General features: G+C 66.4%; 47 protein-coding genes and 2 pseudogenes. 26 read left to right on the plus strand and 23 right to left on the minus strand.

The features are described 5' to 3' along the window. Positions 1 to 392 precede the first annotated feature (392 nt). A pseudogene (locus AB4Y99_RS02210) lies at positions 393 to 662 on the plus strand (FCD domain-containing protein); the annotation flags it as partial. Between the two features lie 499 nt (positions 663 to 1,161). On the opposite strand, the pseudogene AB4Y99_RS02215 reads toward AB4Y99_RS02210, so the two are convergent. Further along, positions 1,162 to 2,035, minus strand: a pseudogene (locus tag AB4Y99_RS02215) (SLC13 family permease). Between the two features lie 6 nt (positions 2,036 to 2,041). Beyond that, positions 2,042 to 3,355, minus strand: a complete 1,314-nt coding sequence (locus tag AB4Y99_RS02220) for an MFS transporter (RefSeq protein WP_441522204.1) — start codon at positions 3,353 to 3,355, stop codon at positions 2,042 to 2,044. A 620-nt stretch (positions 3,356 to 3,975) separates the two neighbouring features. Between AB4Y99_RS02220 and AB4Y99_RS02225 the strand changes: the two genes are divergently transcribed. Further along, on the plus strand, positions 3,976 to 4,947 hold the full coding sequence (locus tag AB4Y99_RS02225) for an alpha/beta hydrolase (protein WP_112761609.1): 972 nt from the start codon (positions 3,976 to 3,978) through the stop codon (positions 4,945 to 4,947). A 155-nt stretch (positions 4,948 to 5,102) separates the two neighbouring features. Here AB4Y99_RS02225 and AB4Y99_RS02230 read toward each other — a convergent pair whose 3' ends face one another. The 5 genes from AB4Y99_RS02230 to metC all read right to left on the minus strand — a co-directional run bounded on the left by AB4Y99_RS02230 (position 5,103) and on the right by metC (position 10,586). Beyond that, positions 5,103 to 5,882, minus strand: a complete 780-nt coding sequence (locus AB4Y99_RS02230; RefSeq protein ID WP_441522205.1) for an amino acid ABC transporter ATP-binding protein — start codon at positions 5,880 to 5,882, stop codon at positions 5,103 to 5,105. After that, entirely contained in the window at positions 5,879 to 6,967 is a 1,089-nt protein-coding gene (locus tag AB4Y99_RS02235; protein WP_441522206.1) for an amino acid ABC transporter permease, read from the minus strand. The genes AB4Y99_RS02230 and AB4Y99_RS02235 overlap by 4 nt, the downstream gene beginning before the upstream one ends. Position 6,968: 1 nt before the next feature. Then, entirely contained in the window at positions 6,969 to 8,201 is a 1,233-nt protein-coding gene (locus AB4Y99_RS02240) for an amino acid ABC transporter permease (protein ID WP_441522207.1), read from the minus strand. 27 nt (positions 8,202 to 8,228) lie between these two features. Further along, positions 8,229 to 9,260 carry an amino acid ABC transporter substrate-binding protein gene (locus tag AB4Y99_RS02245; RefSeq protein WP_038362666.1) on the minus strand — a complete coding sequence of 344 codons (1,032 nt, stop codon included), beginning with the start codon at positions 9,258 to 9,260 and terminating at the stop codon, positions 8,229 to 8,231. A gap of 99 nt (positions 9,261 to 9,359) precedes the next feature. After that, positions 9,360 to 10,586: a cystathionine beta-lyase gene (gene metC / locus AB4Y99_RS02250; RefSeq protein ID WP_441522208.1), complete on the minus strand. Its 1,227-nt coding sequence runs from the start codon at positions 10,584 to 10,586 to the stop codon at positions 9,360 to 9,362. A 229-nt stretch (positions 10,587 to 10,815) separates the two neighbouring features. Between metC and AB4Y99_RS02255 the strand changes: the two genes are divergently transcribed. Then, a complete protein-coding gene (locus tag AB4Y99_RS02255) occupies positions 10,816 to 11,502 on the plus strand; it encodes a GntR family transcriptional regulator (protein WP_441522209.1) in 687 nt (228 codons plus the stop codon). 33 nt (positions 11,503 to 11,535) lie between these two features. Here the strand turns inward: AB4Y99_RS02255 and AB4Y99_RS02260 are convergent, their stop codons facing one another. The 5 genes from AB4Y99_RS02260 to AB4Y99_RS02280 form a co-directional block, all read right to left on the minus strand. Continuing rightward, complete coding sequence (locus tag AB4Y99_RS02260; RefSeq protein WP_441522210.1) at positions 11,536 to 12,150, minus strand: glutathione S-transferase family protein; 615 nt, start codon at positions 12,148 to 12,150, stop codon at positions 11,536 to 11,538. Then, a complete protein-coding gene (locus tag AB4Y99_RS02265) occupies positions 12,147 to 13,502 on the minus strand; it encodes an MmgE/PrpD family protein (protein ID WP_441522211.1) in 1,356 nt (451 codons plus the stop codon). Before AB4Y99_RS02265 ends, AB4Y99_RS02260 begins: the two co-directional genes overlap by 4 nt. A gap of 36 nt (positions 13,503 to 13,538) precedes the next feature. Further along, positions 13,539 to 14,891 (minus strand): MmgE/PrpD family protein, encoded by a 1,353-nt coding sequence (locus tag AB4Y99_RS02270; RefSeq protein ID WP_441522212.1) that lies wholly within the window; start codon positions 14,889 to 14,891, stop codon positions 13,539 to 13,541. Between the two features lie 405 nt (positions 14,892 to 15,296). Further along, positions 15,297 to 16,007: a Bug family tripartite tricarboxylate transporter substrate binding protein gene (locus tag AB4Y99_RS02275; protein ID WP_441522213.1), complete on the minus strand. Its 711-nt coding sequence runs from the start codon at positions 16,005 to 16,007 to the stop codon at positions 15,297 to 15,299. Next, positions 16,008 to 16,925, minus strand: a complete 918-nt coding sequence (locus AB4Y99_RS02280) for a LysR family transcriptional regulator (RefSeq protein ID WP_038362676.1) — start codon at positions 16,923 to 16,925, stop codon at positions 16,008 to 16,010. Between the two features lie 107 nt (positions 16,926 to 17,032). On the opposite strand from AB4Y99_RS02280, the gene AB4Y99_RS02285 reads away from it, so the two are divergent. Then, entirely contained in the window at positions 17,033 to 18,118 is a 1,086-nt protein-coding gene (locus AB4Y99_RS02285; RefSeq protein ID WP_441522214.1) for a 4-oxalomesaconate tautomerase, read from the plus strand. A 20-nt stretch (positions 18,119 to 18,138) separates the two neighbouring features. On the opposite strand, the gene AB4Y99_RS02290 is transcribed toward AB4Y99_RS02285, so the two are convergent. Together AB4Y99_RS02290 and AB4Y99_RS02295 are read right to left on the minus strand one after the other, a co-directional pair. Continuing rightward, positions 18,139 to 18,858, minus strand: a complete 720-nt coding sequence (locus tag AB4Y99_RS02290; RefSeq protein WP_197062741.1) for a GntR family transcriptional regulator — start codon at positions 18,856 to 18,858, stop codon at positions 18,139 to 18,141. A gap of 175 nt (positions 18,859 to 19,033) precedes the next feature. After that, positions 19,034 to 20,407, minus strand: a complete 1,374-nt coding sequence (locus AB4Y99_RS02295; protein WP_191124223.1) for an MmgE/PrpD family protein — start codon at positions 20,405 to 20,407, stop codon at positions 19,034 to 19,036. Between the two features lie 481 nt (positions 20,408 to 20,888). On the opposite strand from AB4Y99_RS02295, the gene AB4Y99_RS02300 reads away from it, so the two are divergent. From AB4Y99_RS02300 to AB4Y99_RS02310, 3 genes are all read left to right on the plus strand, one after another. Beyond that, positions 20,889 to 21,902 carry a threonine ammonia-lyase gene (locus AB4Y99_RS02300; protein ID WP_441522215.1) on the plus strand — a complete coding sequence of 338 codons (1,014 nt, stop codon included), beginning with the start codon at positions 20,889 to 20,891 and terminating at the stop codon, positions 21,900 to 21,902. A gap of 196 nt (positions 21,903 to 22,098) precedes the next feature. Beyond that, a complete protein-coding gene (locus tag AB4Y99_RS02305; RefSeq protein ID WP_441522216.1) occupies positions 22,099 to 23,166 on the plus strand; it encodes a glutamate cyclase domain-containing protein in 1,068 nt (355 codons plus the stop codon). Between the two features lie 147 nt (positions 23,167 to 23,313). Beyond that, on the plus strand, positions 23,314 to 24,216 hold the full coding sequence (locus tag AB4Y99_RS02310; RefSeq protein WP_112761619.1) for a LysR family transcriptional regulator: 903 nt from the start codon (positions 23,314 to 23,316) through the stop codon (positions 24,214 to 24,216). Positions 24,217 to 24,237: 21 nt separating this feature from the next. Here the strand turns inward: AB4Y99_RS02310 and AB4Y99_RS02315 are convergent, their stop codons facing one another. Continuing rightward, the gene (locus AB4Y99_RS02315) at positions 24,238 to 25,125 is read right to left on the minus strand and encodes a LysR family transcriptional regulator (RefSeq protein WP_441522217.1); all 888 of its coding nucleotides are present in this window, start codon (positions 25,123 to 25,125) and stop codon (positions 24,238 to 24,240) included. Positions 25,126 to 25,403: 278 nt separating this feature from the next. On the opposite strand from AB4Y99_RS02315, the gene AB4Y99_RS02320 reads away from it, so the two are divergent. The 17 genes from AB4Y99_RS02320 (at position 25,404) to AB4Y99_RS02400 (ending at position 41,876) form a co-directional block, all read left to right on the plus strand. Beyond that, positions 25,404 to 26,216: a putative hydro-lyase gene (locus AB4Y99_RS02320; protein ID WP_051988140.1), complete on the plus strand. Its 813-nt coding sequence runs from the start codon at positions 25,404 to 25,406 to the stop codon at positions 26,214 to 26,216. Between the two features lie 65 nt (positions 26,217 to 26,281). Further along, complete coding sequence (locus AB4Y99_RS02325) at positions 26,282 to 27,538, plus strand: ABC transporter substrate-binding protein (protein ID WP_441522218.1); 1,257 nt, start codon at positions 26,282 to 26,284, stop codon at positions 27,536 to 27,538. A gap of 25 nt (positions 27,539 to 27,563) precedes the next feature. Beyond that, complete coding sequence (locus AB4Y99_RS02330) at positions 27,564 to 28,442, plus strand: branched-chain amino acid ABC transporter permease (protein WP_441522219.1); 879 nt, start codon at positions 27,564 to 27,566, stop codon at positions 28,440 to 28,442. Between the two features lie 2 nt (positions 28,443 to 28,444). Continuing rightward, positions 28,445 to 29,458 (plus strand): branched-chain amino acid ABC transporter permease, encoded by a 1,014-nt coding sequence (locus AB4Y99_RS02335; protein ID WP_191124220.1) that lies wholly within the window; start codon positions 28,445 to 28,447, stop codon positions 29,456 to 29,458. Beyond that, a complete protein-coding gene (locus AB4Y99_RS02340) occupies positions 29,455 to 30,189 on the plus strand; it encodes an ABC transporter ATP-binding protein (protein WP_441522220.1) in 735 nt (244 codons plus the stop codon). The genes AB4Y99_RS02335 and AB4Y99_RS02340 overlap by 4 nt, the downstream gene beginning before the upstream one ends. Then, positions 30,179 to 30,886: an ABC transporter ATP-binding protein gene (locus tag AB4Y99_RS02345; protein ID WP_113254314.1), complete on the plus strand. Its 708-nt coding sequence runs from the start codon at positions 30,179 to 30,181 to the stop codon at positions 30,884 to 30,886. The genes AB4Y99_RS02340 and AB4Y99_RS02345 overlap by 11 nt, the downstream gene beginning before the upstream one ends. Positions 30,887 to 30,953: 67 nt before the next feature. Beyond that, positions 30,954 to 31,712, plus strand: a complete 759-nt coding sequence (locus AB4Y99_RS02350; RefSeq protein WP_441522221.1) for a LamB/YcsF family protein — start codon at positions 30,954 to 30,956, stop codon at positions 31,710 to 31,712. Beyond that, positions 31,709 to 32,440: a 5-oxoprolinase subunit B family protein gene (locus AB4Y99_RS02355; RefSeq protein ID WP_441522222.1), complete on the plus strand. Its 732-nt coding sequence runs from the start codon at positions 31,709 to 31,711 to the stop codon at positions 32,438 to 32,440. Before AB4Y99_RS02350 ends, AB4Y99_RS02355 begins: the two co-directional genes overlap by 4 nt. Further along, a complete protein-coding gene (locus tag AB4Y99_RS02360) occupies positions 32,437 to 33,462 on the plus strand; it encodes a 5-oxoprolinase subunit C family protein (protein WP_038362693.1) in 1,026 nt (341 codons plus the stop codon). The genes AB4Y99_RS02355 and AB4Y99_RS02360 overlap by 4 nt, the downstream gene beginning before the upstream one ends. Before the next feature lie 28 nt (positions 33,463 to 33,490). Beyond that, a complete protein-coding gene (locus AB4Y99_RS02365) occupies positions 33,491 to 34,276 on the plus strand; it encodes an SDR family oxidoreductase (protein ID WP_441522223.1) in 786 nt (261 codons plus the stop codon). A gap of 50 nt (positions 34,277 to 34,326) precedes the next feature. Continuing rightward, positions 34,327 to 35,028: a ribonuclease activity regulator RraA gene (locus tag AB4Y99_RS02370; RefSeq protein WP_038362697.1), complete on the plus strand. Its 702-nt coding sequence runs from the start codon at positions 34,327 to 34,329 to the stop codon at positions 35,026 to 35,028. 68 nt (positions 35,029 to 35,096) lie between these two features. Further along, positions 35,097 to 37,022, plus strand: a complete 1,926-nt coding sequence (locus AB4Y99_RS02375) for a methyl-accepting chemotaxis protein (protein WP_113254318.1) — start codon at positions 35,097 to 35,099, stop codon at positions 37,020 to 37,022. Positions 37,023 to 37,043: 21 nt separating this feature from the next. After that, a complete protein-coding gene (locus AB4Y99_RS02380) occupies positions 37,044 to 38,249 on the plus strand; it encodes a pyridoxal phosphate-dependent aminotransferase (RefSeq protein ID WP_038362699.1) in 1,206 nt (401 codons plus the stop codon). 507 nt (positions 38,250 to 38,756) lie between these two features. Then, positions 38,757 to 39,575: a transporter substrate-binding domain-containing protein gene (locus AB4Y99_RS02385; RefSeq protein ID WP_441522224.1), complete on the plus strand. Its 819-nt coding sequence runs from the start codon at positions 38,757 to 38,759 to the stop codon at positions 39,573 to 39,575. A 101-nt stretch (positions 39,576 to 39,676) separates the two neighbouring features. Then, on the plus strand, positions 39,677 to 40,375 hold the full coding sequence (locus AB4Y99_RS02390; RefSeq protein WP_112761630.1) for an ABC transporter permease: 699 nt from the start codon (positions 39,677 to 39,679) through the stop codon (positions 40,373 to 40,375). Then, a complete protein-coding gene (locus AB4Y99_RS02395; RefSeq protein ID WP_113254321.1) occupies positions 40,372 to 41,055 on the plus strand; it encodes an ABC transporter permease in 684 nt (227 codons plus the stop codon). The genes AB4Y99_RS02390 and AB4Y99_RS02395 overlap by 4 nt, the downstream gene beginning before the upstream one ends. A gap of 26 nt (positions 41,056 to 41,081) precedes the next feature. Further along, entirely contained in the window at positions 41,082 to 41,876 is a 795-nt protein-coding gene (locus AB4Y99_RS02400) for an inositol monophosphatase family protein (protein ID WP_441522225.1), read from the plus strand. Positions 41,877 to 41,895: 19 nt separating this feature from the next. Here AB4Y99_RS02400 and AB4Y99_RS02405 read toward each other — a convergent pair whose 3' ends face one another. Continuing rightward, positions 41,896 to 43,023, minus strand: coding sequence for an aminotransferase class I/II-fold pyridoxal phosphate-dependent enzyme (locus AB4Y99_RS02405; RefSeq protein WP_113254323.1), 1,128 nt, complete (start codon positions 43,021 to 43,023; stop codon positions 41,896 to 41,898). A 121-nt stretch (positions 43,024 to 43,144) separates the two neighbouring features. Here AB4Y99_RS02405 and AB4Y99_RS02410 point away from each other — a divergent pair, with 121 nt between their 5' ends. Continuing rightward, entirely contained in the window at positions 43,145 to 43,972 is an 828-nt protein-coding gene (locus tag AB4Y99_RS02410; protein WP_441522226.1) for a LuxR family transcriptional regulator, read from the plus strand. A gap of 256 nt (positions 43,973 to 44,228) precedes the next feature. Further along, positions 44,229 to 45,032, plus strand: coding sequence for a DUF72 domain-containing protein (locus AB4Y99_RS02415; protein ID WP_441522227.1), 804 nt, complete (start codon positions 44,229 to 44,231; stop codon positions 45,030 to 45,032). Between the two features lie 3 nt (positions 45,033 to 45,035). Here AB4Y99_RS02415 and AB4Y99_RS02420 read toward each other — a convergent pair whose 3' ends face one another. The 7 genes from AB4Y99_RS02420 to AB4Y99_RS02450 form a co-directional block, all read right to left on the minus strand. Beyond that, on the minus strand, positions 45,036 to 45,521 hold the full coding sequence (locus tag AB4Y99_RS02420; protein ID WP_113254326.1) for a YbaK/EbsC family protein: 486 nt from the start codon (positions 45,519 to 45,521) through the stop codon (positions 45,036 to 45,038). After that, positions 45,518 to 45,796 (minus strand): hypothetical protein, encoded by a 279-nt coding sequence (locus AB4Y99_RS02425; RefSeq protein ID WP_038362717.1) that lies wholly within the window; start codon positions 45,794 to 45,796, stop codon positions 45,518 to 45,520. Before AB4Y99_RS02425 ends, AB4Y99_RS02420 begins: the two co-directional genes overlap by 4 nt. Positions 45,797 to 45,799: 3 nt before the next feature. Continuing rightward, positions 45,800 to 46,975, minus strand: coding sequence for a low temperature requirement protein A (locus tag AB4Y99_RS02430; RefSeq protein WP_441522232.1), 1,176 nt, complete (start codon positions 46,973 to 46,975; stop codon positions 45,800 to 45,802). Positions 46,976 to 47,184: 209 nt separating this feature from the next. Further along, positions 47,185 to 48,777 carry a bifunctional phosphoribosylaminoimidazolecarboxamide formyltransferase/IMP cyclohydrolase gene (purH, locus tag AB4Y99_RS02435; RefSeq protein ID WP_441522228.1) on the minus strand — a complete coding sequence of 531 codons (1,593 nt, stop codon included), beginning with the start codon at positions 48,775 to 48,777 and terminating at the stop codon, positions 47,185 to 47,187. A gap of 108 nt (positions 48,778 to 48,885) precedes the next feature. Continuing rightward, positions 48,886 to 50,634 carry a heparinase II/III family protein gene (locus AB4Y99_RS02440; protein WP_441522229.1) on the minus strand — a complete coding sequence of 583 codons (1,749 nt, stop codon included), beginning with the start codon at positions 50,632 to 50,634 and terminating at the stop codon, positions 48,886 to 48,888. A gap of 93 nt (positions 50,635 to 50,727) precedes the next feature. After that, the gene (locus tag AB4Y99_RS02445) at positions 50,728 to 52,092 is read right to left on the minus strand and encodes an RsmB/NOP family class I SAM-dependent RNA methyltransferase (RefSeq protein WP_441522230.1); all 1,365 of its coding nucleotides are present in this window, start codon (positions 52,090 to 52,092) and stop codon (positions 50,728 to 50,730) included. Between the two features lie 3 nt (positions 52,093 to 52,095). After that, a partial coding sequence (locus AB4Y99_RS02450; protein ID WP_441522231.1) for a M48 family metalloprotease occupies positions 52,096 to 52,506 on the minus strand: 411 nt, incomplete at its 5' end.

Consider the following 52,506-nt stretch of genomic DNA (forward strand, 5'->3'; position numbering starts at 1 on the left):
CACTCAAGGATTGTGCCGAGCTCGCCGTCCAGCGTCGCAAACATCTCGCCCCGTTCCCGCCCCGGCGGCAGCACGATCGCCGCGATCAGCACCCACACCGCTCCCGCCCGCCTCTGGGCCACTCGGCGGGCATGATTTAGAGCTCCCGACTGGGCCGCTCCTGTTCGCGTAGAGGCTCGCCGCGCTCCGTAGAAGGTCGGCGGGTGCCGATAGGGGCGTCGGCGAGCAACAGCGAAGGTTCGCGCCACCGATCGCGCCCCGCCGCCTGCCGACCGTTGAGGCCGTCATGGTCGAGAAGCAGCGCATGGGCCAGCGCCGCCTGCCACATCGGAAACATCCGTGCGCGCTCAGTGCTGAGCCGATAGGCGCCGACGTAGCGGGCCAGGCTCAGCGGGAATCCCGTGCTGCTTGAACTGCCGGAGAAAGTTCTCGCCCGCATTTCGCTGGTCGATGCCCTATACCGACGAAAAAACGGCGATCAGTGCGGCGCCGATCATCATCGTCAGATCATTGAAGCGGTGGCTCGCGGGGACAAGACAGGTGCGATCGCTCAGATGAGCGAGCATCTCAACGATCTCGAGAGCCGGCTCGCGCTCGATGAGGCTCGGGGCGAAAGCCATAACCTGACTGCGGAGCTGGAGCGCTTTTCGGCGCGCTCTTAAAGTGGCGTGGAGCGAGCCGTCGGCGTCCACGGCCAGCCGAGAAGCGCGCTCATCCCAATCGATCACGAATGTCCGGTTCAGGGCAGAAGCTTCGACGTCGGCTCTTGACGCATCGCGCTCGGGTCCGTGGCGCTGTCTCAAAGATCGCAACGGAATGGTGGGAACCGTAACTCGGTTCCGGCTGCTCGCCTCATCAGCTCAATACAGAATCGCAGCACTTCTCAGGCAGGGTTTCTGCAACCGGCCCGATCAACCCCGCCACGCATCGCGTGATAGCACTCATGCGATTGACCGCATGCTGGACAGCTCCGCAGAATTCGTTTTGTCCGCGCCTGCTGGATCTGCCGTGCTGCTGACGTCTCGTCCGTCCCTACGGGTAGTCCAGTGGCAGGACTCTTATCGCGATTTCGCAGACTGGATTGGCCGCCCCGATGTGACTGCGCCGTTGCCCAATCTGAAATTTTCGATGCCCCATGTAAGATGAAACCGTTGATTGAGGCTACGAGAGAACGAAAACGCCGATCGCCAGCGTCGCGAGGGTGAGCGGCGCGCCGATCCTGAAATAGGTCCAGAAATCGATGGTGATGCCGTCCTTGGCGGCACGCTCGGCGACGATCAGGTTGGCGACGGAGCCCAGCAGCGTAAAATTGCCGGCGAGCGTCGAGGCCATCGCCACGACGACCCAGGCGCGCTGGGGATCGTGCAGATGCTCGATGAAGGGCTTCAGCACGAGAACCGCGGGGACGTTGCTGACGAGGTTAGACAGGATCGCCGTCACGCCGGTCAGGATCGCGGTGTTGCCGAGGTCGAGGCGGGTGGCCTGCGCCAGCAGGTCGGGCGTCAACACAGCGTGCTCAAGCCCCCGCACCACGACGAAGAGCCCGGCGAACATCAGCAGGAGTGGCCCGTCGATCTCGGCATAGACCCACGGCGATGAGATAGGGCACCGGGTTGCGGTCGAGCGCGCGGGTCAGCGTGATCACGATCGGCGCCATCACCAGGCAGATCGCGTCGTTGACGAGGAAGGCCGAGAGCACGCCGGTCGTCATCACCACGACCGCAAGCAGCAGCACCGGATGCCGCGCCCGGCCGGCGGCCCAGCCGGTGACCATGCGGAAGAAGCCCGAGAGCCGCAGATTGGCGACGACGATCATCATGCCGAGCAGCAGCGTGATGGTATCGAGGTCGATCGCGCGATAGGCATCCTCGAGCGAGAGCACGCCGCAGCCGACCATGAGCGCGGCGCCGATCAGCGCCGCTCCCGCCCGGTCGACCCGCAAGCCGGGCATCCGGCCGATCGCAATGGCGACATAGGTCACGAGGAAGATCGTGATCGCGAGGATCTGTGTCGCGTTGAGGCCCCAGCCGGTCATGTGAGATCAGGCCATTCTCTCGCTCGCCGCCGGCGCCGGGCGGGCGCCGTGGTCGGTCGGCGGCTCATAGCCGCGGGTCTCCGGCATGGCAACGAGATAGAGGACGAGACCACAGACCGCGATGGCTGCGAGCGTCAAGAAGGCGATGGAATAGCCGGCGGTGACGATGATCACGCCCGCTAGCGAAGCGGAGAGCGAGGCCCCGACGCCCTGGACCGTCGCCACAGCCCCTTGCGAGACGTTGAAGCGGCCGGTGCCTCGCGTCAGGTCCGCCACCACGATGGGAAACAGCGCGCCGAAGATGCCGGCGCCGACGCCGTCCAGCGCCTGGACAGCGACCAGCCAGAACGGGTTGTCCGAGACGACATAGAGCGCGCCGCGCAGCGCCAGCACGCCGAAGGCGACGAGGAAGATCGGCTTGCGGCCCCAGGCATCGACTTTGGCGCCGACCATGATCGCCATCGGCACCATGACGCATTGGGCCGCGACGATGCAGATCGCGATCAGCGAGGTCGCCTGCTCCTTGCCGGCGACGCGGGTGAGCAATTGGCCGACGGAGGTGAGCATCGCGGCATTGGAGAGGTGGAAGATGGCGCAGATCAGCGCGAACAGCATGAGATAGCGGTTCTGCAGCAGGGCCTTGAGGCCGGACGGCTTCTCGTCGTCGACGGCCTCGTCGAGACCGCGGGCGAGATCGTCGTCGATCTCCTTCTCCGGAACCATCAGCATGGCGCCGATGCTGAGGACCGCGAGCACGGCCATGAGCCAGAACACCACGATCGGCCCGAAGAAATAGGCGGTCGCGCCTGCGATCGCGGCCGAGGCCGCATTGCCGAGATGGTTGAAGGCCTCGTTGCGGCCGATGCGCTTGGAGAACAGCTTCGGCCCGACGAGGCCGAGCGTGATCGCAGCCAGCGCCGGCGGGAAGATCGCGCCCGCGATTGCGGCGACCGATTGCGTGCCGACGACCAGGTAGAAATTGCTGATGAAGGGAAGCGCCAGGCACGACAGCGTGACCGCGATCGCGGAGGCGATGACGATCGCCGGCTTGTGGCGGCCCTTGTCGATTAGCGCTCCGGCCGGGGTCTGGGCGAGCAGGCCGACGATGCCGGCGATGGTCATGACGAGACCGACGGTCGCCTCGTTCCAGCCCTGCTCCGGGCCGCGCACGGCGATCAGATAGATCGCGAGATAGGGCCCCAACCCGTCGCGCACGTCGGCGAGGAAGAAGTTCAGAGCGTCGAGCCCGCGCAGGGCCTGCCGGGACGGCGAGCGTTCGCCCGATTTCGCTGAGGTGCCGGACTGGCTTTGCGTGGGCATCGGAGCGTCTCGCGGCAGGAGATGGGGATAGGGGCGAAGAGACCGTCCGGCAAGCGCCGGGCGGGGTCATGGCGAGGAAGTCTTTCGACGGCGCTCCCACAGGATGTGGAAACGGTCATCCCCGGCCATCGGCCACCGACCAATCTGACCGAGGTCGCACGATTCCGTGAACTCCTGGACTCGCTGCGCGAGCGGGTCGGACGCGCGATCCGCGCAGCCTCGAGATTTGCGTGGAAGACAGGCTTTGCGCCAAAGCTGCGGGCGTTTTCAAGCTGCCTGATCGGCTCGATTGAAGATCGGCAAACCGAGCTCGACCAGTGTCGAAAAAGCAAGCTCTGCTTTTGCCGACCTTCCGGCCGGCCGGAGGCGTCGGCACAGACCGTGCGATCGATGCTGTATCCGGTTGCACTCTTGCGAGCGATCCGCATCGAGGATCAATCGCTTCGGTATTTGCATTTCTGCTCAACACCGACACCCCCCATGCTCGCCGTCCGATTGGGAAAACCGGTCGGTGATGTCTGCCATAAAGGCTTGAGCAGGGAGGTTTTATGTTTCGTAAGTTCGCGACGGCTGCATTTGGGCTCGGTTTGGGGTTGGGGGGAGCGGCTCACGCGCAAACCATGCAGGAACCGCTCGCCCTACGGGCGATGGGCTCGTTTCATGTCGGCGGAAAACTCGTCGAAATTTCAGGACGCCAGGTCAAGGAAGTCGTCTTCACGCCTGGTGGCACACCGGCCAAGGTCGATCCGAACGGCACCTATCAGACCGGCCAGATGTATGTTCAGTATTTTCTGCCGCAGAAGGAGCGGGGCAAGGTGCCTCTGCTACTCTGGCATGGCGGGGGCATGACCGGCGTGAATTTCGAGACGACGCCCGATGGCCGGGAGGGCTGGCTCGAGTTTTTCCTGCGCAAGGGGTGGTCGGTCTACAACTCGGACGCCGTGGAGCGTGGGCGTTCGAGTTGGGCGATGTATCCGGACGTCATCCCCGGAGAGCCGCTCTTCCTCACGACCGCGAACCCGTTCGAGCGCTTCCGCATCGGGGAGCCGGCGGGCGGCTTCAACCCCGACCCCGCCAAGCGCAAATACCTGCCGGGCAGCCAGTTTCCGGCCGAGGGCTACGACAATTTCGTCAAACAGATCGTGCCGCGCTGGACCAGCACCGACCAGATGATCATCGATGCCTATATCGCCGAGGTCGACAAGGTCTGCCCCTGCGTGATCGCCTTCCACAGCCAGGCGGGGCAGTTCGGCTTTAAGGTCGCACAGGCCCGCCCCGACAAGGTCAAGGCGCTTGTCGCGGTCGAGCCTGCGGGTATCGGCGACCCGGCCAAGGCCGATGTCCTGAAGGAGATCCCGGTACTGATGCTGTTCGGGGACTATATCGAGCAGGATTCGCGCTGGCCGACGATCCGCAAGACCGCGACCGATTTCGGCGATCGCATCAAGGCGGCCGGCGGCTCGGTCGATGTCGTGAATCTTCCTTCCGTCGGCATCAAAGGCAATTCGCACATGATGATGATGGACAAGAACAATCTGGAGGTCGCTCAGCTGATCGACGACTGGTTGGCCAGGAAGGGCCTTGCCAAATAGGGGCTCAAGGTAAGCTCGGCGATCGGGCTTCGCCTCCCGGCCGCGCCTTTCGGGGCGGCCGGGCAAGCGCAAGGCGGCGCTGTCGAGCCCTTAGGCCGCTTCTGGCCCGCATCGACCAGCGGCGACGCGTCAGCGCGTGCGCTGGTCGACACATCTCAATGCTTCAGGACCTGTCTGAAGAATGCATGGGCTCGTTCGGTTTGCGGGTGGTCGAAGATGCGATTCGGTGCGCCTTCCTCGACCTTCCGGCCGTCGGCCATGAAAACGACGCGGTCCGCCACCGTGCGCGCGAAGCCCATCTCGTGGGTTACGACCAGCATCGTCATGCCGGTGTCGGCGAGTTCCAGCATGACGTCGAGCACCTCCTTGATCATCTCGGGATCGAGCGCCGAGGTCGGCTCGTCGAACAGCATGATCTTCGGCTGCATGCACAGCGCCCGCGCGATGGCGACGCGCTGCTGCTGCCCGCCTGAGAGCTGAAGCGGGAATTTCCGTGCCTGCTCGGGAATATGGACGCGCTCGAGGTAGTTCATGGCCAGAGCCTCGGCTTCCCGCCGGCGCGTGCCGCGCACCAGCATCGGCGCGATCGTCAGATTCTCCAGGATGGTCAGATGCGGAAACAGGTTGAAGCTCTGGAAGACCATGCCGACTTCGCGGCGGATCGCCTCCAAGCCGCGGGTGCGCCCGTCAAGCTCGACGCCATTGGCGACGATGCGGCCTGCATGATGACTCTCGAGGCCATTAATGCAGCGGATGAGTGTGGATTTTCCGGAGCCCGAGGGGCCGCAGATGACGATCTTCTCGCCGGCGGCGACCTCGAGATCGATATCATGCAGGACCTGGACGGAGCCATACCATTTGCACAACCCCTGGATGCTGACGGCAAGCGATGGCGCTTGGCGTGCCTCTTCCACATGATTTGCGAGAGCGCTCACGAGACATACCCCTTGTTCATCCGGCGTTCCATCAGGCGCGCATAGATCGAAAGCGCGAAGCCGAAGGCGAAGTAGACGAAGCCGACGAAGGTGTAGGCTTCGACATAGTATTTCCGCCAGACCGGGTCCTGCATGACTGCCGTTGTTGCAGTCAGGATGTCGAACAGGCCGATGATCATCACGAACGACGTATTCTTCATCGCGGCGATGACATGGTTCATGATGGCCGGAAAGGCGATGCGCAGAGCCTGAGGCAGGATGATGCGGCCGGTCATCTGCCAATAGCGCAGGCCCAGGGCCTTGGCGGCTTCATATTGCCCCTCCGGCACGGCCTGCAGGCCTCCGCGGATCGTCTCGGCCTGGTAGCACGCGAAGAAGATTGCGATGCCGATGGTCACGCGCAACAGCTTGTCGACGTTCGTGCCGGCCGGCAGGAACAGCGGGAAGACATTGACCGCGACGAAAAGGATCGTGATCAGCGGCACCCCGCGCAGCGTTTCGATCAGCACGACGCTGACGGAGCGCAGCAGCGCCAGATGCGAGCGCCGGCCGAGCGCGAGCAGCACCGCGATCGGGAAGCCGAGGATCACGGTTCCGGAGAACATGATCATCGTCAGGGCGAGGCCGCCCCATTCGGTGGTCGGCACGATGCGCAGCGGCCCGATTCCACCATACATCAGCGCGCCGATGACGAAGACGGTGATCGTCCAGAGCGGGACCAGCAGGCGCAGCGACCAGAACCGCGGCGTCAGCGTGACGATGACGGTGATCAGGTAGAGGGCCACGGCCAGGGTCGGGCGCCATTGCTCGTCGAATGGGTAGAGCCCGAACAGGATGACCCGGTGCTTTTCCGCGATCACCGCCCAGCAGGCGCCGAAAGCATCGCGGCAACTCTCCGGCCCGGTGGAGACGAACACGGCATCGAAGATCGCCCAATTCGCGATCTTGACGCAGATCGGTACCACCAGAGCCAGGGTCGCAAAGCTCAGCAAGATGTGGAACGGCGAAGGCCATACACGCTCGCGGAGCCACCAGTCGAGAGCGTTGCGGCGGCCGCTCACCAGCGGCTGAAGTGTATTGGCCATCTCAGCGCCCCTTCAACGCGACGCGGCTGTTGTAGAAGTTCATGAGCAGCGACGTGATCAGGCTCAGCGTGAAGTAGATCAGCATCATGATCGTGACCATTTCCATCGCCTGTCCGGTCTGGTTCATGACGGTGTTGCCGATGTTCACGAGTTCGGGATAGCCGATGATGACGCCCAGCGAGCTGTTCTTGGTCAGGCTGAGGAACTGGCTCGACAGCGGCGGCACGATCACGCGCAGCGCCTGCGGCAGGACGATGCGGGTCATGATCGAAAATGGGTGCAAACCGAGCGCGCGTGCCGCCTCGACCTGGCCTTTCGGCACAGCCTGAATGCCTCCGCGAACGATCTCGGCGATAAAGGCGCCGGTGTATATCGTCAGGCCGATGGCCAAAGCGAAGAACTCGGGCGAGAGCGTCAAACCACCCGTGAAGCCGAAACCACGTCGCTGCGGGATATCGGGCGTGAACTGGGCGCCCGTTACGAGCCAGGTCAGAAGCGGCAGCGCGACAAGCACGGCCAGCGCCGGTACGATCGGTTCGACATATCGGCCCGTGCGCTCGCCATAGCGGCGTGCCAACCGCGCCGCGGCGAATGCGGAAAGCACGGCGACGCCGAGAGCGATCATGATCGTCCCGCCGGAGGTGCCGAAGCCGGGCAAGGGCACTGTCAATCCGCGGTTACTGATGAAGCCGATGCCGAGCAGATCATGCGCCTGCCGCGGCGGCGGCAGGTTACGGATGATCGAAGACCACAGCAGGACATGCAGGATGATCGGCACGTTCCGCGCCAGCTCCACATAGGTGCCGGCGAGCGTCGAAATCACCACATTGCGCGAGGCCCGGGCCACGCCCGCGGCGACGCCGAGCACAGTGGCGAACACGATGGCGACCGCGGCGACGCGGAGGGTGTTGAGTACGCCGACCAGCAAGGCTCGGCCATAGGTATCGCTGGCACTATAGGGGATCGGCGACTCGCCGATATTGAACCGCGCTAGCTGCTCCAGGAAGCTGAAGCCGGTGGCGATGTTCTGCCGCTGGAGGTTCTCGGAGACGTTGCTGTAGAGCGCATAGATGCCCAGCGCGAGCAAGATTGCGAGGCCGGCCTGATAGATCAAGCCCCGTGTGAAAGGATCGCCCCAGCTCAGCCTGCGGCGCGGCGGTTTTGCGGCCTGCCGGGCGCGTATATCGGCCCGTATCGGCCCGCTGGCCGCGAGGCTCCGGTCAATGCTCGTCATGTCTTGTTACCCCGCGGCGCGGACGCGTCACTTGACCGGGAGCCCGTAGAGCAGTCCGCCCTCGGTCCAGAGCTTGTTGTGTCCGCGCGGCAGCGGCAGTTTCGTCTTGTCGCCGAAGTGGCGCTCGTAGATGTCCCCGTAGTTGCCTACGGACTTGACGACCCAGTAGAGCCATTTCTTGTCGAGCCCGAGCTTGGGGCCGTAATCACCGGTGACGCCGAGAAGGTCCTGGACATAGGGGTCCTTGGACTTCGTCATCTCGTCGACATTGGCTTGGCTTACCTTGTTTTCTTCGGCCTCCATCAGGCCGTACATCACCCATTTCACGATGTCGTACCATTGGTCGTCACCGTGACGGACGGCGAGTGCGAGCGGCTCCTTGGAGAAGGTCCCTTCGAGGATGACATGCTCCTCGGGCTGCGGCGCGTCGTACATCCGTACGCCCGGCAGCGCGTCGCGATCCTTGGCGAGTGCATCGCAGCGGCCGGCGACATAGGCGCTGGCGAGCTCCTTGTTGTTCTCGATCACGATCGGCGTGTATTTGAGCCCATGCTGGGTGAAGAGCCTGGCGACGGCCTGCTCGGTCGTGCTGCCGGGCGCCATGCAGATGGTGGCGCCGTTCAGATCCTCGACCGTCTTCACGCCGGCATCCTTGCGGACCATGAAGCCGAGGCCGGTATAGAAGACCGGCGGCGAGAAATTGAGTCCGAGCGCGGTATCGCGCGTCAAGGTCGCCGTCGTATTGCGCGCCAGCACGTCGACTTCGCCGGCCTGAATAGCGGGGAATCGTTGCTGGCTCGACAGCGCGACGAAGCGGACCTTTTCACCGCTGCCGAAGATCGCCGCACCGAGTGCCCGACAAAGATCGACCTCGAAGCCGGACCAGCGCCCCTTGTCGTCGGGAGCGGCGAAGCCGTAGCGGCCCGGATGGGCGCCGCAAAGGACTTCGCCGCGCTCGCGAATGGCCTTGAGCGTGTCGCCCTGGCCAGCCTCGGCCGGAAGAATGGCGGTGCAGAGAAGGGCGGCGATGGCGCCGGCGAAACCGAATGCGAAACGCATATTCTGACTCCCCTTGTTATGAAGCGGCCCTGCGGAGCGCGGCGACCAGCGACGCCGCCATCCGCATGTCCCTGCGCATAGGCGTGCGAGATTCCTCGTTCAGCGACCGAGCCGCTCAAAACCCCGTTCGAGATCGTCGATCAGGTCGGAAACGTCCTCGAGGCCGACATGCACGCGCATACACTGGCCAGGTTCGCGCCAGGTCGTGGCCGAACGCAGGATGCGCGGATCGGTGGGAAGCAGCAGGCTTTCATAGCCGCCCCAGCTCGATCCCATGCCGAACAGGCGCAGACCGTCGACCATCGCCGCCAGCCGCCGGCGGTCCGTCTCGCGGATGACGAAGCCGAACAGCCCGGACGCGCCGGTGAAATGCGTCTTCCAAAGTTCGTGGCCGGGGTCGGTCTGAAGAGCCGGATACATGACGCGCGTCACTTCGGGCCGCTTCGCGAGCCAGTTGGCCAGTTCGAGCGCGTTGGCGTGGTGCTGCCGCATCCTGACCGAGATGGTGCGCAGACCTCGTTGCGCGAGATAGGCATCGTCCGGACCGACACAGATGCCGAGCCGCTGCGCGAAGCCCTTGACGCGCTCATAGCTCGTCTCGGAGCACGAGATCGTGCCGAGCATCAGGTCGGAATGACCTGAAATATATTTCGTGCCGGCCTGGACGGAGATGTCGACGCCCAGCGTCAGCGGCTTGAAGAAAACGCCGCCGGACCAGGTGTTGTCGACGACGGTTACGATGCCTCGCGGCCTGGCCGCGGCGACGATGGCCGTGATGTCCGTCATCTCGAATGTCAGCGACCCAGGCGCCTCCATCCAGATCAGCCGCGTGTTCGGCTTGATCAACCTGTCGATACCGGAGCCGACCAGCGGATCGTAGAATTCGACCTCGACGCCGAAGCGGCGCAGGACGTCGTTACCGCAGTGACGACAGGGCCCGTAGACATTGTCTGCGATCAAGACGTGATCGCCGGGATCCAGATGGGCGAGCAGCGTCGTGGAAATGGCATTGGCGCCGGACGGGGTAAGCACTGTGCCGGCCGCCTCTTCCAGCGCCGAGACCGCATCCTCCAGCGCGAAGGTCGTCGGCGTTCCGCGCCGACCGTAGCGGACCTTCGCTTCGGCCTTGGTGTCGAGCGCCGCCAGCGTCGGAAACAGGATGGTGGAGGCATGAAACACCGGTGGATTGACGACGCCGAAATGCGCCGAGGGATCGCGCCCGGCATGGCAGATGACGGTATCCGGGCCGAGCCTGCGGTTCCGGTGGCCGTCCGTCGCGGCGGCGGGCTGGCTCGAGGCGATGTCGGATGGGGGCGAAAGGCTCATGCGTCACTCTTTCCTGACGAGCCGATGCGAGCACGGACAGAAGCGCGCGCTTCTCGACATTCGGCATGTAAATGCATACAATTGCATTTTACAGAGTGCAATCAAATTTATCGCGGCCTTTCCTTCTGTCGCTGTGCGTCGCCTGTTCAGGCGGCGTCCTTTTGCATAGGAAGGAAGMAGCTGATCGGGCTGCGGTCGGGGTGCGGCATAACGGAGCCGAAGACAGACGATGACCAAGTTGCCGAAAAGGGCGTCGACCGGAGGTCGCGACCTCGTCTTTGATGCGTATGAGCGCATCCGCGCCCTCRTTCAGAAGGGCGAACTCGCCATCGGCGAGCGCGTGACGGAGATCGGCCTGGCAACGATCCTGGGCATGTMGCGGACCCCGGTGCATGAAGCCATCGCCAGGCTCGAGACCGATGGCCTGCTGACCAACGAGCCGCGCCGCGGCCTGATCGTCACCGATCTCGACCATCAACAGATTGTCGAGCTCTACTTCATGCGCGAAGTGCTCGAAGGCGCCGCGGCGCGGCTGACTGCGCAGGCGGCCAGCGAGATCGAGCTTGCTACGTTCGCGGGGCTTGTCGAGGCCGAGGCTGGCGCCCTGGATGACGTCCAGCGGATGTCCGAGATCAACCGCAATTTCCGTCATCTGCTGGCCCTGTCATCGCATAATCGCTACCTGCTGCGCAGCCTCAACCAGCTCTCGGTCACGATGTCGCTGCTGCCGACGCTGATCGGCGAGAACGGCCGTGCGGCCGTATTGCATCGGCAGCACCGCGAGATAACCGAAGCATTGCTGCGCCGGGACGGGCTGGCTGCGGAAAGCCTGATCAAGGCTCAGGTGCGCTCGTCGCAGCAGCATCGCATGAGCATCATGCTGCGCGCCCATGCGAGCACGGGTACGCGCGGTTGAACGGCGTTCATGCCGGCGCATGCCGCGGTTTCATCAGCTCAGCGCTTCCGCGACATGCCGCCTGTATCCGTCACGGCCAGCGAGACGCTCGCGATAGGCCGCCAGCGACGGCAGATCGGGACGGGCTAGCGGGACGAGGAACCAGCGGTGGACAGCGGGCGCCAGGGCGATGTCCGCCAGTGTCAGGGACGGGCCGGCGAGATAGTCGTTTGCTTGGAAATGTCGGTCGAGCAGCGCGGCGTGGGCCGTCAACGCCTTGAGAGCCGCTTCCGCCGCCGCCGCGTCCTCGGCCTTCAAGGCGGTTCGGATCTTGCCCATCGCCGGCACGAAGGCGGTGGCTCCCCAATCCATCCACTGGTCGGCGCTCGCACGTCCTGCCGCGTCCGGCGGCCAGATCGCCCCCTTGCCGTAGCGATGGCCCAGGTAGCGCAGAACCGCATTCGATTCCCAGACGACGGCGCCATCATCGACGACGGTCGGCACCTTCCCATGCGGGTTGAACGCGCGGTAATCGATCGCGTCCGTGCCGCCGAACCGCCCGCCGCACGCGATCAGCTCGTAGCCCACCCCGAGCTCGTCGAGGGCCCAGAAGGCCTTCGCGCAATTCGATGAATCGCGGCGTCCGTAGATTTTGAGCATCGTCTTCATCCTTGCTGGGTCGCGGTCATGATGCCTTCGATGCTGGGCGCCTGATCGAGCGCGAGAATGGCGCGGAACAGGCTGCGAGCGCGCTCCTCGTCCAGGCTCGCGCCGGCGCAATCGACGAACTTGGCCTCCAGCTCGTCGTCCGACATCGGATTGAGCGGCCCGCGGCCGAACTCGGTCGAGGCCGAGGCTTCGACGACGCGTCCGTCGCCGAGCGTGACCTTGACGCGGCCGAGATACTCGTTCGGCTCGTCATGGGCGATGGACCGAGTCAGAGCGGCAAGGGACGCCGTATCGGCGTCGAGGAAGGTGCTGTCGTCGAAGTCGCCGAGGCGGACAATGCCGGCCGTCAGCGCCTTGGCGGTCAAAAATTGGACGCTGAACTTCGCTTCGAGCCCGGTCTTCGGCCGGGGACGATCGGTGTGGGCGAGCCGGCGCCGGTGGGTCCAGGTCTCGATCGCCGTGATCTCACCGGACCTGAAGGGGCCGTGCCGGCGGTGCAGGGTCAATGCCGCATCGATGGCGGAATGTGCGCTGCCGCAGCAGGGGTGCTGCTTGATCGCAATGCCGGGCGAGAGAACGTCCGGCGAAGTCAGCCAGTCGCCAAGCGCCCTCTGCGGATCGAAGGTTCCGGCGCCGTTCAACACGTTGAAGAAGCCGTATTCGTGTTCGAAGGCTGAATGGCTGGCCGTGACGCCCTGCTCGGAGAGTGTTGCAGCGAGCAATCCGTTATAGGCGGCCTGACCGACATGGAGGGGCTTGATCGGCGTCCCGAAATTGGACTTGAGGCCGCTTGCCATCGATACCGCGATCGCCAGTGCCGTGGCCATGCGCTCCGGATCGAGGCCCAGCAGATGGGCGCTCGCCGTGGCGGCGCCGAATACGCCGAGCGTGGCGGTCGGATGCCAGCCTTTCTCGTAGTGATGCGGCATCACCGCCCTGGCGAGCCGCAATTCCAGCTCAACGCCTGCGAGATAGGCCGACAGGACAGCTCGTCCGGAAGAGCCGCGATCCTGCGCGAGCGCAAGCAGCGCGGGCACGACTGGCGCCGAAGGGTGGCCACCCATGGTGGTGCTGCAATCGTCGAAGTCGAGAGCATGCGCCGCCGTACCGTTGATGACAGCGGCCTGCAGCGGGTGGCAGCGCCCGGGGCGGCCGATCTTGGTCGCGGGGCCGGCATCGGCGGCAATCTCCAGCGCTCGCTCGATGCCGTCAAGAAAGCCTGCCCGGCATCCGGCCAGCGCGGTCCCGATCGTATCCGCGAAGGCGCGCGCCGCCACGCGGCCCGCTTCCGGCGGCATCGTATCGAGCGTTATGGCGCTGGCGCGCCCTGCAAGTTCGAATGCGAAGCTCATGGAGTCCTCGTCGCTCAAAAGGCTGGGCCGGGCCGGTCAGACGCAGCTGGATTCTTGGATCAGCGCGGTCAGTTCAGGGACGCTGTCGAGATCTTCGAGCCGCATGAGCATGTCGAAGCTGGCTTCGATTCCTGCGGCCGTCAGCGCGCGGCCGGCGCAATCGGTGTATTTCGCCCGCAACATGCCGTCCGGCAGCGGGGCTTCCGGCCCACGGCCGAGAGGGGAAGACACCGACGCAGTGAGGCGGGTGCCATCGCTCAGGACGACGACGATTTCGGCGCCATAGTCGTTGGCGTCGTCGCTATGCTCGTCTACGCCGATGAGTTCCATCACGCGCGTGACCTGCGGATCATAGAGCGCGTCATCCTCGAAATGCGAAAGCGTTACGGCGCCGTTCACCAACCCTCGCGCGACCGCGTAGGGCATCGAAAACTTGGCGTTGAGCGCGCTGGTCGCGGGGTTGCGTACATGCGGTAGCAGGCGTCTGCGGTGCATCCGCACTGTCACCGCGGCGATGCTGTCGGCGGTCAAACTCTCGCGGCGCCGGAGTTCGATGGCGGCATCGATCGCACCATGCACGCTGTAGACGCACGGGTATTTCTTGATGGAAATCCCCGGCGCCAGCAGATCGAGCGGCTGCCCCCACGCTTCCAGCATGCGATCCGCGTTGAAATGGCCCGTGCCGTTGAAGACCTCGAGAAATCCCTGGGGATGCTCGAAGGCTTCTGGCGAAGCCGGCACGCCTCCTGCGGCGAGAAGAGCGGCGAACAGCCCGTTGCGCGCGGCGAAGCCGGCATGCAGCGGCTTGGTCTGCGTGCCGAAATTCGCTTTGACGCCGCTGGCGAAGGATGCGGCCGTCGCCAGCGCATGGGCGAGCCTATCGGCGGGGAGGGYGAGCAGCCTCCCGCAGGCCGCAGCCGCGCCGAATATTCCGAGCGTGGCCGTCGGATGCCACCCCTTCTCGTAGTGATGGAAATTGACGCCTCGCGCGATGCGGGTCGCAGTCTCGACACCGACGATATAGGCGTCGAGCAGCTCGGCTCCTGTCGCGTCGCRCTGCTCGGCGAGGGCCAGCAGTGCCGGGATGATGATGACGGTCGGGTGGCCGGAGAGCGATTTGCTCGTGTCGTCGTAATCGAGCGCGTGGCCGGACGTGGCGTTGACATAGGCTGCTTCGAGGCGGCCGATCCGTGCCTTACGGCCGAGCACGAGGCAATCCCCGGCATTCGGTGAGGTGGCTAGCGCGATGTCCGTCGTCGCTGTCCGTGCGCCCAGCAGGGCGCAGCCGATCATGTCCGCGATGGCGTCCTTGGCCCATTTGCGAGCCATCGGATCGAAGCTGTGCGGATCGAGGGCAACGGAACGCTCCGCAATGTGCTGGACCAGCATCCGCAATTCTCCGAGAGACCAGATGGCGACGACAACCGTGTGCGCTGTACCGATATGCGCGGCAGGGCGCGTCTGTCTACTTCTGCATGCAAATGAATTCAATAGAGCTCAATTTGTCGCGAACAGGCAGCTGCCGCGCTCGGTAACGATGTGTCGGAGGGCGCAGTCGGGCGGGGGCTCGGCCTCGGGAGGCGGGGCCGCCGAGTTGATCGCGAGAAGCGGCCTGTGGCGCGTCAGGAGCGCGGCTGGCCAGTGACACCACTCGCGGAAAGCATGCGGACAGTCGAACATGCGCAACGCCATGCCGCCTTGCRGCCGATGTGCGGCCGGCGCGGCGTCGGCAAAGGCGCAGGATCGCAAGGCGCGATCCTGCCAGGCCCGATAACGTCAGGCGTTTGCGGCGTTTCAGATCGACATGTTCGCGCTCTTGACCAGCTCTGCCCAGCGCCTGGATTCGGCACGCATCATCTCGGCGAAGGCTGCCGGTTCGTTGCCGATCGGCTCCGCGCCTTCGTTGCGCAGGCGCTCCTTGATCGTGTCGTTGTTGATCGTGCTGACCGTGGCGTCACGAAGAGCCTTGACGATGGACTCCGGGGTGCCCTTCGGCACGACGAGCCCGTACCAGGCCGTTGCCCGGTAATCCGGCCAGCCGAGTTCGGCCACGGTCGGAGTCTCGGGGAAGAGCTTGGTGCGCTGCGGGCTTGTGACGGCCAGCAGCCGCACGGACTTGCCCTCGATCAGACCAAGCACCGACGGAACGGTCGTCACCATGAAGTCGGTCTGTCCGGCGAGGAGGTCCGTCAAAGCTGGCCCGGCCCCGCGATAGGGAACGTGGACCGCATCGAAGCCTGCAGTCCTGGCGAGCAGGACGCATAGGGGACAAGCAACTTCATCGGCCGCGTGGGAAAGGCAGCCTGCGACCGTGYGACGGTGCTGAGCGCGCTCCCTGCCGCCAGAGAAGCCGCGCCCAGAACCAAGCTCCTGCGAGTCAGATGCATCATTCGTCCCTCCCAAAGTCAGGGCGACTGGTGGCCCCGTTATCGGAGCTTCTTTCAACGCAAAGGGCGAATTTGAGAAATGCGATAATTGATCCGATTGATGCGGTATCCCTATCAATTATAGAAAGTTCGATCGCGGGTTCGCATTCCAGGTGTGGATCAGCATGTCCCTGAAGCGTTGGGCCGCAGGTGCAAGGCGCGCTTTCCGCCGCTCGACCAGGCCGATCGTTCGCGATACCGGCGGTGCGCCGATTGCCTTCGTCGCAATGACGGGGTGATCCTGCGGTGGCGTCGCGAGCCGGGGCAGCACCGAGACGCCAAGACCGCGCTCGACCAGTCCGAGCGACGTCGTCAGGTGGTTGACTTCGAACTTGAACGTCAGCCCCACGCCCTCCTTGGCGAGAGCGCTTTCCAGGATCATGCGGTTGCCGCTGGCGCGGCTGACCCCGATGAGCGTCTGGTCGGCAAGATCCTTCCAGGCCAGCTCCTGCCGAGCGGCGAGCGGATGATCACGCCTGCATGCGAGGACGAATGGGTCCTCGACGAGCGGTGTGAAAGCCAGGTCAGGGTCCGAACTGCCGAGAAGATTGATGCCGAATTCGGCTTCGCCCCGTGCCACGCTCTCCAGGCCGTCATTTGCGGACAGATCGAGGATACGAAAGCGGATCAGCGGATAGATCGCGCTGAACGACTCGATGGCGCGTGGCAGGAAGTAGAAGGCGGCCGTCGGCACGCAGGCGATGGTGACCTGACCGTACTGCCGCCCGGCGACACCCGTGATGCCGAGCAGAGATTCCTCAAATTCGTCGAGCAGGCGACGGGCCAGCGGCGCGAAGGACCGGCCGACGCTCGTGGGTCCGACTCTGCGCGTCGTTCTTTCCAGCAGCGGCGCGCCGACCGCGGCTTCCAGCGCCTGCACGCGACGGGACAGGGCGGGCTGCGAGATGTTGAGCATCTCAGCCGCTTTGTGGAAGCCGCCCAGCTCGAGCACGGCGAGAAAGGCGCGTATATCGAGCAGTTCAAAATTGATGCGCATTGCCGATCAATGATCGAAATTTTTGCATTTCACAACATGATGGGGGTGGCAGATATCGCTTTTCCAGTTGCCGTCGATCTCGGCGGAAGCTGCTGGAAGGAGCCGCGATGGCGACCCAACTTCGCATTCCATGCACACTCATGCGCGGCGGCACGTCGCGCGGTCCTGTTTTCCTCGCTTCCGACCTGCCGGCCGATCCCACTCTGCGTGGCGAGATTTTGCTGTCGGTCTTGGGGTCGGGCAATGAGCTTCAGATCAACGGGCTCGGTGGCGGCAACCCTCTGACAAGCAAGGTCGCCATCGTGGGGCCATCGACTCACCCCCGCGCCGATGTCGACTATCTCTTCGCCCAGGTGAAGGTCATCGAAAGGATCGTCGACACCTCCCCGAACTGCGGGAACATGCTGTCGACGGTTGCGCCCTTTGCCATAGAGAAGGGACTCGTTCAGGGCCAAATCGGCCGCACACGCGTCGTCATTCACAACGTCAACACCGGCCAACTCATCGCCGCCACGGTGCTGACCCCTGACGGGCGGCCCACTTACGATGGCGACACGGTCATCGACGGCGTTCCAGGCAGCGGCGCGCCGGTCGAACTGGAATTTCTAGGCGTCGCTGGCGCCAAGACCGGAATGCTGTTGCCGACGGGATCGGCCGTCGACAGAATCGACGACGTCGAAGTCTCCTGTATCGACGCTGCGATGCCTCTGGTCGTGATCGAAGCCACCGCGCTGGGGAAGACCGGCGGCGAGTTGCCGGCGGACTTGGATGGCGACCGGTCGTTGATGAATCGTCTGGAGAGGATCCGACTGGAAGCCGGCAGGCGAATGGGGCTGGGAGACGTGTCCGGCCTCGTCATTCCAAAACCCGTGTTGATCGGGCCGCCGCAGAAAGGCGGTACGCTCACGGCGCGCTACTTCATGCCGCACTCCTGCCACAAGGCTTTCGCCGTGACCGGCGCCGTCGGTCTCGGCACGGCCTGCGGCACGCCGGGCACGCTGGCGCATCGTCTCGTCGGAGAGGCCAGCCTGCCCCGCAGCGTGACGATCGAGCATCCGTCGGGGCGCATCGAGGTCGTCATCGACCGACGGGAAGGCGCAGCCACCGCCGCGGTGCTCAGAACGACAAAGCCTATCCTGGAGGGCATCGCCTTCGCCCAAATTCCGGACCGGCCGGCGCCCCTCGCGGCCTGATGCTCTCTGGGGAGTTTCGTCTAGTTCTGTAGTCTGCCGATCGTCTGCAACAGGCGGTGCTGCAAGGACGACCGTACATGGGCGCGGGCGGCGGATTCGGCGCGCTCGCTGTCGCGCTCCAACAATGCCGCGACGATGGCGCGATGCTCCGACGCCGCAGATCGCGCGCGATCGCCCATTGCGAGGAGACTCGGCAAGAGGGACATCGTGATGCCGAGTTGCGTCAGGCTGCGGAGCAGATAGCGGTTATGCGCGGCAAGCGCGATCATGTTGTGGATTTTGACGTTTATATCGCTGAGAGCGTCGAGGGTTACGCCCGGCTCGGATTCGAGCGCGCTCAGGGCGGAGATCGTTTCCAGCTCGATGTCGCTGGCGCTCTGGGCCGCCAGGCGCGCTGCTGCGCCCTCGAGCACCTCCCTCATAAAATAAAGTTCGACCACCTGCTGATGGTTGAGGTTGGAGACGATCAACCCGCGCCGGGGCTCGTTCGTCAGCAAGCCGTCGGCTTCGAGACGAAGGATGGCATCGCGCACGGGCGTACGCGACACGCCGAAACGGGCCGCGAGATCGACCTCCGTGACGCGCTCGCCGATGGGAAGCGTGCCTTTGCGGATGGCATCGCGCACCTTGATCTGGATATCGGAGGCCAGATCGCCGCTGCCGCTGATCTGATGATCGGTCGTGTCGGCCGAAGTTGGTCGCCGTTTGCCGCTGGTCCGGACTTTGACTGGCTTCGCCAACCTGCAAACCTTTCATCGCCTGACGGCGCGCATCGGCCGGGCCGAGACGCCGGCCACTGCCGGACAGAGGCTCGGCGCAACCGCCGAGCCTGAGCAGTGCGGTTAGCACGGATGCCCGAAACCGGCCAAGATGCCACGGGCCTGACCGCTCTGAGGGCGGCCCAGGCGATGGGCTTCAGTGCTGCCGGGCCTCAAGCAAGGCGGAAATTCTTGGAATAGACAGCCTGTCGTTCGTGGCGAAGCCCGTGACCGCCTTGAACAGCTCGTCTGCCCTCTCGTCTCCCAGAACCGGCGCGACAAGCCCTTCGAACTTGTCTTGAATCTGGGCCCAGTTCAGCGGCCGGTCGGGGTGACCGAGGACGATATCGACCGAGGCCTCCATCTGCTGCCCGTCCGAGAGATCGATCAGCAGCTTCGCGGCCACCTCCGACTGCCCCTTGACGGGAATGCACTCGATTTTGGGCAGGAGTTCCGAAACCGCCGGATCCGCAACCATCTCATCGGTAAAATCGAAAGCGGAGAGGCGGTACCCGGCGAGACCCATGGCAATGCAGCAATAGGTGCTGAAACGGGCTTCCAGGCCCGTTCTGGGCGCGGGGTTGCCTGCGGCCACCAGCGCAATCGGATTGACGAAGGCCTGAATCCTGGTGACCGTCCTGTTCCCGACCTGATCCTTGACGCTCAGGGCGGCTTCAGCCGCGGCATGCGTCGCGCGGCAGCTCGCGAAGCGCTTGTAGCCATTGCGCAGGACGTACCACTGTTCGTCGAAGTCCAGCTCCGGCAGCACAAACTCCGCTCCCTTCAGGAAGCTCGGCAGCAGCCCCTTGTCGCGCTCGAAGAGGTTCTGCCCGGACACGAAGCCCGAACGCGCCATTTCTGCGGCCATAACGCCGTCCATGGCTGCCTTGCCCGCATGGAACGGCTTGGAATGTGTGCCGAACGAGCCGACGAGCCCGCCTGCGGTTGTGGCGGCGACACCAAGCGCGTTCGCCACCTGATCCTGGTCGAGATCCAGGAGAACGCTCGCACTGGCCGCGGCACCGGCTCGGCCGAATATCGATGTCGGGTGGAAGCCATGGTGCTGAAGTGTGCGGCCCACACCCTGCTGCCCCCCGCCGCCGAGCCGCGCCATGACTTCATATCCGGTGACGAAAGCACGGAGGGCGGTCTCGTCGTCGACCTCGTGATGTTCCGCCAGGCTGAGCGCGGCCGACCAGCAGGGGCCGCTGGGATGTCCACCGCCGGCGTAGTGCACGTCGTCGAGGTCCATGGCGTGGGTCATGGTTCCGTTGAGCAATGCCGCGATCGCCGGCTGGGTTTTCGAACCTAGAAAGATGCGCGCCCCGCCCGGCGCGTTCCAGTTGGCGGCGACCGCGCGGAGGGCTTCGACGGCGCCGTCCTGATGGCCGGCCACCGAGACGGCGATGAAGTCGGCGAGAGCTTGCCTGCCGGCATCCCGCACCGCTTCCGGCAGGACTCGTCCGCGTGCGCCGGCGACAAAACTCGCCAGCTTTTCAGAGCGGTTCTGTTCGAAAGACTGCTCGCTCATTGATCACCTCCAGCGGCTCGACCGACCTGAGGCAGCGCCGTAGCCTCACCGGGGCATATCGTGCTGACGTCGCACGTCAAGTACAAATGTATGCAGGTGCATGTTGATTTGTTTCGAGGCTCGTTTTGCTGGTCTTTTCAGCTACGATCATGCCGGACAATCGTTCGAGAGCCGGGCTGAAGACGGACTGGCCGGTAGATCGCTCGACGCTTGATCGGGCTACACCGCGACCTGCGCCGCCAGGCTGGGCGGCGCATGGGTTCGCGTTGGAGGGGGCGGCGGCCCCATCTCTTGGCGCTCGCGGCAGTTAACCTGACAACGCCGTGCGACCAGCGGTGCAGCTGAACGGTTCGCGCTAAGCGTCCAATTCGGCGCCGCCCAATCGATAAGCAGACCTTATCCACTCCCATCGCGATTGAGAATTTGACCGCGTTACGGATTTAAATAGCTTGTCTGAATAATTACTGACGGGATAAAATAGATGAGCGGAAGAACTCAAGTAAAGATCAGTGAAGATCTTCGGCTTTGCGTCGAGTTTCGTGACGTCGCAGCGGCGGCTCTTCGGATCTCCGACCATGTTGTCAGAACGCCGCTCATCGCGAATGACGAGCTTGATCGCATCCTCTCCGCAAAAGTCCTGTTGAAGGCCGAGACGCTGCAGACCACGGGTTCGTTCAAGTTCCGCGGCGCGCTCAACCGCGTCTCGCGCATGACCCCGGCTGAGCGGAAGGGCGGCATCGTCGCCTGGTCCTCGGGCAACCATGCGCTGGCGATCTCCGCCGTCGCCGCGCGCAACGGCATCAAGGCGACGATCCTGATGCCCTCGGACGCGCCGCGCACCAAGATCGAGGGCGCCGAGCGGTTCGGCGGTACGGTACGCCTCTATGATCGCGCGACGGAAGTGCGCGAGACGATCGGGGCCGAGATCGCGGCCGCCACCGGCGCCGTGATCATCCCACCCTATGACGATCCCGACATCATGGCGGGGCAGGGTACGGTCGCGCTGGAACTCGCCGAGCAGGCTCGCGAGCGCGGCGTTTCGCTCGAGATGCTCGCGGTGAGCTGCAGCGGTGGCGGGCTGGCGGCGGGCTGCGCCATCGCGATGAACGGCGCCTCCCCCGATACGCGCGTGTTCTGCGTGGAGCCCGCCGGTTTCGACGACACCGCCCGCTCGCTCGCGTCCGGCCGGCGCGAGAGCAATGCGCCCGGCGCCCGGAGCCTGTGCGACGCGCTGCAGGTCGCGACCCCCGGAGAGCTGACCTTCCCGGTCAACCAGGCGCTGCTGGCCGGTGCCGTCGCCGTCACCGATGACGAGGTCTGCCGCGCCATGCGGCTCGCCTATGATTTGCTGAAGCTGGTGGTCGAGCCCGGCGGCGTCGCCCCCCTGGCCGCGGCGCTCGCCGGCAAGCTCGACGTCGCCGGCAAGACCGTTGCTCTGGTGCTGAGCGGCGGGAATGTCGACCACGACACATTCGCCCGGTGCATCGCCGTCTGAGCTCCTGTTTGGAAACTCACTTTTCATCCCGAGAAGCTGCAAAGCAGCCTCTCGAAGGATGATTCCAAATGATTCCGGAGCCTCCTCAAGCCTCCTTTGAACGCCCTTTCTGACGGAATGGCTGCTCGGGATGAGGGTTGAGGGAATGTCCAGAGAGGCTCTGAAACCTTCCGTTCCTGAAAGATACCGAACCGCCATGCTGTCGAAAGAAATGCCGCTCTACGATCGCCTCGCCGCCACGATCGACCGCTTCATGACGATCGACCTCACTGGCGTCGGCCTGATCGACCATCTCCGCGGCGCGCTCGAACGGCGTCAGCAGGGGCCGATCTGCATGGGCGCGGCCGAGATCATCGTGAACAGGGTCAGGGAGAAGGGCGGCCCCGTCCTGATCGCCACCGGTTTCCCGGAGGGCGGCGGCGTGCCGGAGACCGACGGCCCGGTCGGCGCGGCGCTGCTGGCGCGAGCGCTGTTCCTCGGGCTCGGCGTCGAAAGCGTCATCGTCGTCGACGAGGATTGGGAGGCGATGATGCGCCAGACCTGCCTCGGCGCCGGCCTCGCCCCGATGCCGTTCCCCGTCTCGGGCGTGATCGAGCCGATCGCCTTCCTGCGCCCGGTCTATATCCGCACGGTACCGAAGGACGCCGAGGGCTGCCGCGCGGTGAGCGACGATCTGCTGGAGCGAACGCGGCCGAGCCTGATGATCGCGATCGAGCGCCCCGGCGCCAATGCGAACGGGCTCTATCACGGGCTCGGCGGGCGCCCGCTCGACGGCATGGTCGGCGATCTCGACTATCTGTTCCGCACCGGAAAGGAGCTCGGCCTGCCCTTCATCGGCATCGGCGACGGCGGCAATGAGCTGGGCATGGGCGTGCTTGCCGAGGATCTGCCGGGCTTCTCGCCCAAGGCCGCTGATTGCGGCATTCCCGGCCGGGGCGGCGTCGCGGCAGCGACGGCGGCGAGCCATCTCGTGATCTCCAATGTCTCGAACTGGGGCGCGACCGGCATCATCGCGGCGCTTGCGGGGTTGCTGGAGAACGAGGTCGTGTTCCATGAGCCGGAGCTCGAAACGCGCTGCATCGAGCAATGCGTCGCTGGTGGCGGTGTCGACGGCATGTTCATGGCGCCGGAGCCGGCGGTCGACGGCATCTCCGCCCGCGAATGGGAAGGGCTCGTGCGCAGCCTGCGGGGCTCGGTGCTGCGCGCGCTGGGGCATTCGGTCAACTGGAAGGGCGATCGCGGCGACTGGCGGCAGGTGAAGTGACCGGGGCGGTCCGGCATCGCCTCGGATGTTTGGAACCGGATGCGTGAAGCGCCGCCGCAGTCCCAGGCGAGGGGCCAATCATGCTAGCCTGCCTGGAGCGGCCGGCGGCGATCGGCCGGCCGGCAAGCGAGCGGGGCGCCGCCTGAGATGACCGATTTCCGCAGCCTCGAGCTGTTCTACTGGGTCGCGGAGCTGAACAGCTTCAGCCGCGCGGCCGAGCGCGCCAACACCACGCAGCCCTCGGTCTCGCAGCGGATCGCGGCACTGGAGGCGGAGCTCGGCGTCAAATTGTTCGAGCGCAACGCCCGTTCGATCAGCCTGACCCATCAGGGCCGCAAGCTCGTCCAATATGCGGAGCGCTTTCTGCTGCTGCGCACGGAGATGCTGGCCGAGGTCGGCTCGGCTGTCGCCATGAAGGGCATCGTCAGGCTGGGCGTGTCGGAGACCATCGCGCAGACCTGGCTCAGCCGGTTCATGGAGCGCGCGCATGCTGTCTATCCCAACATCGTCATCGATCTGACGGTGGACGTGTCGCCGGCAATGCGCGACCTGCTCGCCCGCGGCGACCTCGACCTCGCCTTCATGCTCGGCCCGATCGACGACCTGACCATGGCGAGCTGCGACCTATGCGCCTATTCACTGGCCGTGATCGCCTCCCCGGATATGGTGCTCGGCGAGGAGCCGCTCAGCATCGCCGAGCTTCGCAATTTCCCGATGATCACCTACCCCAAGGCGACGGCGCCCTATCCGCGCCTACGCGAGGCGCTGAACGATCCGTCCCTGCCGCCGCCGCGCATCTTCGGCAACTCGTCTCTGACGACCATCGTCCAGATGACGCTAGACAGGATCGGCGTCAGCGTGATCCCGCCGGTCGTGGTGCAGCGCGAATTGAAGGAAGGCCGGCTGCGTATCGTCGAGACGGTGCTGGACCTGCCGGATCTGGTCTTCACCGCTGCCTTTCCGCTGACGCTGAGCGGCAGCCTCGCACGCCCGATGGCCGAGCTCGCCCAGGACATCGCGCGCAGCTACGAGGCGAGCCGCGCCTTCTGAAGGCGGAGCTCGCAGCCCGCCTCAAGCTCGGTCGATCCCGAGCCGCGCGGCCACCCACAGGACCTCGTCGGCAAAGGCCCGGACCAGGGGCTGACGCCGCGAAACCTTCGGCCAGATCAGCCCGATCGAGCGCTTCGGCGCATCCACGATCGGCAACTTCCGGACATCGACGCCCTGCGGCCAGGGCGGCAGCCAGTCCGGGATGAGCGCGACACCGAGCCCTCTATGGACCAGAATGGTGATCGCCTCGATCGAATCAAGCTCGTGGAATTCGCGCGGCACGATGCGCTTCGAGCGCAGATATTGCTCGACGACGCGGCCGCCCCAATGGTTGCGGTCGTAGCGGATGAAGGGCTCGGTCTTGAGCAGCAGCCCGGGGTCGCTTTCCGCGGTCTCCCGCGGCGTGATCAGGAGCAGCGGCTCCTGCCGCAGCTGCGTCCATTCCAGGGTCTTCGGCATCGCGAAGGCCGGCTGGACGATGATGGCCGTGTCGAGCTCACCGGCGGCCAGCTTGGCATAGAGATCCGTCGACGTACCCGGCAGGATGTAAAGCTCGATGCCCGGTCGGTTGCGCTGCAGCGCCAGCATCACATCCGGCATGAGGCCGCTCAGCACCGTGTGGATCACGCCGACCCGCAGCAGCCCGACATCCTGGCGCCCCGCCGCCGCTGCCTTGATATGGGACACCGTGCCGACGACGAAGCGGGCATCCTCCAGGATCGCGGCGCAGGCGGCCGTCACGCACATCGTATTGCCCGAGCGATGGATCAAAGGCGCGCCGATCTCGCCCTCCAGCACCTTGATCCGCTGCATCACGGCGGAGGGCGTTAGGTTCAGCGCCCGTGCGGTCCGGGTGAGCGATCCCGTCTCCGCGACAGTCAGCAGGGTCTGCAGGAAGCGCGTATCCATTTGTAGTTTTTCTTAAAAGCGAAAGTAGAGAAACGCATTTTTCATTTTGTTCGCGGTGCGTCAAATTTAGTGCGCTGCACAAGACGCGGAGCCTCCGCGCGGCTGTCCGATCACGGACCCGTCTGCCCGGAAGGACGGCAGCCGGCCGGCCTTCCGGCATAACGGCCCGTTATGGCGATCGATACGGATTCACGATTGGACGTGTGCGCCGGACGGTGCGCCCATGATGCAACGAATGGGATGAGGGGATGGCGGAGACGATGAGCAGGCCGACGATCATGCCCGCATCGCAGCATGCGGCCGGCGCGTTCGACATCGGCTCGGCCCTGTCGGTTCGGCTCGCCTGTCGCAGCGGAGCGCTGAAGGGAACGACCTCGGGCCTGGCTCCCGGCTTCGTCCAGGGCAATCTCGCCATCCTGCCGGCCGATCTCGCCGGCGATTTCCTGCGCTTCTGCCAGGCCAATCCGCGTCCTTGCCCCATCATCGGCGTGTCCGATGTCGGTAGCCCGCTGGTGCCGGTCCTCGGCCGGGATCTCGACATCCGCACCGATTTTCCGGGCTATCGCGTCTGGGAGAATGGCGAGCTCGTCGCCGAGACCGGCGATGTCGGCCAGTATTGGCGCGACGACCTCGTCTCCTTCGTCATCGGCTGCTCGCTCTCCTTCGAGGAAGCCCTGCTCGACGAAGGCATCCCGCTGCGCCATGTCGAGCGCGGCCTACGCGTGCCGATGTTCCGGACCAGCATCGACTGCGTTCCGGCCGGCCCCTTCAGCGGCCCGATGGTTGTCTCCATGCGCCCCCTCAAGGCCGCCCATGCGATCCGGGCGATTCAGGTCACCTCGCGCTTCCCTGCCGTGCACGGCGCGCCGGTGCATATTGGAGACCCGGCCCTGATCGGCATCAGGGACGTCTCGCAGCCCGATTATGGCGACGCCGTCGAGGTGCTGCCCGGCGAGCTGCCGGTGTTCTGGGCCTGCGGCGTCACCCCGCAATCCGTCATAGCCAAAGTGAAGCCGCCCTTCGCGATCACCCATGCGCCCGGCTGCATGCTCGTGACCGACCGGCGCAACACGGAGTTCGCCGTCATCTGATCTCCACCACCACCCTGCCGGCCGAAAAAGAGCCGTGCAGTCATCAACAAAGAGGGGTTTAAGCCATGAATCGTAGAGAATTGCTCCTGGCGGGCGTGTCCGCTGCCGCCGCCGGCTCGCTGGCCTATCCCGGCACGTCCCGGGCGCAGGCGCCCAAGGAAGTCACCATCGGCGTGATCTACCCGATGTCCGGGGCGAGCGCGCAGGTTGGCATCGACGCGCGCAACGCCTTCGAAACTGCGCTCGACATCATCAACAACGACCACCAGCTCGATCTCGTCGCCGCCAAGGGTGCTGGCCTTGCCGCGTTGGGCGGGGCCAAGATCCGCCTCGTCTTCGCCGACCACCAGGCCGATCCGCAGAAGGGCAGGGCCGAGGCCGAGCGCCTAATCACGCAGGAGAAGGTCTCGGCCATCATCGGCTGCTACCAGTCCTCCGTCTCCGCCACGGTCAGCGCCGTCACCGAGCGCTACGGCGTCCCCTTCCTGTGCGCCGACTCCTCCTCGCCGAGCCTGCAGCGCCGCAACATGAAGTTCTTCTTCCGTCCGGCCGCCCAGGACGAGATGTTCTCGGCCGCGATGTTCGACTTCTTCGACGCGCAGAAGAAGAAGGGCAAGAAGATCGACAGCGTCGGGCTGTTCTTCGAGGACACGATCTTCGGCGTCGATTCCTCGAACACGCAGCGCAAGCTCGCCAATGACCGGGGCTACAAGATCGCCGCCGACGTCAAATACCGCACCAACTCGCCGTCCCTGACGGCCGAGGTGCAGCAGCTGAAGAGCGCCGACCCCGACGTTCTGATGCCCTCGACCTACACCACCGACGCGATGCTGCTGGTCAAGACGATGGCGGAGCTCGGCTTCAAGCCGAAGAACCTCGTCGCGCAGGCCAGCGGCTTCTCCGAGCAGGTCACCTACGATGCCGTCGGCGACAAGCTGAAGGGCGCCATCACCCGGGCCAGCTTCTCGCTCGATCTCGCGGCGAAGCGCCCGTTCATCAAGACCGTCAACGACATGTTCAAGGCGCGCTCGACCCGCGACCTGAACGACAACACCTCGCGCCAGCTCATGGGGCTGCTGCTGCTGGCCGAGGCGATCAACCGCGCCGGCTCGCTCGAAGGCCCGAAGGTCCGCGACGCGCTCGCCGCCACCGACATTCCCGGCACGAGCACGATCATGCCCTGGGCGCGCGTGAAATACGGGCCGGACGGCCAGAACCCGGAGGCCAGCCCGGTTCTGCTGCAATATCTCGGCGACAAATTCGTCACCATCTTCCCGAGCGAGGTCGCGATCGCGGATGCGATCTGGCCGATGAACGGCTGACCCTCACTTCAGGAAGGAATCCGGCATGACGACGCAAGCACTTCTCCAGGTGCTTGCGAGCGGCCTGCTCATGGGGCTGATCTACGCCCTGATCGCAGTCGGCCTCTCGCTCATCTTCGGCTTGATGGATGTGGTGAACTTCGCCCATGGCGAGTTCCTGATGACGGCGATGTATGTCGTCTTCGGGCTCTTCCTGTTCACCGCGCTCGATCCCGTGCTGTTCGCCCCTGTCGCCGCCGCGGTGCTCTTCTGCGTCGGCGCGCTGGCCTATCTCGGCATCGTCCGCTTCGCGATGCGGGCGAAGGCCAATCAGGGCATGGTGCAGATCTTCGCGACCTTCGGCCTGGCGACGCTGCTGCAGGGCGCAGCCCAGTACTTCCTGACGCCCGACTATCGCAGCATCGGCAACTCCTGGCTCGGCGGCAAGACGCTCGACCTCGGCGGCGTCTTCCTGCCCTGGCCGCAGATGTTCGGCGGGCTGGTTTCGATCGCGGCCTTCGGCGGGCTCTACCTGCTGATGTCGCGCACCGATTTCGGCAAGGCGCTGGAGGCGACGCGCGAGGACCAGGGCGCCGTCGCGCTGGTCGGCATCGACCGCAACCGCGTCTTTGCGCTGGGCTGGGGGCTGGGGGCCGCGCTCGTCGGCCTTGCCGGCGCGGTGCTCGCGATCTTCTATTACATCCACCCGCAGGTCGGCGCGACCTYCGGCCTGATCGCCTATGTCACCGTGGCGCTCGGCGGCTTCGGCAGCGTCTTCGGCGCGCTGGTCGCCGGCGTCATCGTCGGCCTGGTCGAGGCGCTCACCGCGGCGTTCCTGCCTCCCGCCATGAAATCCCTCGGCATCTTCGCGCTCTATCTCGGCGTCGTCTTCATCCGGCCGAGCGGCCTGTTCGGAAAGCTGTGACGATGACGGACGAAGCCCTGAACCTTCCTCCGGCCTTCGGCATGCTGCCGCGGCGCCGCAACCAGCTCCTCGTCGCCGCCGCGGTGTTCGCGGCGATCGCGGTCTCTCCCTTCGCGATCAAGGACGTCTATCTCCAGAACGTGCTCGTGCTGACGCTGCTCTACGCTGCCGTCTCGCAGAGCTGGAACATCCTCGGCGGCTATTGCGGCCAGATCTCGCTCGGCCACGCGCTCTATTTCGGCATCGGGGCCTATGCCACCTCGGTGCTCTTTGTCACYTATGGCGTCGTACCCTGGGGCGGCATGCTGGTCGGCGGCATCCTGTCGGCCGCCATCGCGCTGCTGCTCGGCTATCCCTGCTTCCGCCTGAAGGGGCATTACTTTTCGATCGCGACCATCGTCATCGCGGAGATCGGCCTGCTGCTGGTCCATAACTGGGACTTCGTCGGCGGCGCGCTCGGCATCCAGTGGCCGTTCGGCTCCGACAGCTGGGCGACGCTCCAGTTCGCGCGCGACAAGGTGCCCTATATCCATCTCGCGCTCGCCTTGCTGGCGATCACCTGGTTCGTCACCTTCCTGATCGAAGGCTCGCGCTGGGGCTATTGGTGGCGCGCGGTCAAGGATAATCCGGAAGCCGCCGAAAGCCTCGGCGTCGAGATCTTCCACTCGAAGATGGCGGCGGCAGCGGTCTCGGCCTTCTTCACCGCGATCGGCGGCGCCTTCTATGCGAGTTTCCTGGCCTATATCGACCCGGAGAGCGTGATGAGCTTCCGTTTCTCGCTGCTCTTTGCCCTGCCGGCCGTGCTGGGCGGCATCGGCACGCTCTGGGGACCCGTCGTCGGCGCCGCGATCCTGATCCCGCTCACCGAGATCACCCGCTCCTATCTCGGCGGCTCCGGCTCGGGCATCGACCTGATCATCTATGGCGGCCTGATCATGCTGGTCGCGCTCGCCAAGCCCGAAGGCATCCTCAGCCTCTTCCAGGGCAAGAGGCAGAAGGCGGAGGGGCGCTCATGAGCACGGACATCCTCCTCGACGTCCAGAATGTGACGCGGCGCTTCGGCGGTCTGGTCGCCAATTCCGACGTCTCGGTCGAGGTGCGCCGCGGCGAGATCCTCGGCCTGATCGGGCCCAACGGCGCCGGCAAGTCGACCCTGTTCAACCTCATCGCCGGAGCATTTCCGCCGAACGAGGGCAGCATCCGCTTCGAAGGGCAGGRCATCGCCAGGCTGTCGGGGCCGGCGCGTTGCCGGCTCGGCATCGCCCGGACCTTCCAGGTGCCGCGCTCCTTCGACTCGATGAGCGTGCTCGACAACGTCATGGTCGGCGCCTTCGCCAAGGAGCCGGGCAGCGCGGCGGCACGCCGGGTCGCCTATGAGACGCTCGCCTTCTGCGGACTGCAGCAGCGCGCCCCGGCGCCGGCCGGCGAGCTGACGCCGCCTGAGAAGCGCAGGCTGGAGGTGGCGCGCGCGCTCGCCACCAAGCCCAAGCTCCTGCTGCTCGACGAGGTGATGACCGGCCTCACGCCGAGCGAGGCCCGGCTCGGGGTCGAGCTGGTGCGCAAGGTGCGCGACCAGGGCGTCACCGTCGTCATGGTCGAGCACGTCATGGAAATCGTCATGCCGCTGGTCGACCGCGCCGTTGTGCTCAACCTCGGCAAGGTGCTGGCCGAAGGCAAGCCGCGGGATGTGGTGCGCGACGACGCCGTCATCACCGCCTATCTGGGGGAGAGACATCGTGCTGCTTGAAGTCTCCTCCCTGACCACGGCCTATGACGGGCTGATCGCGATCTCCGACATCTCGGTGACGGTGGCTGAAGGCGAGATCGTCGTCGTGGCGGGCGCCAACGGGGCCGGCAAATCGACCCTGCTGAAGACCATCTCCGGCATGGAGAAGGCCCGCTCCGGCACGGTCTCCTTCGCCGGCGAAACGATCAGCGGGCTGCCCGGCCACGAGATCACCAAGCGCGGCGTCGCCTATGTTCCCGAGAACAAGCGGTTGTTCCCGCGGCTCTCGGTCTCCGACAATCTGAGGCTCGGGAGCTATCTGCACCGGGCCAAGGCCGATCGCGAGCAGCCGCTGGAGCAGGTCTTCGCCCTGTTCCCGCGGCTGAAGGAGCGCCTGCCGCAACGCGCCGCGACCCTGTCGGGCGGCGAGCAGCAGATGCTCGCCATCGGCCGGGCGCTGATGACACGCCCGCGCATCCTGATGCTCGACGAGCCGTCGCAGGGCATCATGCCCAAGCTGGTCGACGAGATCTTCGCGGCGGTCGAGACCATCCGCAAGGCCGGCGTGACCGTGCTCCTGGTCGAGCAGCGCCTGGCCGAGAGCCTGGAGATCGCCGATCGTGCCTATGTGCTGCAGACCGGCAGGGTGATCCTCTCCGGCACGGCCGCCGAGGTGCGCGACAACCCGGATATCCGGCGCGCCTATCTCGGCATGTGACGCAAAGGAGGGCGCCGCAAGGCGGCGCCCTCATCGGTTTCGGCAATTCAACCAAGCGGGGTGGGCCATGCTGTCCGTCGATCTCAATTCCGATCTGGGCGAGGGCTTCGGGACCTATAGCTGCGGCGACGACGAGGCCATGCTGGGCATCGTCACCTCGGCGAATGTCGCCTGCGGCCTGCATGCGGGCGATCCGGAGATCATGGCGAAGGCGTTCACGGTGGCGCGCGAGCGCGGCGTGGCGATCGGCGCGCATCCCGGCTTTCCCGATCTCTGGGGGTTCGGGCGCCGGCGCATCCCGTTCTCGACCGGAGAGATCGAGCGCCTCGTCGCCTATCAGCTCGGCGCGGCGCAGGCGCTGGCGGTCTATGCCGGCCACCGCATCAGCTATGTGAAGCCGCACGGGGCGCTCGGCAACATCGCCTGCGAGGAGCGCCCGGTCGCCGATGCGATCGCGCGAGCGGTGAAGGCGGTCGATCCCAGCCTCGCCCTGCTGGCGACGGCGCTGACCGCGCAGGTCGCGGCCGGCGAGGCGGCAGGGCTGACGACCTATCAGGAGATCTTCGCCGATCGCGGCTACACCGATGAAGGGCTGCTGATCGCGCGGAGCAAGCCCGGCGCGATGATCACCGATCATGAGGAGGCTGCTGCCCGCGTCATCGAGATGGTCACCGAAGGCGTCATCGTCACCGCGACGGGCAAGCGCCTGCCGACGCCGGTCAGGTCGATCTGCGTGCATGGCGATTCCAGCCATGCGGTCACGATGGCCCGCCATGTGCGCAAGGCGCTGGAACGGGCCGGCATCACGCTCGCGGCCTTCGCATGAGCGCTTCGGACGCCACGCCGCGCTTTCTCGATGCGGGGGAAGCCGCGCTGGTCGTCGAGTTCGGCAGCGGCGTCGACCCGGCAGTCAGCGACCGCGTGCTCGCGCTCGACGCCGCGCTCGCGGAGGCGGCGCCCACGGGCCTGCGCGAGCTGGTGCCGACCTATCGCTCGCTGATGATCCATTACGACCCGTTGCAGATCACCCGCGACGCGCTGGTCGGGATGGTCGAGGAGCGGCTGTCGGCTCCCAAGACGCGCGAGCGCAAGGCCGTGCTGTGGACGGTGCCCTGCTGCTACGAGGCGCCGCATGGCGAGGATCTCGCCGAAATGGCGGAGATCATGGGCATGCCGGCCGAGAAAGCGGCGCAAATCCATGCGGGTGCCACCTATCGCGCCTATATGTACGGCTTCGCGCCGGGCTTCACCTATCTGGGCGGTCTGCCCGACGAGATCGCGATCTCGCGGCGGACGAAGCCGCGCCCGCCGCATGACAGCAAGGTCGTGCTCGTTGGCGGCGGGCTCAGCGCCATTGCCACCTTCTCGATGCCGACCGGCTGGTACGTGGTCGGGCGCACGCCGGAACGCCTCTATGCGCCCGAGCGCGCCAGCGCCTTCCTGATGGAGCCCGGCGACGACATCCGCTTCGAGCCCATCGATGCCGCCACCTTCGCCGCGCTCGACCGGCGCGTCGAGGCCGGCGAGGTGGTGGCCCGGAGGCAGGGGCAATGACCGGGACGCTCAGCATCCTCTCGGCAGGCCCGGGCTCCACCGTGCAGGATGGCGGCCGGCACGGCTATCTGCGCTATGGCGTGACCGGGGCGGGGCCGATGGATCCGCTCGCCCATGCGGTCGCGAACCGGGCGCTGGGCAATCCCGCTGGGGCGGCCGCCATCGAAGTCTCGCTGGGCGGCATCGAGATCACGGCCGAGGAGGCGCCGCTGACCGTCGCGGTCGCGGGCGGCGCCTTTTCCGCGACGCTGGACGGGCAGGCCCTGCCGCCGGCCGTGGTTGTGCGTCTCGAGCCTGGAGTCCAGCTGAGGCTCAGGGCCGGGGCGGCCGGGTGCTGGTGCTATCTCGCGGTTGCCGGCGGGCTCGACCTGCCGCTCGTGCTGGGCTCGGCCTCGACCCATACGCGCACAGGCATCGGCGGCCTCGAAGGGCGCGCGCTTGCGGCCGGCGACAGGCTCGCGACCGGCACGCCGGCCAGGGTGTCGGTCGCGGCGGGGGCGATCCAGGCGCCGCTGCTGGAGCGCCCGGCCGAGACGATCCGCGTCATCCTCGGGCCGCAGGACGATTTCTTCGCCCCCGACCAGATCGCCTCCTTCCTGGCGGGGCCCTGGACGGTTTCGGCGCGCGGCGACCGCATGGCCTGCTTCCTCGAGGGGCCGAAGCTGACCCATCTGCGCGGCTACAACATCACCTCGGACGGCATCGCCATGGGCGCGATTCAGGTGCCCGGCGAAGGACAGCCCATCATCCTGATGGCGGACCGGCAGTCGACCGGCGGCTACCCCAAGATCGCGACCATCATCGGCCCCGATCTCGGTCGCCTGGCGCAGGCCCGGCCGGGCAGCACCCTGTGCTTCCGCAGCGTGTCGCATGCCGAGGCCGTCGCCGCGCGGGCGGAGGAGCAGGCGTTCCTGGCGGGCGCGATTCCGGTCGAGCCGCTGATCCGCACCCGTTTCACCTCCGAGTTCCTGCTCGGACTCAATCTCGTCGACGGCTATGTCGACGCCCATGCGCAGGCATGACCTGACGCGGCATCATCGGGAGTTTCGGATGGATTTCGGCATATCGGGAAAGACGGCGTTGGTGCTCGGCGCCGGCGGCGGGCTGGGCGGCGCGATCAGCCTTGCGCTGGCCCGCGAGGGCGTGAAGGTCGCGCTCGCCGACATCGACGCCGCGGCGCTGGAGCGGGCGGCGGATGCGATCGAAGCCGTGGGCGGCACCGCCGAGGCCCTGCTCTGGGATCTCGGGGATCTTTCCGTCATCGACGCCAATGTCTCGCGCATCGAGCAGGCGCTCGGCCCGGTCGACATCCTGGTCAACAATACGGGCGGACCGCCGCCGACCCCGGCCTCCGGCCAGCCGAGCGAGCTCTGGGCGAAGCATTTCCAGTCCATGGTGCTGTCGGTGATCGCGCTGACCGATCGGGTCCTGCCCGGCATGCGCGCACGTCAATGGGGCCGCATCATCACCTCGACCTCGTCCGGCGTGGTCGCGCCGATCCCCAATCTCGGCGTCTCCAACGCGCTCAGGCTCTCGCTGGTCGGCTGGTCGAAGACGCTGGCGCGCGAGGTCGGCCGCGACGGCATCACCAGCAACATCATCCTGCCCGGCCGGATCGCCACGGACCGCATCCGCTTCCTCGACGAGGCCAAGGCCAAGCGCGAGAACCGCAGCGTCGAGGAGGTCTCGGCGGAGAGCACCGGCTCGATCCCGCTCGGCCGCTACGGCCGGCCCGAGGAATATGCCGATACCGTCGCCTTCCTGGCGTCCGAGCGGGCCTCCTACCTCACCGGCAGCGTGATCCGCGTCGATGGCGGCCTGATCGCCAGCATCTGATCACCCTTCACCCTTCATCCCATCGCAAAGCAACGAGCGAGCACGACCCCATGTCCAACGACGCCAAGATCATCGAAATCCTGTCGCAGGTCACCACCGCGACCCTGACCACGATCCTGCTCAAGAAGGGCCTGCGCAATGTCTGGCTGCGCGGCACCAAGCCGCTGAAGCCGGGCCAGAAGCGCCTCGTCGGCCGTGCCTTCACCTTGCGCTTCGTGCCGGCGCGCGAGGACCTCGCCACGCCGGAATCCTGGTCCTCGCCGAGATCGACCCGCGCCGCCATCGAGGCGATGCCGGAAGGCTGCATCGCCGTCGTCGATGCGATGGGCGTGACCGATGCCGGCATCTTCGGCGACATCCTCTGCGCGCGCATGGCCAAGAAGGGCGTCGCCGCGCTGATCACGGACGGCGTGGTGCGCGACGTTGCCGGCGTGCTCGGCACCGGGCTGCCGGTCTGGTGTCAGGGGGCCGCGGCGCCGCCTTCCGTGGCCGGGCTGACCTTCGTGAACTGGCAGGAGCCGATCGCCTGCGGCGGTGTCGCCGTCTATCCGGATGATCTGATCGTGGTCGACGATGACGGCGCCGTGCTGATTCCGGCCGCGCTGGTCGACGCGGTGGTCGAGCTCGCCCCGGAGCAGGAGCGGCTCGAGGGCTGGATCATGAGCGAGGTCGAGAAGGGCGCAGTCCTGCCCGGCCTCTATCCGCCCAATGCCGAGAATAAGGCGCGCTACGAGGCGACCAAGAAGGGCTGAGCCCGGCATTGGGGGCTGCGATGGCGGCGGTCACGCCGCCATCGGCGACATGAGGGCGGGGGATAGAGATGGCGGCATTGCAGGGGCGCGTGACACTCCAGGCGAGGATCGCCGCCGGATTCCTGTTCGTTCTGGCGATGTCCGCCGTGCTGGGCTGGTTCGCCATTGCCTCGGCCCGCGATTCGCTGGCGCTGTTCCAGCGCTACCGCTCGGTCACCACCGCCGCGGCGGGGCTTGCCGCAGCGCAGGCCAGCTTCGGCGATGCGCGCCTTGCCGGCGAGGCGTTCGGCCTCTCGCTCGACCCGAGCAAGCTGGACGAAGCCGAAACGGCGGCGAAGGCCAGCCTCGCCAGCATCGCGGTGGCGAAGGCTGCGGCCGATATCGGCGGCGTCGCGGCCCTGGTCGGCACGCTGGATGAGGGGCTCGGCAGCTATATCGCGCAGATCGCGATCCTGAAGGGCGCCGGCCTCCAATCCGAAGCGGCCCAGGCGCTGCTCAAGATCGGCGAAGACAGCTCCGCCGCGATCAAGCACTCGGCCGCGGCGTTGGAGCAGCGCGCTGCCATCGTCGGGCCGGAGATGGAAAGCACCATGGCCGGCGCGGCCAGCCGCGCACTGATCCTCGTCTCCGTCGTCATCCTCATCGGCTGCGCGGTCTCGTTCGGCATCGGCCGCTCGATCGCGCGGCCGGTGCGCCAGATCACCCAGGCGATGGGCGAGATCTCCGAGGGCCGCCTCGACGCGACGATCCCGGCGCAGCAGCGCAAGGACGAGATCGGCGAGATGGCGGCGGCGCTGTCGGTGTTCCGCGACAATCTCGTGCGCGTCCGCGCTCTCGAAACCCAGGAGCGCGCCGCCGCCGCCGAGAGATCGGCCCGCGCGGAATCGATGATCGCCATCGTCAACGATGTCGGCGCCGTCGTCGCCGCCGCCGCGGCCGGCGATTTCAGCGCCCGGCTCAGGATCGAGCATGCCGATGCCGAGATGCAGAAGCTCGTCAGCGGCATCAACGAGATCAACGCCGTCGTCGACCGCGTGGTGTCCGAATTCTCCGAGGCGCTGGCCGCCATCGCCAAGGGCGACCTGACGCGCTCTGTCGCGACCCGCCATCAGGGCCGTTTCGCCGAGCTCGACCGCTCGGTCGACGACATGGTCGCACGCCTGTCGCAGGTGCTCTCCGGCATCCAGTCCTCGACCGCGCAGGTCTCCTCGGCCGCGCGCGACATCCATGCGGGAGCCGATGAACTCTCGCGGCGCGCCGAGGAGCAGGCCGCTTCGCTCGAAGAGACCGCCGCGACCACCGAGGAGCTGGCGGCCTCCGTGAAGATCAGCGCGAATTTCGCCGCGACGGTCGCGCTCGCTGCCGGCGATGCCGCCAATGTCGCGGCCCAGGGCGGCACGATCGTGCGCGATGCGGTTCAGGCGATGGAGCGCATCGAGCAGGCCAGCGCGGAGATTGCCAAGATCAGCCGCGTGATCGACGACATCGCCTTCCAGACCAATCTATTGGCGCTCAACGCCGCCGTGGAGGCGGCCCGCGCCGGCGATGCCGGCAAGGGTTTTGCCGTCGTCGCCTCGGAGGTCCGCACCCTGGCCCAGCGCTCCGGCACGGCCTCCCAGGATATCGGGCGCCTGATCGCGACGGCGACGCAGGAGGTCGGGCAGGGGGCGCAGCTGGTGCGCTCGGCCGGGACGACCTTCGAGCAGATCGTCGCGGCCTCGAAGCAGGTTGCCGACACCGTCTCCGAAATCTCGACCGCGTCGCACGAGCAGGCGCACGGCATCGAGGAGATGAATCAGGCGGTCACCCATCTGGACGGCATCACCCAGCAGAACGTCGCGCTCTCCGAGAAGAACGCGGCCGCCGCCGCCGTCCTGGCGGACGAGACGCGTCGCCTCGACACGCTGATCGCGACGTTCACGATCGGCAGCGGCTCTGCGGCGGTCATGCCGCCGCGCCTCGCCCTGGTCCGTTCCGCGACGCCGGGCGCTTAAAACAACAAAGGACTGCCTTCGATGAGCCTGCTTTCCTCCAAGCTGAAGGCCGTAAAGCCTTCGCCGACCATCGCCATCACCCGCACCGCGGCGGAGCTGCGCCGCCAGGGCAAGGACATCATCGGCTTGTCGCAGGGCGAGCCCGATTTCGACACGCCGGACCATATCAAGGCCGCCGCCAAGGCCGCGATCGACAAGGGCGCGACGAAATACACCGATGTCGACGGCACGCCCGAGCTCAAGGCGGCCGTCGCTGCCAAGTTCAGGCGCGAGAACGGGCTGAACTACGACGCGTCGATGGTCAGCGTCGGCACGGGCGGCAAGCAGGTGATCTACAATGCGTTGTGCGCAACGCTCGATGCCGGCGACGAGGTGGTCGTTCCCGCGCCCTATTGGGTGTCCTATCCGGATATGGTGCGGCTGGCAGGCGGGACGCCGGTCATCCCGCTGTGCCCCGAGGCCAGCGGCTTCAAGCTCACCCCCGCCATCCTGCGCGCAGCGCTGAGCCAGCGGACGAAATGGCTGATCCTGAACTCGCCAAGCAACCCGACCGGGGCGGGCTATTCTGCCGCCGAACTGAAGGGACTGGCGGAGGTTCTCCTCGACTTTCCCGCCGTGCATGTCCTGACCGACGACATGTATGAGCACCTACGCTACGATGGCTGGCAGTTCGCCACCATCGCCGCTGTCGAGCCCCGCCTGTTTTCGCGCACGCTCACGGTCAATGGCGTCTCCAAATCCTATGCCATGACCGGCTGGCGCATCGGCTTCGCCGGAGGACCGTCAGAACTCATCAAGGCGATGGCGACGCTGCAATCGCAGAGCACGACCAATCCGAGCTCGGTCTCGCAGGCGGCGGCCGTGGCGGCGCTCACCGGACCGCTCGATTTCCTGGCCGAACGCAACGCCGTCTTTCAGACACGCCGCGACCTCTGCCTGGAGGCCTTCTCACGTATCGAGGGGCTGAGTTGCGCGACGCCGGAAGGCGCGTTCTACCTCTACCCGTCCTGCGCCGGGCTGATTGGCCGCAAGCGTCCCGATGGGCGGGTGATCGCCAACGACGCCGACTTCGTGGACTATCTGCTCTCAGACGCCAATGTCGCGGCCGTGCCCGGCGTCGCCTTCGGGCTGGAGCCCTATTTCAGGATTTCCTTCGCGACCGGGACGGACCGGCTGCACGCGGCCTGCGCGCGCATCGCGGCGGCCTGCGCTGCTCTGAAAGCTTAGCGGCATGAACGCGCCGGCCGCAGCTGCCGGCGACATGCGCACCGGCGTGGATATCCGGCTCAGCCTGCTCTCAGGGATGTGGCCTGACGGCGACGCTTAACGTTCGCTTTGACTGCTAAGCGTTGTTGCGGAGAAGGCTCCCTCGATCACGGGGATCATCGAGAGGATCCAGGCAAGGATGCCGTAGAGCAAGCCATTGACCCGTCGCCCAGGGCGCGACGCGGGTGCCGAACGGATCGATGAAGCTAAATCTGTCATCGCGTTGTACAGGGTCGCCGGGGCGACGCCGGAGGTGCAGGCGCCTGTCGCGTCGCCTCCACGTCTTCGCGGACTGGGTCGAACACCTCTTAAGCTAGAGCTCGTGGCGGGACGTGCCYCGGCTGCTGCAGTGCATCAACCTCTGGGATGATAGGTTCATTCCCGATCTGGTGATTAGTCTCGGGTATCGGCTGCAGCTCGAAACGAACTTTCGCACCGTGACTGCCGCCTAAGAAAAAGGGGACAATCATGAAGATCAGCGTCAAATGGTTATTCGCAGCGATGATGGGGCTGTCGGCAGGGATAACGGCGGCCCAGGCTGACGAACTCAAGGTCGGCATCGAGTGCACGTCATTCCCGTTCAATTATCGCGATTCGACCGGGGCCTATGCCGGTTACGACGTCGACGTTGCCAACGAGATCGGCAAGCGCCTCGGCGACAAGATCGAGTTCGTCTGCCAGAAATGGGACGGCATGATCCCGGCGATCCTCGCCAACAAATTCGATCTCATCGTGGCCTCGATGGGCATCACCGAGGAGCGCCAGAAGAAGCTCGATTTTTCGCGCCCGTATCGCATCTCGGTCGGTCGCTTCGTCGCTCCCACGGGCGCCAAGCTCGCCTTGTTCAACCCGGACGGGTCGCTCAATCCGGAAGGCTTCAAGTCGATCAAGGTCGGCCTGCAGCGTTCGACCACCTATGACGACTGGCTGAAGGCCAAGATGCCGAGCGCCAACGTCATGCGCTACGACACCGTCGAAGCGCTGTTCCTCGACATCAAGGCCGGGCGCGTCGACACCATCATGACGAACCCGATGAAGGCGCACGAGGCCTTCCTCAGCAAGCCGGACGGCGCGGGCTTCGGCTTCGTCGGGCCTGAAGTCTCCGACGACAAGCTGTTCGGCGCCGGTGCCGGCGTCGGCCTGCGCAAAGGCAACGAAGCGCTGCTCGCCAAGGTCGACAAGGCGATCGCCGCGATGACCGAGGACGGCACGCTGGATACGTTCAGCAAGAAGTACTTCCCGTTCCCGATCTATCCGCGCGACTGGAAGCCCGCCTCGACCAATTGAGACGATCCCCGCCACGGCAAGCTGGGCCTTCGGCTCCCGGCCTGCTGTGGCGGCCGCTCGCCTGCCGAGCATCCCAGCCCCCGCCACCCGAGAGGATCACCATGTTCGAGGAGCTCTGGCGCTGGAGCGGGGCCTTCATGCAAGGCACACTGGTCATCCTCCTCGTCTTCCTGGTCTCGCTCGTCCTGACCGTGATCTGGGGGCTGCTGGGGGCAAGCGCCAAGCTGTCGGGTAATCGCGCCGCGAAGGCCGCCGCTAATGCCTACACGGTGGTTTTCCGCGGCACGCCGGAATTCCTCTTGCTGTTGCTGATCTATTTCGGCTCGGCTGTGACCCTGACGGCGCTGGTAAAGCTCGTCTGGCCGCAGACCCGCTTTGTCGATCTCTCGCCCTTCTGGGCCGGTGCCTTCGCCATCAGCCTGATCGTCGGAGCGGCCGCCACCGAGACCTTCCGCGGCGCCTTTCTCGGCGTCGATCGCGGGCAAGTCGAGGCCGCGCAGGCGTTGGGTCTCAGGCGCTTGCAGGTCTTCTTCCTGATCCGCCTGCCGCAGATGTGGCGCCTCGCCTTGCCGAGCTTCGGAAATCACATGAACTCGCTGGTCAAGGACACGGCCCTGATCTCGGTGATCGGTCTGCAGGAAATCATGTTTACCGCCGACATGGCCGCCTCGACCAACTCCATGCCCTTCGCCATGTATTTCGCGGTCGCGCTGATCTATCTCGGCTTCACGACGATCATCACCCTGGGTACGGGTCATCTTGAGCGCCGAGCCAACCATTTCATGACGGTCTCGCGATGAGCTTCGACATCGCGCTCATGCTGACGAGTTTCCCGCAGCTGCTGGCGGGGCTCGGAATGACCCTTCAGCTGCTCGGCATCTCGCTGGTCTCCGGCCTCGCGATCGCCATCGTCACGAGCTGGGCGCGAACCACGCGCTTTCTGCGCTGGCCGGCCGAGGCTTATGTCTATTTCTTCCGCGGCACGCCGCTGCTGGTGCAGCTCTTCGTGATCTATTTCGGCTTGCCGCAGGCAGAGTTCGTGCGCAGCGGGCCGTGGTGGCCGTTCCTGCGCGAGCCGTTCTGGTGCATGTGCCTGGCGCTGTCGCTGAACAACGGCGCCTATGTCGCCGAGATCATCCGCGGCGGCATGCTGGGCATCGGCAAGGGGCTGAAGGAGGCGTCATGGGCGCTGGGCCTGAGCCGCTTCCACCATCTGCGCCTGGTCACGGTGCCGATCGTCACCCGCCTTTGCCTGCCGACCTATGGCAACGAGGTCGTCAGCCTGATGAAATCGACCGCGCTCGCCAGCACGGTCACGCTGCTCGATGTCACGGGTGTCGCCCGCTCTATCGTCGCCGAGACCTTCGCCCCCTACGAGATCTTCATCGCGGCCGCGCTGATCTATCTGGCCCTGACCTTCCTGATGCAGACGCTGGTCTCGCGCCTGGAGGCGCGGCTGGGTCGTTATGCGCAGCGGTGACCGCCTTTCGCCCAGCGAGATCGTCCATGTCAGCCCAAGCCCACCCTGCCGACTTCCTGCCCTTCGCCCACCGCCTCGCCGATTGCAGCGGCGCGATCCTGCGACGTGTCGCGGGCGAGAACCGCGCTTTCGACACCAAGGGCGACGCCAGTCCGGTGACGGCGATCGATCGCGAGATCGAGACGGCCCTGCGCGCGGCGATCGCAGCCGAGTATCCCGARCACGGCATTCTCGGCGAGGAGTTCGCGCCCACGAATCTCGACAGCGAGTGGGTCTGGGTTCTGGATCCGATCGACGGAACCAAGCAATTCATCGCCGGAATTCCGCTCTACGGGACGCTGATCGCGCTCACGCGAAACGGCATGCCCGTGCTCGGCATCATCGACCATCCCATGACCGGCGAGCGCTGGAGCGCCGCCGACGGCAGCCCCGCGCTGCGTAACGGCGTGGTTGTGACGACCGCCAAGCGCAGCACCCTGTCAGGGAGCCTGCTGTTCACCTCCAGCCCCGAGCCCTATGACGACAGGGAGCGTCGCGGGGTGGCGGCCGTGCGATCGGGTGTCGCCTGGTGCGTCTATGGCGCGGGCTGCTATGGCTATGCCCGGCTCGCCAGCGGTGCGCTCCACATCGGCATCGAGGGCGGGCATGATCCGTTCGACTATTGCGCGCTCGTCCCGATCATCCGTGCGGCGGGCGGCGCGATCAGCGACTGGGAGAGCAGACCGCTCGGGCTGACCTCCGGCACGCGTTTCGTCGCCAGCGCGACCCCGACGCTGCACGAGGAGGTCCTGGCCACCATGGCGCGGGCGATGGTGGCCTGAACAGCGAGCCGTCGGGCTCTCAGGCCGCGGCGACGAGGCCGGGGGCCGTCTCCCGGATGGCGGCCGAGATGGCCGCCAGGCCGCCACGCAGTTCCTCTTCGAGCGGCCACAGGAAGCCGATCCGGAAATGGCTGCGCGGCATCTCGAACCAATGACCGGGCCCGACATAGGTGCCGTGCTTCTCCAGCAGAGTCTTGTAGAAGGCGTCGAAGTCGAAATCGGCGCCGACATTCATGCGCGGGAAGCAGACGACGCCGCCCTTGGGCTCGACCCACTCGATGAGCGGATCGTTCTTCGCCCAGTCCCGCATGATGTCGAGCCGGCGGTGCATGACCGGCGAAAGCGCGTCCAGGAAGGCGTCGCGCTTTTCCAGCATCGTGCGCGCGAGCCACTCGTCGACGACGCTGCCGCAGATGCCGATCTGCTCCTTGGCGGCGAGGAAGGTCTCGTAGAGCGCCGGATCGCGCGTGACGATCCAGCCGATGCGGATGCCCGGGATGCCGTACGCCTTGGACAGGGACGAAACGCTGATCACGCTCTTGCTCAGGCTGGCTGCGATCGGCAACTGCTCGCCATAGGACAGGTCGCGATAGGTCTCATCGACGAGGAGGCGGCAGCCCTTCTCCTCGACGAGCGCGATCAGGCGACGAAGATCGGCTTCCGGCATCAGGGTGCCGGTCGGATTATGCGGGCAGGTGATGCTGACATAGCGTGTATTGGGCCGGATCGCGGCCGCGACGCGCGCAATGTCGAGTGCGAAGCCGTCCTCGAAGGACAGGTCGATATAGCTGATCTCGCAGCCGATCGCCTTGGGCGTCTCGATGTTCGTCGCGTAGTTCGGGCGCACAACGACGAGATGGTCCTCACGCGACAGAAGCGTCGTGGCGATGATGAAAAGCGCGCCGGCCGCGCCGGCCGTGATGAGAATATCGTCAGGCGTCAGCCCCGCGCCCTGTCCCGCGACCAGCTCGCGCAGCCTCGCCTCGCCGCGATGTTCTCCGTAGAACAGCGTCAGGTCCGGGAAGGTGGCGCCGAGCTCGTGCAGGCTCTGGTCGCGGATCGAGCTTTCCGAAAGGTTGAAGCGGATCCGGTCGTAGCCGTACTCCTCCGGTGCTTCCTTCTCGATGACCATGCGTGCATATTTCATGTGCGTCATCCGCTGTGGTTGGCTTGCGTTCGTGCTTGCTTCTTAGTGACAGCGGCTCGATCTCGCCTATCCTCCCAGAGAGGGATAGCGTCGGCAGAGCGGATGGAGACGTATGCGGGATATGAACGACCGTGCGGCCCGGCTCGTAACGGCGATCGACCGAAGCAATTTTCCAGAAGCGCTGGTCAGCCATCTCGGCGAGCGTGTCGCATTCGATGCCGCGACGATCTTCGTGCACCGGCGCGAGCTCGCGCCGATCTACGTCTTCGATAACTTCGTGGGCGGCAAGGCCAAGCAGGGCATCCGCGAATATCTGCAAAAGACCTATGCGCTAAACCCATTCTTCCAGGCGCAACGAAACGGACTGGCCTCGGGCGTCTATCGCATTCGCGACCTCGCGCCCGATATATTCTTCCAAAGCGAGTTCTATAATGACTACCGGATCAAGGTCACGAGCAACGAAGAAATCGGCTATGTGACACGCGATTGGCCGGAAGGTCTGTCTGAGATCGACGTCGCCATCCAGCTCGGGCCAGACGAGACGGTCGAGTTCGCGCTATACCGCTACCGCAGCAACGGCGACTTCAGCGACGCGGACCTCATTGCGATCGAGGACGAGCTGGCCCTCTTGACCGCTTGCTTTGGCAGCTATTGGCGCCGCAATCGAGCCAGCGATGATCTCTCGGAACAGCGGACGAGCTCGGCCGGACCGGCCGCGTTCGGAGAAGGCAAGATCAGCGTGCGTGAGCGCCAAGTGCTGGAGTTCGTCCTTCGCGGATACTCATCGGAATCGATAGCCGCCCAACTCGGTATTTCGCTGGCGACAGTGAAGACGCACCGCAAGAATGCTTATGAAAAGCTGAACATCTCCACCCAGGCGCAGCTGTTCAGCCTCTACCTCAAGCATTTGGATGCCAATTATTCGATGGAACTGACCCCGCCACGTTGACACCTGTGTCGCCCGTCAGGCCGCAGCGGCGCGAGCCGAGCGCCGACATGTCGGTTGATGCGATCCGCCTCATTCGGCATCCGGAAGGCTCCAATCCGCGATGAAGCGATCATGGCTCGTCCCTCGACGGTGTCCATAGACGCCCCCGATCCTGACAGCTTTGGCGCGCCTGGCGCCTTAGCATCCGCTCTGGTCCGAAAGCGGGTGGCGCGCTCCCGCTGTCGCAGGCAAAATCGCTCATCTTCGGAGGAACACCATGGCGAACGCAGCGGGAGCGATCCATATCGGCATTGGCGGCTGGGTCTTCGAGCCCTGGCGCGGGGCTTTCTACCCGGACGGCCTGCCGCAGAAGCGCGAACTCGAATATGCCGCGAGCAAGCTGACTTCCATCGAGATCAACGGCACCTATTACGGCTCGCAGAAGCCGGAGAGCTTCGCCAAATGGCGCGAGGAGACGCCTGACGATTTCGTCTTCGCGCTCAAGGGCTCGCGCTTCTGCACGAACCGGCGCGTCCTGGCCGAGGCCGGGCCTTCGGTCGAGAAATTCCTGACCAGCGGGCTGACCGAACTCAGGCACAAGCTCGGCCCGATCAACTGGCAGTTCATGCCGACGAAGAAATTCGATCGCGAAGATTTCGAAGCCTTCCTCAAGCTGCTGCCCAAGGAACTGGACGGTATCAGGCTGCGTCATGCGGTCGAAGTGCGGCATGACAGCTTCCGGACGCCTGACTTCATCGCGCTGCTGCGCGAATACGGCGTCGCTGCGATCACTTCGGCCGATGCCGACTACACTCAGATCGCCGATGTGACCGCGCCTTTCGTCTATGCGCGAATCATGGGGACGAAGGAGGCCGAGCCGAAGGGCTATTCCGAAGCGGGTCTCGCGCGCTGGACCAAGGCCGCGCGGGTCTGGGCGGAAGGCGGTGTGCCGGAGGGGCTGGAATCCATTGGCCCACCGGCCAAGGTCGAGAAGCGTGACGTGTTTCTCTATGTCATCAGCGGCGACAAGGTCCGCAATCCGGCCGCTGCGATGGAGCTGATCGCGCGGACCAAGGGCTGAGTTCTACTCTGCCGCTGCCGCCTGCGCTGCTTCCTGGCAGACATCGACCCATTCGGCCTGCGTCAGCTCGGCCATGCGCTGTGGGGTGATGCGCAGCGCGCTATGGGTCGAGCCTGCGGCCGGCACGACGATGTCGAAGGCCTTGAGCGAGATGTCGCAATAGACCTTGAGCGGCGTGGCGAGCCCGAAGGGGCAGACGCCGCCGACAGGATGGCCGGTCAGCGCCTCGACCTCGTCCTGTCCGAGCATGCGCGGCTTGCCGCCGAGCGCGGCCTTGGCCTTCCTGTTGTCGAGCCTGGCGTCCCCGCGGGTGACGACCAGCACCACTTCGTCGCCGATGCGCAGCGAGAGCGTCTTTGCGATCTGGCCGGGCTCGACGCCATGAGCGGCAGCGGCGAGCGGGACGGTGGCGCTGCTCTCAGCCGTCACGATGACGGCGATGTCGGGAGCGTGCTCGGCGAAGAAGGCGCGGACGGATTCGAGGCTCATCGGGCAATTCGCGAGGTCAGCCACAGGATCAGCAAGCTGGCGATGGCCGGCACGCCGAAGACGATGAGGAAGATCGGCGCTTCCTCCATCACGGTATAGCCTGCCCGAGCAACGCCGATCCAGAGATTGATCAGCGCACCTGCGAACCAGAGCGGCAGGAACAGCTTCACCGCGAAGGGAATCGGCCTCCCCGCCGAGATCGAAAGGCGCGGCGCCAGGACAAGCAGGATGCCGAGCAGCGCGAAGCCGATGCCGATGACCTTGATGGTATGCATAGGTCAGGCTTCCTTCGCCCGCAGCGAGATCGCTTCCCAGGCCGCAACCAGGATCAGGATCGCGGTCGCGGCCAGGCTGAATCCGAGCGGCGGCAGCACGGTCCAGGCCGGGGTGAGCACCGCGAGCAGGCCGAGGCCGACGAGATGGGAGAGGGGATACCAGCCGGCCGTGATCCGTTTGAACAGCAGATTCCCGAGCAGATAGAAGGCCGGGCCGGCGAGTACTGCGATCGCCGTTCTGCCGTCGGTATGGCCGGTGGGATGCGCGATCACCAGTTCGTCGCCGACGGCAACGAGGATGATACCGGCGACCAGCAGGACGTGGAGATAGGTATAGGCAATCCGCGCGATCCGGCCGGGGTCTTCCGAATGGGCGATATGCTGGCTCGCCCGCTCGGCGCCGATATGGAAATAGACCCACCACATCGCGACCGTGCTCAGGAAGGCATTGAGGAAGGCGGTGAGATTGACGGCTGTTGGCGGCAGTTTTGCTGCGGTCGCGCCGGTCATGATGACGGATTCACCGAGCGCGATGATGATGAAGAGGGCGCAGCGCTCGGCGAGATGGCCGCCTTCGACGTTCCAGTCGCTGGTCAGCGAGCGGCCGAGGCCCAGCACCCGGAAGCCGACGGCGGGGCCGACATATTCGATGCCGAGCGCGATCAGCCAGAGCACGAAGCGCAACGGGCCTTCGCTCAAGCCGCCGGCGATCCAGAAGATGCCCGAGCAGACCAGCCAGATCGTGATGCGCTGGAAGTTGCGGTAGTTTGCGGGCGAGGCGTCCCTGAGGCTCACCGTCGTGAAGACCGAGCGGACGAGCTGGGCCGTGACATAGGCGCCGGCGAAGGCGAGGCCGGTCGCGCCGAAGGCCTCGGGCAGCGCGCAGGACATCACCAGCCCGAGGAACATCAGGACGAAGAGCAGGATCCGGACTGGCGGGCGTTCGGGGTCGAGCCAGTTCGTCACCCAGCTCGTATAGATCCAGATCCACCAGACGGCACCGAGCAGGAAGGCGGCCTGGGCCAGCCCGAGCACGCTGAAATGCTCGAGCAGCGTGTGCGAGATCTGCGTGATCGCGAAGACGAAGACGAGGTCGAAGAAGAGCTCGACGTAGGAGACTCGCGCATGCTGGTGTTCGACGCGCTCCCTGAGCAGCGCGCCGGGCTTGGGATTTCGCATCATCTCATGCCTCGCCCAACCGTCGATCCCAAGCGCGCCGTCATCCCGGACCAGCCGCTAAGCGGCGCCGACCCGGGATCCATGCCGGAGCGCTTCCGAGAGAGGTTCAGGCCTGGATCCCGAGTCTGCGCTTCGCTTCGCCCGGGATGACAGCGCTGGATTCTGGAAGGCTTCGACAGGGGTAGCCTGTCCTGCGGCCCGCTCCGCCGTCAATGGCGGAAGTGGCGGTGCCCGGTGAAGACCATGGCGAGGCCGGCTTCGTCCGCCGCCTGGATGACGAGGTCGTCACGCATCGAGCCGCCGGGCTGGATCACCGCCGTGGCGCCGGCTTCCGCCGCCGCGAGCAGGCCGTCGGCGAAGGGGAAGAAGGCGTCGGAGGYGACGACCGAACCCTTGGCGAGGCTCTCGGGCAGGCCGGCGGCCTTCGCTGCCTCGGCCGCCTTCCAGGCGGCGATGCGCGAGGAATCGACGCGGCTCATCTGGCCGGCRCCGATGCCGACCGTGGCGAGATCCTTCGCATAGACGATCGCGTTCGACTTGACGTGCTTGGCGACGCGGAAGGCGAAGCGCAGATCGGCGAGCTCGCGCTCGCTCGGCTGGCGCTTGGTCACGACCTTGAGCTCCATGTCGTCGACGACGGCATTGTCGCGCGACTGGGCGAGGAAGCCGCCAGCGACGGTGCGCAGCGACAGGCCCGGCGCGCGGACATCCGGCAGGCCGCCGGTCAGCAGCAGGCGCAGGTTCTTCTTGGCGGCGATCAGGGCGATCGCCTCCTCGTCGGCATCGGGCGCGATGATGACCTCGGTGAAGACCTCGACGATCTTCTTCGCAGCCTCGGCGTCGAGCCTGCGGTTCAGCGCGACGATGCCGCCGAAGGCGGAGACGGGATCGCAGCGCAAGGCAAGTTCATAGGCCTCGAGCAGCGAGCCGCCGGCCGCGACGCCGCAGGGATTGGCGTGCTTGACGATGACGCAGGCGGCCGAAGCCGCGGGATCGAACTCGGCGACGCATTCGAAGGCGGCGTCGGTGTCGTTGATGTTGTTGTAGGAGAGCTGCTTGCCCTGGACCTGGCGGGCGGTCGAGACGCCCGGGCGGTTCTCCGGCGTGCGGTAGAAGGCCGCCCATTGATGCGGGTTCTCGCCATAGCGCATGGTTTCGGCGAGCGCGCCGCCGAGCGCGCGGAAGGCCGGGCCGGTGTCGCCGAGCTCATTGGCGAACCAGTTCGAGATCGCGGCGTCGTAAGCCGCGGTGCGGGCATAGGCCTTCTGGGCGAGCTTGCGGCGCAAGGTCAGCGTGGTCGCGCCCTTCTGCGCCTCGAGATCGGCGAGGACGGAGGGATAATCGGCCGCCTCGACCACGACGGCGACGTCGTGATGGTTCTTGGCGGCGGCGCGGATCATCGCGGGCCCGCCGATGTCGATGTTCTCGATGCAGTCGTCATAGGCCTTGCCAGCCGCGACCGTCGCCTCGAAGGGGTAGAGGTTCACGACGAGCAGGTCGATCGGCTGGATGCCGTGGCCGATCATCGAGGCCTGGTGCTCGGGATGCGAGCGGATGGCGAGCAGGCCGCCATGGACCTTGGGATGCAGCGTTTTGACCCGGCCGTCCATCATCTCGGGGAAGCCGGTGAGATCGGAGACGTCGCTGACGGGCAGTCCGGCCTCGGCGATGGCCTTGGCAGTGCCACCGGTCGAGACCAGCGCGATGCCGAGCTTGTGGAGGGCGCGCGCGAAATCGATCAGGCCCGTCTTGTCGGAAACGGAAAGGAGCGCGCGTTCGACGCGGCGAAGCTCATTCGGCATCGGGATCAGGTCCGGCTGTAATGACAGGAGCAGGCAATCGACTGTTTAGGCAGACGCGCGCGAGCTATCATGCTGCGCCGCGAAAGGCAAAAAATCCTCTCCGGAACGTTACGCTTCGGGATCGGGATCGATCAGGGTTCCCTGTCGCTCCGCGAGGGCCGCGGCGAGCGTCTGGCCGGCGCGGGGATTGGGGGCGCTGATGCGGCTGAGCCGCCAGGCGATCCGTGGCGTCGCGACAGCATCGAAGAGGACGACGAGCTGCTCGGTCTTGCGGCGGCCATCGGCAGCGGCGAGGAAGAGGCTTTCCTCGATCGAGATGGTCAGGCCGCCGGCCTCGAAGCTCCAGACCTCGCCTGAAGCCAGCGCGAGCAGGGCGCCGGTGCCCTCGCGGACGAGGCTGGCGCGGACATGCGGATGCAGATGGAAGCGGGCCGCGGCGGGCAGGGCCGTCTGCGTGCCGGTCAGAGCCACCTCATCCTCGCCGCCCAGCGAGGCACCGTCGCGGGCGAGCAGCAGGCGGCGGGTATGGGTCGCGCCGATGCGGCGATAGCCGTCATGGCTGGCGACCCATTCCGGCCCATCCGCGCCGTCCTGCCGGGCGACGCGGACATCGGCCGGACCGGAGACGACCCGCATCTCGCCGAGCACCATGCCGAAATTCGCGCTGGAGCGATCTTCGAGCACGAGGGTCGAATGGGCGGCGGTGCTGCGCGCCGCCAGCCGAAGCTCGAGCGGGCCGAAGCGGCTCGCGCCGCAATTGACGATGATGCGTTGCGCGCCGCTGGAGAATTCGAAGGCGAGGCAGCCGGCATGGGCCTCGGTGGAATAGCCACCGCGCGGCGGCGCGCCGGCATCGACGATCACGACGCTGCGCTCGGCGGAGAGCCGGCTGTAGCCGGAATAGGCGGCGTGTTCGGTCGGGCGCCCGCGCGCGTCGTCATAGGCGGCAAGCGTCGCCATCAGGTCCGGCGGGGTCGTGCCCATACCGTTGAACAGGGCCAGCGCGCCGTCGCCGTGCCGGAACAGGCGCAGATGCGGCATCATCCGCTCGATCGCGGTCAGCAGGCCGCGCGGCGGCTCCAGCCCACGGGCGGCGAAGGTTTCCCGCAGCGGCAGGAGGTCGAGCAGGAAGTCGATCAGCAGGCGCGGATTGCGCGAGAGATGGCCGCCATCGGGCAGGATCTGGTCGTCGAGCTCGTCGGAGAGCAAGGTCTCCGCCCGCTTGCGGCGGGCATCCTGACCGTCCAGGCAGATGGCGGCGAGGGTGATGGCGATCAGCCCGTTGATCCGGTCGGCCCCCTCGACCGCGCCGGCGAGCGCGAGGCTGACCCGGTCGGTCAGCCGCGAGACATGGCGCAGGAAGCGCTCGTAGAAGGCGTGATCGGCGCCTTCCAGCAGGAGCGGCGAGTGGGAGAGCAGGGAAATCAGCCGGCGCGCGGCCACGGCGGGCCGGCGCGCGATATCGTTGCGGTCGCGGCGCCGGGCAATGAAATCCTCGACCAGACTGCGGGCGTTGGCGCGGGCGATGGCGGTGTCGGCGGCACGCATATGGCGCAGCCAGCCGAAGCCGTAGAGCGCCTCGGCCCAGGCCTCGGTCGGCGGCGCGATGTCGAAGGGCGATTCGCCGTGTGTGCGGACGGTGCGGCCGGCGAAGGCGTAGTAGCCCGCGTAGAAATCGCCGGCCGTGGTCGGGTCGGCCGTGCGCAGGTCGTGCGGGGCGAAGAGCAGGCGGGAGGAGGGCTTGCGACCGAAGGGCCAGAGCCTGCGCGTCGCGCCGACGAGCTGGCCACGGGTGCGCCGCGCCGCCCGTCCGATCGCGGCCTGGGCCAATCCCCGACGCTCAGACCAGGCGCTCAAATCCCCCGAAAGCTCCGTTCCCGGCGCAGCTCGAGGCCGCGCAGACCATGCCGGAAGAGGCGCGGCGTCCCCACCGCGCGAATCCCGCTTCCGTCATAGCCTGATCAGGCGACTTGCGTAAAATCCCGCCCATCCCGACAGGCGCGGCGTTTCCCCGGGCAAATGCTGCGGCAAGGTGCGGATATCGCCGTTTGCGTCGATGACGGCGTCCAAACCGCCGATTTCGGCAGGGCTCGCGCCGGCGCGACGAAACTGGGGATGACGCGTAAGGAAGGCCGAAATCTGCGCCTCGCCCTCCTCCGGCTCCAGCGAGCAGGTGCAGTAGACGAGCTGGCCGCCGGGTTTCGTCAGGGCGGCGGCGGCATCGAGCAGCTTGGCCTGCAGGGCGACGAGCCGGTCGCGATCCTCCTCCGACTTGGTCCAGGCGACGTCGGGATGGCGGCGGATCGTGCCGGTGGCGCTGCAGGGCGCGTCGAGCAGGACGGCATCGAAGGGTTCCGCCTGCCAGCTCGTGGCATCGGCCGTCACGATCTCGGCCGTGAGGCCGAGGCGCTCGAGATTGGCCCTGAGACGGCGCAGGCGCGGCCCGGAGCGGTCGAGTGCCGTGACCTGGGCGYCGGCCGCCGCGATCTGGGCCGTCTTCCCGCCCGGCGCGGCGCAGAGATCGGCGATGCGCTCGCCCGGCGCCGGCGAAATCAGCTTCACCGGCAGGGCGGCAGCGGCGTCCTGCACCCACCAGGCGCCTTCCTGATATCCCGGCAAGGTCGCGATGGCCTGCCGCTCGCGCAGGCGGATCGAGCCTGTCGGCAGCAGGATGCCGCCGAGCTTCTCGGCCCAGGCAGCCGGATCGGCCTTGGCGGTGACGTCGAGCGGCGGCTCCTCGCGATGGCTCAGCGCGATCGCGGTGGCGGCCTCCTCACCATAGGCGGCGCGCCAGCTCGCGGCGAGCCAATCCGGCGTGTCGCGGAAGGGGTTGGCCTCGGCATCGGCGAGGATCGCGTCGCGCTCGCGCACGACACGGCGCAGCAGCGCGTTGCCGAGCGCGGTGTAGCGGGCCGAGCGCGGATCCTCGTGCAGATGGCGGATGGCGAGGTCGACGGCGGCATGGTCGGGCACGTCGAGGAAGAGGATCTGGGCCGCGGCCGCGGCCAGGATCGGCTCGAACAGGCCGGAATGACGTGGGCTGCCGCGTTCCAGCCGCTCGTTGATGGCGTGCTGGATGGTGCCGAGCCGGCGGAAGGCGGTGACCGCGATGGCGCGGGCAAGCCCGGCATCGGCGGCGTCGAGCCCGGAATCCGGGACGAGGCGATCCAGCGTCTCGTCGAGTGCGACGCGGGCGCGCAGCACCTCGTCGATCACGGTCGCGGCGAGCCGGCGTGCCGGCAGGCCAGGCGCGTCGGATTCGGGAGCGGCCGCAGGCGGCTGCGGCCCGCGGCGGGGTGGGATGCGATCGGCCATGTCTCAGCCCCAGGGGCCGGGCTGGCGCGGCGCGGAACCCCAGGGGCTGCCGGAGGCCTGGCCGGTGAAGCTCGGCGCCGCCGGGGCGCGGCCGAGGCCCATGGCGCGGGCCTGCTCCATCAGCGCGGCGATGCGATTGCCGGTGTCGGGATGGGTCGAGAAGAGATTATCCATGCCGCCGCCGGTCAAGGGATTGATGATGAACATGTGCGCCGTAGCAGGCCTGGCCTCGGCTGTCTCGCTGGGAATGTGCTGGACGCCGGCCGCGATCTTGGCGAGCGCGTCGGCGAGCCAGATGGGATTGCCGGCGATTTCGCCGCCGAGGCGGTCCGCCTCGTATTCGCGCGAGCGCGAGATCGCCATCTGGATCAGCGCCGCCGCCATCGGGGCGAGGATCGAGAGCAGGATCTGGAC

It is taken from the genome of Allobosea sp. TAB14 (genome assembly GCF_052113865.1).
Classification (GTDB): Bacteria; Pseudomonadota; Alphaproteobacteria; order Rhizobiales; family Beijerinckiaceae; genus Allobosea; species Allobosea spartocytisi.

Coding starts and splice junctions, on each gene's coding strand:
- AB4Y99_RS02320 (WP_051988140.1), top strand. CDS start 25,404: ATGCCCGCATCGCAGCATGCGGCCGGCGCGTTCGACATCGGCTCGGCC.
- AB4Y99_RS02220 (WP_441522204.1), bottom strand. CDS start 3,355: ATGCCCACGCAAAGCCAGTCCGGCACCTCAGCGAAATCGGGCGAACGC.
- AB4Y99_RS02375 (WP_113254318.1), top strand. CDS start 35,097: ATGGCGGCATTGCAGGGGCGCGTGACACTCCAGGCGAGGATCGCCGCC.
- AB4Y99_RS02325 (WP_441522218.1), top strand. CDS start 26,282: ATGAATCGTAGAGAATTGCTCCTGGCGGGCGTGTCCGCTGCCGCCGCC.
- AB4Y99_RS02380 (WP_038362699.1), top strand. CDS start 37,044: ATGAGCCTGCTTTCCTCCAAGCTGAAGGCCGTAAAGCCTTCGCCGACC.
- AB4Y99_RS02305 (WP_441522216.1), top strand. CDS start 22,099: ATGCTGTCGAAAGAAATGCCGCTCTACGATCGCCTCGCCGCCACGATC.
- AB4Y99_RS02395 (WP_113254321.1), top strand. CDS start 40,372: ATGAGCTTCGACATCGCGCTCATGCTGACGAGTTTCCCGCAGCTGCTG.
- AB4Y99_RS02425 (WP_038362717.1), bottom strand. CDS start 45,796: ATGCATACCATCAAGGTCATCGGCATCGGCTTCGCGCTGCTCGGCATC.
- AB4Y99_RS02365 (WP_441522223.1), top strand. CDS start 33,491: ATGGATTTCGGCATATCGGGAAAGACGGCGTTGGTGCTCGGCGCCGGC.
- AB4Y99_RS02405 (WP_113254323.1), bottom strand. CDS start 43,023: ATGAAATATGCACGCATGGTCATCGAGAAGGAAGCACCGGAGGAGTAC.
- AB4Y99_RS02245 (WP_038362666.1), bottom strand. CDS start 9,260: ATGCGTTTCGCATTCGGTTTCGCCGGCGCCATCGCCGCCCTTCTCTGC.
- AB4Y99_RS02295 (WP_191124223.1), bottom strand. CDS start 20,407: ATGAGCGAGCAGTCTTTCGAACAGAACCGCTCTGAAAAGCTGGCGAGT.
- metC (WP_441522208.1), bottom strand. CDS start 10,586: ATGAGCCTTTCGCCCCCATCCGACATCGCCTCGAGCCAGCCCGCCGCC.
- AB4Y99_RS02430 (WP_441522232.1), bottom strand. CDS start 46,975: ATGCGAAATCCCAAGCCCGGCGCGCTGCTCAGGGAGCGCGTCGAACAC.
- AB4Y99_RS02285 (WP_441522214.1), top strand. CDS start 17,033: ATGGCGACCCAACTTCGCATTCCATGCACACTCATGCGCGGCGGCACG.
- AB4Y99_RS02390 (WP_112761630.1), top strand. CDS start 39,677: ATGTTCGAGGAGCTCTGGCGCTGGAGCGGGGCCTTCATGCAAGGCACA.
- AB4Y99_RS02410 (WP_441522226.1), top strand. CDS start 43,145: ATGAACGACCGTGCGGCCCGGCTCGTAACGGCGATCGACCGAAGCAAT.
- AB4Y99_RS02385 (WP_441522224.1), top strand. CDS start 38,757: ATGAAGATCAGCGTCAAATGGTTATTCGCAGCGATGATGGGGCTGTCG.
- AB4Y99_RS02355 (WP_441522222.1), top strand. CDS start 31,709: ATGAGCGCTTCGGACGCCACGCCGCGCTTTCTCGATGCGGGGGAAGCC.
- AB4Y99_RS02420 (WP_113254326.1), bottom strand. CDS start 45,521: ATGAGCCTCGAATCCGTCCGCGCCTTCTTCGCCGAGCACGCTCCCGAC.
- AB4Y99_RS02310 (WP_112761619.1), top strand. CDS start 23,314: ATGACCGATTTCCGCAGCCTCGAGCTGTTCTACTGGGTCGCGGAGCTG.
- AB4Y99_RS02240 (WP_441522207.1), bottom strand. CDS start 8,201: ATGACGAGCATTGACCGGAGCCTCGCGGCCAGCGGGCCGATACGGGCC.
- AB4Y99_RS02280 (WP_038362676.1), bottom strand. CDS start 16,925: ATGCGCATCAATTTTGAACTGCTCGATATACGCGCCTTTCTCGCCGTG.
- AB4Y99_RS02370 (WP_038362697.1), top strand. CDS start 34,327: ATGTCCAACGACGCCAAGATCATCGAAATCCTGTCGCAGGTCACCACC.
- AB4Y99_RS02235 (WP_441522206.1), bottom strand. CDS start 6,967: ATGGCCAATACACTTCAGCCGCTGGTGAGCGGCCGCCGCAACGCTCTC.
- AB4Y99_RS02350 (WP_441522221.1), top strand. CDS start 30,954: ATGCTGTCCGTCGATCTCAATTCCGATCTGGGCGAGGGCTTCGGGACC.
- AB4Y99_RS02225 (WP_112761609.1), top strand. CDS start 3,976: ATGCAGGAACCGCTCGCCCTACGGGCGATGGGCTCGTTTCATGTCGGC.
- AB4Y99_RS02315 (WP_441522217.1), bottom strand. CDS start 25,125: ATGGATACGCGCTTCCTGCAGACCCTGCTGACTGTCGCGGAGACGGGA.
- AB4Y99_RS02265 (WP_441522211.1), bottom strand. CDS start 13,502: ATGAGCTTCGCATTCGAACTTGCAGGGCGCGCCAGCGCCATAACGCTC.
- AB4Y99_RS02300 (WP_441522215.1), top strand. CDS start 20,889: ATGAGCGGAAGAACTCAAGTAAAGATCAGTGAAGATCTTCGGCTTTGC.
- AB4Y99_RS02415 (WP_441522227.1), top strand. CDS start 44,229: ATGGCGAACGCAGCGGGAGCGATCCATATCGGCATTGGCGGCTGGGTC.
- AB4Y99_RS02260 (WP_441522210.1), bottom strand. CDS start 12,150: ATGAAGACGATGCTCAAAATCTACGGACGCCGCGATTCATCGAATTGC.
- AB4Y99_RS02360 (WP_038362693.1), top strand. CDS start 32,437: ATGACCGGGACGCTCAGCATCCTCTCGGCAGGCCCGGGCTCCACCGTG.